The 56,453-nt window shown below is 71.0% G+C and carries 52 protein-coding genes and 2 pseudogenes (1 of these 54 running past the window's edge); 23 read left to right on the top strand and 31 right to left on the bottom strand.

All coding sequences use genetic code 11. The features are described 5' to 3' along the window. Window positions 1-184: 184 nt before the first annotated feature. The 4 genes from P2Q00_RS29085 to P2Q00_RS29100 form a co-directional block, all read right to left on the bottom strand. A complete protein-coding gene (locus tag P2Q00_RS29085) occupies window positions 185-859 on the bottom strand; it encodes an aspartate/glutamate racemase family protein (RefSeq protein WP_275776034.1) in 675 nt (224 codons plus the stop codon). A 66-nt stretch (window positions 860-925) separates the two neighbouring features. Continuing rightward, window positions 926-1,279, bottom strand: coding sequence for a GNAT family N-acetyltransferase (locus P2Q00_RS29090; protein WP_275776035.1), 354 nt, complete (start codon window positions 1,277-1,279; stop codon window positions 926-928). A gap of 56 nt (window positions 1,280-1,335) precedes the next feature. Beyond that, window positions 1,336-1,755, bottom strand: a complete 420-nt coding sequence (gene panD, locus P2Q00_RS29095) for an aspartate 1-decarboxylase (protein ID WP_115910693.1) — start codon at window positions 1,753-1,755, stop codon at window positions 1,336-1,338. A 192-nt stretch (window positions 1,756-1,947) separates the two neighbouring features. After that, the gene (locus P2Q00_RS29100; protein ID WP_275776038.1) at window positions 1,948-2,430 is read right to left on the bottom strand and encodes an SRPBCC family protein; all 483 of its coding nucleotides are present in this window, start codon (window positions 2,428-2,430) and stop codon (window positions 1,948-1,950) included. On the opposite strand from P2Q00_RS29100, the gene P2Q00_RS29105 reads away from it, so the two are divergent. Next, window positions 2,429-3,016 (top strand): TetR family transcriptional regulator, encoded by a 588-nt coding sequence (locus P2Q00_RS29105; protein WP_275776040.1) that lies wholly within the window; start codon window positions 2,429-2,431, stop codon window positions 3,014-3,016. The genes P2Q00_RS29100 and P2Q00_RS29105 overlap by 2 nt on opposite strands. Window positions 3,017-3,155: 139 nt before the next feature. On the opposite strand, the gene P2Q00_RS29110 is transcribed toward P2Q00_RS29105, so the two are convergent. Further along, on the bottom strand, window positions 3,156-3,644 hold the full coding sequence (locus P2Q00_RS29110) for a nuclear transport factor 2 family protein (protein ID WP_275776042.1): 489 nt from the start codon (window positions 3,642-3,644) through the stop codon (window positions 3,156-3,158). Between the two features lie 9 nt (window positions 3,645-3,653). Here P2Q00_RS29110 and P2Q00_RS29115 point away from each other — a divergent pair, with 9 nt between their 5' ends. Then, window positions 3,654-4,517: an AraC family transcriptional regulator gene (locus P2Q00_RS29115; protein WP_275776044.1), complete on the top strand. Its 864-nt coding sequence runs from the start codon at window positions 3,654-3,656 to the stop codon at window positions 4,515-4,517. 93 nt (window positions 4,518-4,610) lie between these two features. Here the strand turns inward: P2Q00_RS29115 and P2Q00_RS29120 are convergent, their stop codons facing one another. After that, on the bottom strand, window positions 4,611-7,244 hold the full coding sequence (locus tag P2Q00_RS29120) for an alpha-L-rhamnosidase-related protein (protein WP_275776046.1): 2,634 nt from the start codon (window positions 7,242-7,244) through the stop codon (window positions 4,611-4,613). A gap of 315 nt (window positions 7,245-7,559) precedes the next feature. On the opposite strand from P2Q00_RS29120, the gene P2Q00_RS29125 reads away from it, so the two are divergent. Continuing rightward, window positions 7,560-7,934: a roadblock/LC7 domain-containing protein gene (locus P2Q00_RS29125; RefSeq protein WP_275776047.1), complete on the top strand. Its 375-nt coding sequence runs from the start codon at window positions 7,560-7,562 to the stop codon at window positions 7,932-7,934. 209 nt (window positions 7,935-8,143) lie between these two features. Further along, window positions 8,144-8,500, top strand: coding sequence for an ArsR/SmtB family transcription factor (locus tag P2Q00_RS29130; RefSeq protein ID WP_275776048.1), 357 nt, complete (start codon window positions 8,144-8,146; stop codon window positions 8,498-8,500). Window positions 8,501-8,525: 25 nt separating this feature from the next. Here P2Q00_RS29130 and P2Q00_RS29135 read toward each other — a convergent pair whose 3' ends face one another. Both P2Q00_RS29135 and P2Q00_RS29140 read right to left on the bottom strand, forming a co-directional pair. Next, entirely contained in the window at window positions 8,526-9,998 is a 1,473-nt protein-coding gene (locus P2Q00_RS29135; protein WP_275776049.1) for an APC family permease, read from the bottom strand. Between the two features lie 50 nt (window positions 9,999-10,048). Continuing rightward, window positions 10,049-10,774 (bottom strand): FadR/GntR family transcriptional regulator, encoded by a 726-nt coding sequence (locus tag P2Q00_RS29140; RefSeq protein WP_275776050.1) that lies wholly within the window; start codon window positions 10,772-10,774, stop codon window positions 10,049-10,051. Between the two features lie 167 nt (window positions 10,775-10,941). Here P2Q00_RS29140 and P2Q00_RS29145 point away from each other — a divergent pair, with 167 nt between their 5' ends. Continuing rightward, window positions 10,942-12,360: an amino acid permease gene (locus tag P2Q00_RS29145; protein WP_275776052.1), complete on the top strand. Its 1,419-nt coding sequence runs from the start codon at window positions 10,942-10,944 to the stop codon at window positions 12,358-12,360. A gap of 33 nt (window positions 12,361-12,393) precedes the next feature. On the opposite strand, the gene P2Q00_RS29150 is transcribed toward P2Q00_RS29145, so the two are convergent. From P2Q00_RS29150 to P2Q00_RS29160, 3 genes are all read right to left on the bottom strand, one after another. Beyond that, on the bottom strand, window positions 12,394-12,738 hold the full coding sequence (locus P2Q00_RS29150; RefSeq protein WP_275776053.1) for an ArsR/SmtB family transcription factor: 345 nt from the start codon (window positions 12,736-12,738) through the stop codon (window positions 12,394-12,396). Further along, complete coding sequence (locus P2Q00_RS29155) at window positions 12,735-13,193, bottom strand: SRPBCC domain-containing protein (protein WP_275776054.1); 459 nt, start codon at window positions 13,191-13,193, stop codon at window positions 12,735-12,737. Before P2Q00_RS29155 ends, P2Q00_RS29150 begins: the two co-directional genes overlap by 4 nt. 115 nt (window positions 13,194-13,308) lie before the next feature. Then, window positions 13,309-15,219 (bottom strand): ABC transporter ATP-binding protein, encoded by a 1,911-nt coding sequence (locus P2Q00_RS29160; protein WP_275776480.1) that lies wholly within the window; start codon window positions 15,217-15,219, stop codon window positions 13,309-13,311. A gap of 165 nt (window positions 15,220-15,384) precedes the next feature. Between P2Q00_RS29160 and P2Q00_RS29165 the strand changes: the two genes are divergently transcribed. Then, window positions 15,385-16,374, top strand: coding sequence for a lysylphosphatidylglycerol synthase transmembrane domain-containing protein (locus tag P2Q00_RS29165; protein ID WP_275776055.1), 990 nt, complete (start codon window positions 15,385-15,387; stop codon window positions 16,372-16,374). A 15-nt stretch (window positions 16,375-16,389) separates the two neighbouring features. Here P2Q00_RS29165 and P2Q00_RS29170 read toward each other — a convergent pair whose 3' ends face one another. After that, window positions 16,390-17,106, bottom strand: a complete 717-nt coding sequence (locus tag P2Q00_RS29170) for an SDR family oxidoreductase (RefSeq protein ID WP_275776056.1) — start codon at window positions 17,104-17,106, stop codon at window positions 16,390-16,392. Between the two features lie 103 nt (window positions 17,107-17,209). Here P2Q00_RS29170 and P2Q00_RS29175 point away from each other — a divergent pair, with 103 nt between their 5' ends. After that, window positions 17,210-17,974 (top strand): crotonase/enoyl-CoA hydratase family protein, encoded by a 765-nt coding sequence (locus tag P2Q00_RS29175; protein WP_275776057.1) that lies wholly within the window; start codon window positions 17,210-17,212, stop codon window positions 17,972-17,974. A gap of 181 nt (window positions 17,975-18,155) precedes the next feature. On the opposite strand, the gene P2Q00_RS29180 is transcribed toward P2Q00_RS29175, so the two are convergent. From P2Q00_RS29180 to P2Q00_RS29195, 4 genes are read right to left on the bottom strand one after another with little or no spacing between them, the layout of a single operon-like run. Then, entirely contained in the window at window positions 18,156-19,364 is a 1,209-nt protein-coding gene (locus tag P2Q00_RS29180; RefSeq protein ID WP_275776059.1) for an NAD(P)/FAD-dependent oxidoreductase, read from the bottom strand. Then, window positions 19,361-20,764, bottom strand: a complete 1,404-nt coding sequence (locus tag P2Q00_RS29185) for an FAD-dependent oxidoreductase (RefSeq protein ID WP_275776061.1) — start codon at window positions 20,762-20,764, stop codon at window positions 19,361-19,363. Before P2Q00_RS29185 ends, P2Q00_RS29180 begins: the two co-directional genes overlap by 4 nt. Continuing rightward, on the bottom strand, window positions 20,761-20,979 hold the full coding sequence (locus P2Q00_RS29190; protein ID WP_275776062.1) for a hypothetical protein: 219 nt from the start codon (window positions 20,977-20,979) through the stop codon (window positions 20,761-20,763). The genes P2Q00_RS29185 and P2Q00_RS29190 overlap by 4 nt, the downstream gene beginning before the upstream one ends. Then, on the bottom strand, window positions 20,976-22,433 hold the full coding sequence (locus P2Q00_RS29195; RefSeq protein ID WP_275776064.1) for an FGGY family carbohydrate kinase: 1,458 nt from the start codon (window positions 22,431-22,433) through the stop codon (window positions 20,976-20,978). The genes P2Q00_RS29190 and P2Q00_RS29195 overlap by 4 nt, the downstream gene beginning before the upstream one ends. Window positions 22,434-22,891: 458 nt before the next feature. On the opposite strand from P2Q00_RS29195, the pseudogene P2Q00_RS29200 reads away from it, so the two are divergent. The 3 genes and pseudogenes from P2Q00_RS29200 to P2Q00_RS29210 all read left to right on the top strand — a co-directional run. After that, a pseudogene (locus P2Q00_RS29200) lies at window positions 22,892-23,023 on the top strand (helix-turn-helix domain-containing protein); the annotation flags it as partial. Between the two features lie 599 nt (window positions 23,024-23,622). Next, on the top strand, window positions 23,623-24,387 hold the full coding sequence (locus tag P2Q00_RS29205) for a glycoside hydrolase family 12 protein (RefSeq protein WP_275776065.1): 765 nt from the start codon (window positions 23,623-23,625) through the stop codon (window positions 24,385-24,387). Between the two features lie 425 nt (window positions 24,388-24,812). Then, a complete protein-coding gene (locus tag P2Q00_RS29210; protein WP_275776066.1) occupies window positions 24,813-25,919 on the top strand; it encodes a mechanosensitive ion channel family protein in 1,107 nt (368 codons plus the stop codon). A 13-nt stretch (window positions 25,920-25,932) separates the two neighbouring features. On the opposite strand, the gene P2Q00_RS29215 is transcribed toward P2Q00_RS29210, so the two are convergent. After that, window positions 25,933-27,474, bottom strand: a complete 1,542-nt coding sequence (locus P2Q00_RS29215) for a M1 family metallopeptidase (protein ID WP_275776068.1) — start codon at window positions 27,472-27,474, stop codon at window positions 25,933-25,935. Window positions 27,475-27,694: 220 nt separating this feature from the next. Here P2Q00_RS29215 and P2Q00_RS29220 point away from each other — a divergent pair, with 220 nt between their 5' ends. After that, complete coding sequence (locus P2Q00_RS29220; protein ID WP_275776070.1) at window positions 27,695-29,914, top strand: NADP-dependent isocitrate dehydrogenase; 2,220 nt, start codon at window positions 27,695-27,697, stop codon at window positions 29,912-29,914. 179 nt (window positions 29,915-30,093) lie between these two features. After that, a complete protein-coding gene (locus P2Q00_RS29225) occupies window positions 30,094-30,393 on the top strand; it encodes a hypothetical protein (RefSeq protein ID WP_275776071.1) in 300 nt (99 codons plus the stop codon). 23 nt (window positions 30,394-30,416) lie between these two features. On the opposite strand, the gene P2Q00_RS29230 is transcribed toward P2Q00_RS29225, so the two are convergent. Then, window positions 30,417-31,523 (bottom strand): DNA glycosylase AlkZ-like family protein, encoded by a 1,107-nt coding sequence (locus P2Q00_RS29230; protein ID WP_275776073.1) that lies wholly within the window; start codon window positions 31,521-31,523, stop codon window positions 30,417-30,419. A gap of 103 nt (window positions 31,524-31,626) precedes the next feature. On the opposite strand from P2Q00_RS29230, the gene P2Q00_RS29235 reads away from it, so the two are divergent. The 4 genes from P2Q00_RS29235 (at window position 31,627) to P2Q00_RS29250 (ending at window position 35,011) form a co-directional block, all read left to right on the top strand. Further along, on the top strand, window positions 31,627-32,175 hold the full coding sequence (locus P2Q00_RS29235; protein ID WP_275776075.1) for a YciI family protein: 549 nt from the start codon (window positions 31,627-31,629) through the stop codon (window positions 32,173-32,175). Window positions 32,176-32,272: 97 nt separating this feature from the next. After that, window positions 32,273-32,839, top strand: coding sequence for a dihydrofolate reductase family protein (locus P2Q00_RS29240; protein ID WP_275776077.1), 567 nt, complete (start codon window positions 32,273-32,275; stop codon window positions 32,837-32,839). Window positions 32,840-32,907: 68 nt separating this feature from the next. Continuing rightward, the gene (locus P2Q00_RS29245; RefSeq protein WP_275776078.1) at window positions 32,908-33,705 is read left to right on the top strand and encodes an N-formylglutamate amidohydrolase; all 798 of its coding nucleotides are present in this window, start codon (window positions 32,908-32,910) and stop codon (window positions 33,703-33,705) included. A gap of 85 nt (window positions 33,706-33,790) precedes the next feature. Continuing rightward, window positions 33,791-35,011: a cytochrome P450 gene (locus tag P2Q00_RS29250; protein WP_275776094.1), complete on the top strand. Its 1,221-nt coding sequence runs from the start codon at window positions 33,791-33,793 to the stop codon at window positions 35,009-35,011. A 15-nt stretch (window positions 35,012-35,026) separates the two neighbouring features. Here the strand turns inward: P2Q00_RS29250 and P2Q00_RS29255 are convergent, their stop codons facing one another. The 3 genes from P2Q00_RS29255 to P2Q00_RS29265 are packed head-to-tail and all read right to left on the bottom strand — an operon-like array spanning window position 35,027 to window position 37,598. Beyond that, window positions 35,027-35,521: a hypothetical protein gene (locus P2Q00_RS29255; protein WP_275776481.1), complete on the bottom strand. Its 495-nt coding sequence runs from the start codon at window positions 35,519-35,521 to the stop codon at window positions 35,027-35,029. Window positions 35,522-35,526: 5 nt separating this feature from the next. Then, a complete protein-coding gene (locus P2Q00_RS29260) occupies window positions 35,527-36,102 on the bottom strand; it encodes an RNA polymerase sigma factor (protein ID WP_275776095.1) in 576 nt (191 codons plus the stop codon). Window positions 36,103-36,161: 59 nt separating this feature from the next. Further along, window positions 36,162-37,598: a S8/S53 family peptidase gene (locus tag P2Q00_RS29265; protein ID WP_275776096.1), complete on the bottom strand. Its 1,437-nt coding sequence runs from the start codon at window positions 37,596-37,598 to the stop codon at window positions 36,162-36,164. Between the two features lie 148 nt (window positions 37,599-37,746). Between P2Q00_RS29265 and P2Q00_RS29270 the strand changes: the two genes are divergently transcribed. Further along, the gene (locus P2Q00_RS29270; protein ID WP_275776482.1) at window positions 37,747-40,311 is read left to right on the top strand and encodes a CHAT domain-containing protein; all 2,565 of its coding nucleotides are present in this window, start codon (window positions 37,747-37,749) and stop codon (window positions 40,309-40,311) included. A 496-nt stretch (window positions 40,312-40,807) separates the two neighbouring features. On the opposite strand, the gene P2Q00_RS29275 is transcribed toward P2Q00_RS29270, so the two are convergent. Further along, on the bottom strand, window positions 40,808-42,790 hold the full coding sequence (locus P2Q00_RS29275; RefSeq protein WP_275776097.1) for a LuxR family transcriptional regulator AbsR2: 1,983 nt from the start codon (window positions 42,788-42,790) through the stop codon (window positions 40,808-40,810). 95 nt (window positions 42,791-42,885) lie between these two features. On the opposite strand from P2Q00_RS29275, the gene absR1 reads away from it, so the two are divergent. Further along, window positions 42,886-43,971 carry a beta-glucuronidase AbsR1 gene (absR1, locus tag P2Q00_RS29280; RefSeq protein ID WP_275776098.1) on the top strand — a complete coding sequence of 362 codons (1,086 nt, stop codon included), beginning with the start codon at window positions 42,886-42,888 and terminating at the stop codon, window positions 43,969-43,971. A gap of 185 nt (window positions 43,972-44,156) precedes the next feature. Here the strand turns inward: absR1 and P2Q00_RS29285 are convergent, their stop codons facing one another. Next, complete coding sequence (locus P2Q00_RS29285) at window positions 44,157-44,297, bottom strand: rhodanese-like domain-containing protein (protein ID WP_338059360.1); 141 nt, start codon at window positions 44,295-44,297, stop codon at window positions 44,157-44,159. Window positions 44,298-44,585: 288 nt separating this feature from the next. Here P2Q00_RS29285 and P2Q00_RS29290 point away from each other — a divergent pair. The 4 genes and pseudogenes from P2Q00_RS29290 to P2Q00_RS29305 all read left to right on the top strand — a co-directional run. Next, a pseudogene (locus P2Q00_RS29290) lies at window positions 44,586-44,672 on the top strand (adenylyl-sulfate kinase); the annotation flags it as partial. A gap of 57 nt (window positions 44,673-44,729) precedes the next feature. Next, window positions 44,730-45,104: a hypothetical protein gene (locus P2Q00_RS29295; RefSeq protein ID WP_275776099.1), complete on the top strand. Its 375-nt coding sequence runs from the start codon at window positions 44,730-44,732 to the stop codon at window positions 45,102-45,104. Window positions 45,105-45,289: 185 nt separating this feature from the next. Next, window positions 45,290-46,807, top strand: coding sequence for an APC family permease (locus P2Q00_RS29300; RefSeq protein WP_275776100.1), 1,518 nt, complete (start codon window positions 45,290-45,292; stop codon window positions 46,805-46,807). Window positions 46,808-46,916: 109 nt separating this feature from the next. Beyond that, a complete protein-coding gene (locus P2Q00_RS29305) occupies window positions 46,917-48,383 on the top strand; it encodes an FAD-binding protein (RefSeq protein WP_275776101.1) in 1,467 nt (488 codons plus the stop codon). Between the two features lie 51 nt (window positions 48,384-48,434). Here P2Q00_RS29305 and P2Q00_RS29310 read toward each other — a convergent pair whose 3' ends face one another. After that, window positions 48,435-49,412: a cytochrome c oxidase assembly protein gene (locus tag P2Q00_RS29310; protein ID WP_275776102.1), complete on the bottom strand. Its 978-nt coding sequence runs from the start codon at window positions 49,410-49,412 to the stop codon at window positions 48,435-48,437. Between the two features lie 212 nt (window positions 49,413-49,624). Between P2Q00_RS29310 and P2Q00_RS29315 the strand changes: the two genes are divergently transcribed. After that, window positions 49,625-50,137, top strand: a complete 513-nt coding sequence (locus P2Q00_RS29315; protein WP_275776103.1) for a hypothetical protein — start codon at window positions 49,625-49,627, stop codon at window positions 50,135-50,137. A 3-nt stretch (window positions 50,138-50,140) separates the two neighbouring features. On the opposite strand, the gene P2Q00_RS29320 is transcribed toward P2Q00_RS29315, so the two are convergent. From P2Q00_RS29320 to P2Q00_RS29345, 7 genes are all read right to left on the bottom strand, one after another. Then, the gene (locus tag P2Q00_RS29320) at window positions 50,141-51,265 is read right to left on the bottom strand and encodes an MsnO8 family LLM class oxidoreductase (protein ID WP_275776104.1); all 1,125 of its coding nucleotides are present in this window, start codon (window positions 51,263-51,265) and stop codon (window positions 50,141-50,143) included. Beyond that, window positions 51,258-52,343 carry an LLM class flavin-dependent oxidoreductase gene (locus P2Q00_RS29325; RefSeq protein ID WP_275776105.1) on the bottom strand — a complete coding sequence of 362 codons (1,086 nt, stop codon included), beginning with the start codon at window positions 52,341-52,343 and terminating at the stop codon, window positions 51,258-51,260. The genes P2Q00_RS29320 and P2Q00_RS29325 overlap by 8 nt, the downstream gene beginning before the upstream one ends. Continuing rightward, a complete protein-coding gene (locus P2Q00_RS29330) occupies window positions 52,340-53,749 on the bottom strand; it encodes an NtaA/DmoA family FMN-dependent monooxygenase (RefSeq protein WP_275776106.1) in 1,410 nt (469 codons plus the stop codon). Before P2Q00_RS29330 ends, P2Q00_RS29325 begins: the two co-directional genes overlap by 4 nt. 20 nt (window positions 53,750-53,769) lie before the next feature. Further along, a complete protein-coding gene (locus P2Q00_RS29335) occupies window positions 53,770-54,987 on the bottom strand; it encodes an LLM class flavin-dependent oxidoreductase (protein ID WP_275776107.1) in 1,218 nt (405 codons plus the stop codon). A gap of 73 nt (window positions 54,988-55,060) precedes the next feature. Further along, complete coding sequence (locus P2Q00_RS50985; RefSeq protein ID WP_369293692.1) at window positions 55,061-55,156, bottom strand: putative leader peptide; 96 nt, start codon at window positions 55,154-55,156, stop codon at window positions 55,061-55,063. Window positions 55,157-55,208: 52 nt separating this feature from the next. Continuing rightward, entirely contained in the window at window positions 55,209-55,934 is a 726-nt protein-coding gene (locus tag P2Q00_RS29340) for a GNAT family N-acetyltransferase (protein WP_275776108.1), read from the bottom strand. Window positions 55,935-56,011: 77 nt separating this feature from the next. Continuing rightward, window positions 56,012-56,453, bottom strand: partial view of an ABC transporter substrate-binding protein gene (locus P2Q00_RS29345; RefSeq protein WP_275776109.1) — the 3' portion only. Its footprint extends 584 nt past the window's final position; only the last 442 of its 1,026 coding nucleotides appear in the window; its start codon lies beyond the right edge, outside the window; it ends in the stop codon at window positions 56,012-56,014.

A 56,453-nucleotide genomic window follows, 5' to 3' on the forward strand; every position in this document is an offset into this window, starting at 1 on the left:
GGCCGGGGGGCGGTTGGGGGGTGGGGACCGGAGACGGGTACGGGTCGGGGGGCTGGGGGTCCGGGCCCGGCGCCGGTCCGGGGGGTACGGGGTGGGGGTACGGCTCGGTCATGATGTCCTCCGGCCAGTCGCTCGACGTCGGCTCTGGACTACTCCCCCGCGTACCCGACAGCCGTCTCCCCACTCACCCGTCCGTAGGACCGCAGAGGCCCAGCTGGGCCTGTGCGGCGCGGACCGCCGCGGCGCCGGCGGTCAGACCCGGGCGGGGGCTGGACAGCACCGGGACCGTGGTCGTCGTCAGATGCTGGGCCGGGGCCATGGAGCCCTGGGCGAGGACGATCGCGTCGGCGTCGGTGACGGCGTCGATCGCGGCCGCCACCAGACGTGCGCAGCCCTCGGTGTCTCCCGCCTCGAAGCAGGTCCAGGCCCCCTCGACGAGACCGGTCCGCACCTCGACGGGGCGGCCGGCGAGACGGGCCTCCTCCTCGATCAGGGACACCGTGGGGCCGAACGTGCTCTCCACCGTGGCGAGAACGACGATCCGAGGGCCGGCGGCCACCGCGGCGGCCGCCATCGGACGGTCGGACCGCAGCACCGGCACACCCGCCCCGGCACCGGCCGCCTCGGCGACACCCCCGATGGTCGAGCAGGTGCACAGGACGGCCCGCGCGCCCTCGGCCACGACCTTGTCCAGCGCGGCCCGCACCTCGTCCGCCACCGCCTCGGGACCCTCGCGGCGGGCCCGGGCCAGCAGCTCCTCGTCGACGAAGTGCCGCAGTTCCAGGCCCTGGTGGTCCTCGTCGCGCAGGGTGTCGAAGACCGGGACGTGCAGGGGCGAAGTGTGCAGGAGGGCGAGCATACGGGCGGGGGCCTTTCTGTGAAGGCGTGGAAGGGTGGAATGGAAGACGCGAAGGGCTGCGTGGTCTCAGAACCGGCCCGGGTGCGCCACCAGCCACTCCTTCGCCGCCCGCAGCAGTTCCGGGTCGGCTGCCGGGGCCTCGTCGGGGTGGCGCTCGGCCCACTTGGTGACATACGGGCACAGCGGGGCGACGACGACGCCCTCGCGCTCGGCGATGGCGTACAGCTCGCGCGCCAGTGAGCCCGCAATGCCCTTCCCCTCGTGGGCCGGTTCCACGATCGTGTGGACGGGGATCAGGGCGCGCTCGGGGGATTCGAGGACGAAGTACTCGATGTGGCCGACGACTTCGCCGTCCGCACCGTCGCCGATGGCCTCCAGGCGGCCCGCCGCCCGGTCGTCGCGGATCTCGATCTCGCTCATGGGCACGCTCCTGGTCCGACAGTCGGGGAGAACAGGGAGAACGGGGAGGACGGTGATCAGGCCGGTACGGCCTGCGGGCTGCGCTCCTGGTCCGAGCCCGGCACCGGCTCCGACGGGTCGGCGCCAAGGGCCACGATGCGGTTGTCGCGATCCACGTGCACGACCCGGGGTTCGAGTGCCCGGGCCTCGGCGTCGGTCACCTGAGCGTAGCTGATGATGATCACCAGGTCGCCGGGGTGGACGAGATGGGCGGCGGCCCCGTTGATCCCGATCACACCCGACCCGCGCTCGCCCTCGATGACGTACGTCTCCAGGCGGGCGCCGTTGGTGATGTCGACGATGTGCACCAGCTCGCCGGGCAACAGGTCGGCGGCGTCGAGGAGATCGGCGTCGATGGTCACCGATCCCACGTAGTGCAGGTCGGCCTGGGTGACGGTGGCACGGTGGATCTTGGACTTGAACATGGTGCGCAGCATGGAGGAACTCCCGGATCTCGGCTCCCTGCCTGCTTTATGCAGGTCAAGGGCTGTTCTTTCAGCCTACAGCGGCTCGTTTCGGGCTGGCACGACCGTCTGAACCACGGCTGAAAAGCGGGATCAGCTTAGGAACCGGCACCGGCGACTCGCACCGAGATCTCAGTCACATCACGTTCGAGCAGGAGCGGGCCGCTACTGCCGCTCGGGACGCAAGGTGCTGTCCGGATGCAGGGTGCCGTCGTCGTCGAGGTCGTCCAGCACGGCGGGCAGGCCCTTGGTGAGCATCCTGGTGCGGACGATGCCGAGGATTTTGGCCATGAAGAATCCTCCGGTGCCGGTGAAGCCGGTGTGGTGGTAGGTGAAACGGGTCCCGCCGCCGTGCGGTGCGAGTCGGTAGGCGACCTCCGTCACCTCGCCGCCGCCCTCGTCCTGCCAGGAGTAGCGCAGCAGCGAGGGCTCGCGTGCCTCCAGCACCTCGCACAGCACGACGCCGCTCCACCCCGGCTTCGGCTTCGCGATGAACTTGAACGTGGTGCCGGCCGTGGCCGTGAAGCCCTCCGGGCGTGCGCCGGCGCCGGTGGCCGTCCACAGCGGGATCAGCTCCGGATCGGTCACCGCGCGCCAGACCTTCTGCGGCGGGTGAGGGTAGTCGCGGACGATGTGGATGGTGCTCATGGCGGGCTCCTCGGGCTTCGACGCCGTGCGTGTCTCCGAGATCGCCGAAGCCTGCGGGGTGTCGGAGAAGACCGTGTTCAACTACTTCCCCACCAAGGAGTCCCTCGTCCTGGACCTGGGCGAGGCCACGTTGGGCTCCCTGCGCACCACGCTGGCCGATCCGGATCTGTCGCCGGTCGAGGCCGCGCTGAAGATCCTGTCCGGCGAGCTGGCAGCCATCACATCCTGGCTGACCGAACAGGACGACCCGGCCCAGGCAAAGGACATGCTTCTGCGCTTCGGCATGCTGATCAGATCCACCCCGTCCCTGCGGGCCCATCAGCGCGACATGACTGATCAGCAGGTCGCCGTGGCCGCCGAAGTCCTGGCCCGGCGCAGTGGGATGAGCCCGGACGACCCCGAACCGCAGATCGCCGCAACCGCCCTGCTCGCCCTGTGGCCCATCCAGTTCCAGGCGCTGCGCAGACACCTGAACCGCGTCCAGACCGAGCGGCTGCACGACGTGGTCAGCTCCGACGTCCGCCGCGCAGCCCGACTCATCGACACGGGACTGGGCTCGCTCGCCCCCGCCCGGCACGGCAAGTGAGACGGCCGTACCGGTCGTGGTCTGTCACCAACAACTGTGGTCGGAACAACTAGTGCCGGGTTCCTCTATCGCTGGGTAACCCCAGACAGCTACCTAGTCGGCCTGCGCCTGCGCGCCTCGATGATCTGGATCAAAGACCTCACCCGGACCGCCGGCTTTCTCGGGGCGTGAAGGGGCCCGCCGGCAGGCCGAGCTGGCGCATGACGTCGGCCAGGTTGTAGAAGTCCTCGACCGCGTGAATACGGCCCTCGCGTACCGTGAAGCACGAGGCTGCGGGGACGGAAAAGGTGCTGCCAGCAACCTCTTGCCCCGCATCGAAGGGATGGTCCGGGCCGAACGTGCCGGAGAGCGTGTAGCGGGCCATGGCCTGCCGCTCATTACCGAAGGCGGCGTGCAACTCGATGTGCAGGTCCGGGATGTGGCTCTGGGTGATCCGCATCCACTCCGCGACGCCCTCAAGGCCCGTGAAGTGCGTCTGGAACGCCCGGTCTCGATACGAACAGTCCACTGTGAACAATTCCGTCATACCGGCGGCGTCGCCGGCGTTCCACCGCTGCGCCCATGAACGGACGATGTCCTCGGTATTCATGCGGCGATCCTCGCACCAGACGGCCGGATCAATTAACATCCAGACACCGTGAAAGTTTCGCGATCGTCCGGCACCGCCGATCCGCTTGCCGACCTGGTGCGCCTCCTGCGCCTGCGGCCCTCGACGTTCAAACGGCTGTCGAGCGGCACACGCTGGACAGCGACGCACCCGGAGGGCGGCGCACTCGACATCGCCGCAGTCCAGCGCGGACGGTGGCGCGTGGCGGACGAGTCCGGGACCATCGCGCTCGACGCCGGCGACGTCGTCGTACTCACCGGCGCCACCGAATTCCGCCTGATCAGCGAGGCGGACGAGGCCACGATTCTGATCGGGCACTACGAGCTCGCCACGACCAACTCCGAACTGCTGAAGGCACTCCTGCCTCCGACATGCCATGTCCGGGCCGGGGATCGCCAGGCGCCCGCCGTCAACCACCTCGTCGACCTGCTGGTCCGAGAGGTCATCGACCGTCACCCCGGCGCCGAGCTGATGATCGAGCGGCTCGCCGAACTCGTCCTCGTCGAAGTCCTGCGCGGCATCGCCGACACGTCCGACAGCAGGACACCGGCCCTGCTGCACGGACTGGCGGACCCCGTCGTCGCGGCGGCCCTGCGCGCCGTGCACCAGGACGTCGCACGGCCGTGGACCGTGGCGGAACTGGCCCGCACCACCGCCGTCTCCCGATCGGTGTTCGCCGAACGGTTCACCGCCGTCACCGGTCTGGCGCCGATGGCGTATCTCCTCCGCTGGCGGATGGCGCTGGCCAAGGACGCGATCGCACACGGCGACCAGTCGCACACCCAGATCGCCTACGCGGTGGGCTATTCCTCGATCAGCTCGTTCAGCACGGCCTTCAAGCGCCACGTAGGACAGTCACCCGCCCAGTTCGCGCGGACGCTCACCGACCGGTGAGCGCGATCCGCCCGGGTCGAGGGCGAGCCGGATCGTATGGCCGGCCCTGCTGTAGCGCCTGATCAACCCGTTGATCACGACTCGATACGTGCCCTAGCCGTGCCGCTCGCACACGAAAGTGTGGCTGCCCGGCCCGAGGTCCGACACGGTGACCGCCCCGTCGGTGACCTGCACGCCACGCGCCGTCGCCCGACGCCCGTCCCACAACGTCTGCCGACCGGCGCGCACGCTCTGCTGGTTCGCCTCACCGGGGAAGGAAACCGATCCCCGAGTGTGTTCCGGTACCTGAACGGCGAGGCGGAAGGCGTGGTCGGCGTTCTCCCACTCGACGTGCAACGGGCCGCGCGGCGTGGGCAGTTGCCCCATCGCCCAGTCGACGTCGCCAGGCTGGGGACGTATCTCCCAGGTGGCGTAGCCGGGCGACGTCGGGCGGGCTCCCAGCAGGTGGTGGGTCAGCGCCGGCAGGACGCCCGTGGACCAGCCGTGGGCCATGCTCGTGTAGGCCCCCTCGTACAGGGAGCCGTCGGGGCCGATGCCTTCCCAGTGCGTGATGCCGGGGTCGTGTTTGTCCATCCATCCGTAGGTGCGCCGGATCTGGTCGAGCGCGGATCCGGCCCGGTCCGCCATGAAGCGGGCCTCGATCTCGGGGTAGGAGGTGAAGGCATAGACCCGCTGGGAGGCCTGCTCGAAGAGGGTGTCGTTGTCCATGAAGGCGTTGCCGTACGGCCGCCGCGTCGTGGCGTCGAGGTGGGCCAGCGCCGATGCGGCGCGGTCCCCGTCGGCTATGCCGGTGACGACGGCCAGCGCGTTGCCGTCCTGCGCATGGCGCACCGGGCCGGTCGTGGAGTCCAGGTAGGCTCCCGCCGCCTTGTCCCAGAGCAGCGCGTTGACGGCCTGTGAGACCTTGTCCGCTCTGGCGTTCCAGCGCTCGGCGTCGCCGCCGCGGCCGAGCAGGCGGGCCAGCCGGGCCCCGGCCCGCAGTGCCTGCACGTAGAGGGCGTTGTAGTAGGTGACCTGGCCCGTGCGGCCCAGAAACGCGTAGTCGCCGTATCCGCCCGTGCCGCCCAGGCCCTTGCTCAGCAGGCCCGCGTCGTCCGTGACGCCGGGGTACCAACTGTCCAGGACCTTGATGAGGTTGGAGTGGTGCTGGGCGGCGTAGGCGCTGTCCCCGGTGTAGAGGACGTAGTCCCAGCTGCAGGTGACCCAGTACAGCGGATAGTCGAAGAGGGGCAGGGTGTAGTCCGAGATGGAGGCGGGCGGGATCCAGCCGTCGGCGCGCTGGTGCGCGGCGAGGTCGGCCAGCACGTTGCGGACCGCCTCGGCGGTGTCGTCGTGCGTCAGGTACAGGGTGCGGGCGGAGACCGCGAGGTCGCCGACGTAGGGGTCGCGGTCGCGCTTGGCTCCGTCGTGCAGGACCAGCTTGCCCTCCAGGGTGGCGCTCCAGGCGCCGCGCGGATCGACGTCGTCCTGGCGGAAGGTGTCCGTGACCAGTTCATTGGTGTACGACGCCCCGTACCAGTAGCGGTTCAACTCCTCGTCGGAGCACAGGAACCAGCCGCGGTAGGTGCTCGGTGTGCCCAGGTAGGCGCTGAACTGCAGGGACACCGAGTCGATTTCGGCCTCTCCCCACGGCTGCGCCGCGGGAGCGTCCGAGGGGAGGGCGTCGAGGGCGATCCTGAGATAGCGGAAGCCGTGCAGACCGTCCGCGAAGACCTTGTCGCCTGCCTGGAAGCCCTTGCGGTCCGTCCAGTCGGCGCCGCTTGCCGGCACGGCGAACTGGTCCGTGCCCTGTCCGGCGCCGCCCGCCTGGTCGGAGCGGGTGAAGTCCGAGCGGTCCGTGAGGAACTGCCGGGTCTCGGAGAACGCCACCCGCACGCCCGGGGAGTTGTCGGAGGCCGAGGTGAACCGGATCCGCGGGTATCCGACGACGACCTTGCCGAAGTCCACGGTGACGCTCGGCACGGCGATCGGGTCGACGGGCGCGGGCCAGACCTCGTTGATACGGGTGAAGGCACCGCGCGGTGTGTCCTGCACGCTCGTCACCGTGATGCGCACGCGGTCGGTCGTGACCGGCTCGGCGAAGGGGACGGCCCGCTGGATGACATCGTTGTCCACGACCGTGGCGGCGGTCTGCCATACACCGTCGCGCCGCACCTCGACGGTGAACGCGGTCGGTACGCCGTCGCTGTTGGAGACGACCGTGATGCCCGGAAGCTGCGTCGGCTGCGGCAGGGCGATGGTGAGGGTGTCGGGGAACTCGCCCGGCGTGTCGTCGTTCCAGAACGTGTCCGGATCGCCGTCGATGGCGTTGGCGGCGTCGTAGGTGCGCGGACGCCCGTCGTTGCCGTTGTTGCCGGCGTGGGACGAGGAGGCCTCGGCCGTGGTGCCCTCGGGCCAGCGGGGTGCCGCCGCGGGGCGGGGACGCCGCAGGATCGTTGCGGCCCCGCCGGGTGCGAGCAGCGCCTCGGCGTTCGCGACATCGCCGCTGGTCGCGACGATCCGCACGGGCGGGACGTTGCGCGAGGACGGCGCCTGGACATAGCGGTGCCAGCGGTCGGCGCGACGGGCAGGGGCGCCGGCGGCAGGAGCGGCCGGCTCCTCGGCGGGGAGCGCCGCCGCCGCGGGGAGTCCGGTGGAGGCGAGGGCCGCCGTCAGCCCGACCGTGCCGGCCCTGGCCATCATGGTGCGTCTGGAGATGTCCTTCTCCGATGTGCCGATCGACGTCACTGCGCCTCCCTGAACAGACGGGATTGAATCGTTTCATACGATGGTGGTGACGTGACGGTATCCCGAACACCGGGCGCACGTACAGAGATTGGACAGGAGTCGGGCCGGCCCCGCGCGGACGGTCGGGGTGTCAACTTCTCGGTCGGTCAAGGCACTTCCGGTCCACCGAACGGTCCGGTCGCGCCGTTGTTCGGTCGTCACGGGTCAGTCCCAGAAAGTTCCTCCTGACGAGACGGCGGCGTGCATACGGTCCGGACACCGAGGCGGGTCGCCAGCACCGGCCCGCGCAGTCAACGGCACACAAAGGGAGGCGCTGTGGCGAGTGTGGAAGTGTCACTGAAGGAGATGATGGCCGGGGTCGAGGGGGCCCTGGGAGCTGCCGTCGTCGACTACACCAGCGGAATGGCGCTGGGCACGCTCGGCGGGAGCAAGGACCTGGACCTGACCGTCGCCGCGGCGGGCAACACGGATGTCATCCGCGCCAAGGTCCGCACCATGGAGCAGTTGGGTCTCAAAGGTCGCATCGAGGACATCCTGATCACGCTGGACCGCCAGTACCACGTGATCCGCCCGATAAGCGGTCGTTCGGGCAACGGGCTGTTCCTCTACCTCGTCCTCGACAAGGCCCGGTCGAACCTGGCGATGGCCCGCCACCAACTCAAGCGTGTGGAGGAGGCGATCGAGATCTAGCCCGCCCGAGGACGCCTGCGGCCATGCCTGCCCATCATGTGAAGACTTCTTCAAGTCACCACATCAGCATGGTTCCAATGTGCGTTCCTGCCGGGTCCGAGGCGTGAAGGATCGGGCATCCGAAGGCGGTCTGTGGTGCGGCGGTGTCCTTGGACGCCGCCGCCTCGCGGCGGCCGCAATCCCACCCATCCGACCAGGAGCGAGCATCCATGCAGGCCCCCCTTTACCAGGTCAAGGCGGAGTTCTTCCGCATGCTCGGCCACCCCGTACGCATCAGGGTGCTGGAACTCCTCCAGCACGGGCCGGTGTCCGTTCGGGATCTGCTGGCCGACATCGAGATCGAGCCGTCCAGCCTGTCGCAACAGCTGGCCGTCCTGCGGCGCTCCGGCATCGTCGTGTCCATGCGGGAGGGCTCCACCGTGCGCTACGCGCTCGCCGGGGGAGACGTCGCCGAGCTTCTGCGTGCCGCCCGGCGGATCCTCACCGAGCTCCTCACCGGCCAGAACCAGCTCCTCACCGAACTCCAGCAGGCCGACGCCCCGGCCACCCTGCGCACCACCCGATGACTCGGAATGGCATGCATACGGGTCTTCACTCCGCGTCGGCCACGACAGATCCGACCCGTTCCGCCAGGCTCGGATCCCGGCGGACCAGCAGCGTCGCGTAGCCGACGGAGAAGAGGAGCGCGGCGAGTGCCGCGACGGGGAACCAGTTGTACGGCGCGGGCTGGCCGGGCTTGGCCAGGTAGTAGAGCGGAACCAGGATGGCCAGGGCACCGAGGGCGGGCAGCACCAGGTGGCGGACCGTGCGGAACTCCTGGGGACGGTAGCGGCGGTAGTACAGGGGCAGGGCGATGTTGGACGCGAGGTAGACCAGCAGGATCAGGATGGATCCCAGGCTGGAGGACTCGGTGAAGAAGACGACGGGGTTCATCGGGCCGCCGTCGGAGCCGAGCAGATGGCCCAGGCCCCAGCCGCCGATGATCAGCAGGGAGATGGCGGCGAAGGTGACGATCGCGTTGTTCGGCGTACGGCGCGTGGGGTGGACGTAGCCGAAGAAGGACGGCAGCAGTCCCTCGCGTCCGGCGTTGAAGACCAGGCGGGCCTGGGAGTTGATGCCGGCGATCAGCACGCCGAGGGTGGAGGTCAGGCCGCCGATGTAGGCGAGGAACGCCAGCGCCCCGAGGGTGTCGTGGGCAACGTCGATGAAGGGGATGCGGGAGTCGCCGAGCGCGGCCACGTCGTAGTCGAAGCCGGTGACCGTGGCGTAGGAGAAGAGGATGTAGCTCACCGTCATGATCGCGATGGAGGAGAGGACGGCACGGCCGACGTTGCGCCGGGGGTTCTCCGTCTCCTCGGCGAGGGCCGCGGAGTTCTCCCAGCCGATGAAGAGGTAGACCGCGAGCGGGAAGCCCGCCGCCAGGCCCCTCAGGCCGTGGTGGATGTGGTCGGGCAGGAACGGGGCGGCGGAGAGGTTGCCGCGGTGTTCTACGAGGGCCGCGACCGAGACCACGACGAGCACCAGCATCTCGACGCCGAAGAAGTAGCCGGCCCACTTGGTGGAGACCACCACTCCGCGCAGCATCAGGACCACCGACAGGCACGTCAGCAGCAGCGTCCAGATGATCCACGGCAGGTCGACGCCGGTGTAGTGGTGCAGGGTGATCTGCACGAAGCCGCCGGAGATGGCGATGACGGAGGCCATCGCGATGATGTAGCCGAGCCCGGCCAGCAGGGCGGTGGTCACCGCGCTGACCGGCCCGAACGTCTTGCCGACGAAGGTGATGAAGCTGCCCGCCGACGGGTGTGCCCGGGAGAACTGGGCGAGCGTGTTGCCCAGCAGCGCCACCGCGATGCCCGCCGCGAGGATCGTCAGGGGGGACGCGACGCCCGCCGTGGTGGACAGGAAGGCGAAGCCGAAGAAGAAGCTCATGGCCGGGCCGACATTGGCCATGGTGGCGGCGGCGATGTCCGCCATGCCGAGCACGCCGCCGCGCAGCCGCTGGGGCGTGTCGCCGACGGCGCCCGACGTCGGCGGCGGCCCGACGGCTTGGGGGTCAGGCATGACGGCAGCTCCTTCTGCTCCGGGGCGGTGCAAGCAATGCGCAGCGGATGTCAGCTCGGGTGGGTGTGGTGGTGTGCCTTGACCGCCTGTACGGCCGGGTCCAGCGCGCCGCGGCCGAGTTCGGCGAGCAGATCGGCGTGGCAGCGGTTCCGCGCCCGTACCACCTCGGGAGCCGGGGCGGGCAGGACCAGGCACAGCCGGCCGAGGAGGTCGGCGGTGAGTTCCCGGATGCCCGGGCCACCGAGCGCCTGAGCGAGGTCGAGGTGGAAGCGGGTCTCCAGCATGAGCAGTTGTGCCGGGTCGTCGGCCTGGTCCATCTCGTCGACCAGGGCCTGGAGTGCGTCGAGCCGCTCGGCCGCAACCTCGCCCGCGCCGTGGGCCACGAGACCGCACTCCAGAAGCAGGTGGAAGGCGTCCAGCGAGGCCGCCTCGTCGGCGTCGTGCAGCAGTGGGACGACCGTGTCCCAGCCCTGTGCGACGAAGGTTCCGCCGGCCCGGCCGCGTCGGCGGTCGAGCAGGCCGTCCTGGCACATGCCCTCCAGCGCCCGGCGCACGGTGATCTCGCCGATGCCCAGCTCCTCGGCCAGGACGCCGGCGTCCGGCAACCGGTCCCCCGGCGCCACGGACGTCAGGCGCACCTGCAGGGCTATGCGTGAGCGGACGAGCTCCGAGCCGGTCTGGCCCCGGCCGGGCAGCACACGGGCGTCGTGCACACCGGCCTCCGGCGCCGGACCCGGCTGGCTGTAGGGCCCGAACTTGCCCGCTGCGTTCACCACGACGTCACCCTAACGGTCGGCCGAGCGGGGCTAGGGCGGGCGATGACGCGGCGTCCTGTGCATGCACGGAAAATAGAGCATGGTGAACAGTTAAACAAGACTGTTCTTTTAGATCGTACTGAACTAATTTCCGGGTCACCGTCCCCTCTCCCCTCATGGATGTCGCGATGACCTCAACGCTCACCAAGAGTCCGCCCGCCGAGCCCGGTCTGAAGGCCGGGCTCAAGAACCGCCATCTGTCGATGATCGCGATCGGCGGTGTCATCGGCGCCGGTCTGTTCGTCGGCTCCGGCTCCGGCATCGCCGCCGCCGGCCCCGGCATCCTCGTCTCGTACGCCCTCGTCGGCGTCCTGGTCGTCCTCGTGATGCGGATGCTGGGCGAGATGGCCGCGGCGAACCCGACCTCCGGCTCGTTCTCGGCGTACGCGGACCGCGCGCTGGGGCGCTGGGCCGGGTTCACCATCGGCTGGCTGTACTGGTTCTTCTGGGTCGTGGTGCTCGCGGTCGAGGCGACCGCCGGGGCCAAGATCCTGGCCGGGTGGATACCGGCGGTCCCGCAGTGGGGCTGGGCCCTGATCGTGATGCTCGTCCTGACCGCCTCCAACCTGGCCTCGGTCGCCTCCTACGGCGAGTTCGAGTTCTGGTTCGCCGGCATCAAGGTCGTCGCCATCGCCGCGTTCATCGTGGTCGGCGGGCTCGCGATCTTCGGTCTGCTCCCCGGCTCGGACCACCCGGCGTCCGGGTTCTCCAACCTCACAGCACACGGCGGATTCCTGCCGCACGGGCCGGGGGCGATCCTCACCGGCGTCCTGATGGTGGTCTTCTCCTTCATGGGCAGCGAGATCGTGACGCTCGCGGCCGGCGAGTCCGCGGACCCGCAGGGTGCGGTCACCAAGGCCACCAACAGCGTGATCTGGCGGATCGCGGTGTTCTACCTGGGCTCGATCCTGATCGTGGTCTCGCTGCTGCGCTGGGACGACCCGGCGATCCTCAAGGACGGCTCGTACGTCGCCGCCCTGAGCTCCATCGGCATCCCGCACGCCGCCCAGATCATGAACGCGATCGTGCTGACCTCGGTGCTGTCCTGTCTCAACTCCGGCCTGTACACCGCCTCGCGCATGGCGTTCTCGCTCGGCGGGCGCAGTGACGCCCCGGCCTCCTTCGGACGCACCACGGGACGCGGCGTGCCGCGTACGGCCATCCTGGCCTCGGTGGTCTTCGGCTTCGTCGCGGTCGCCTTCAACTACCTGTGGCCGGACACCGTCTTCCAGTTCCTGCTCAACGCCTCCGGTGCGATCGCCCTGTTCGTCTGGCTGGTGATCTGCTTCTCGCAGCTGCGGATGCGCAAGATCATCCAGCGGGAGTCGCCGGAGAAGCTCGTCGTGAAGATGTGGCTCTACCCGTATCTGACCTGGGCCACGATCGCCCTGATCACCTTCGTGCTGGGCTACATGCTGACCGACACCGCCGACGGCGGCGGGCGCGACCAGGTGGTCCTGTCGACACTGGTGGCGCTGGCCGTGGTGGTCTTCGCGCTGGTCCGCGAGCGGGTGGGCCGGAAGAAGAACGCCCTCGTCTCGCCGTAGGACCGAACTCCGGAGGGTGATGCCGGGCCCGCCTCAGGGCCCGGTGTCACCCTCTGCCAGTTCCTTGATCGCCTGCAGGCGGTGCTCCCAGCGGACGGCAAGGGCGTCCATCCACCGCGTGGCCTGCTTGAGCGGTTCCAGGTGGGCCTCGTAGCGGACCTCGCGCCCGGCCCGGTGCGCGCGGACCAGTCCCGCACGGTCCAGGACGGACAGATGCTTGGCCACGGCCTGCCGGGTGACGGGCAGTCCCGCCGCCAGGGACGTCGGAGTCGCGCCGCCGTCGCGGGCGAGGGCGGCGAGGATCTCCCGGCGGATCGGGTCGGCCACGGCCACCAGGACGTCGTCCGGGGCCGGAAGGCTGTCGGCGGTACGGGTCATCCCTCGGACCGCTCGCATTCCGCGCGCAACTGGTCCAGCTTGCCGGGCCAGTTGCCGCTGTTGGCCCGATGGCGTGCGGCCGCCTCGTCGCCGGGAAGGCCCAGTCGCGCGAAGCCGCTCTCGACCATGGTCAGCCGGGTGCTCGCCGAGGACTCGTCCTCGGTCAGGGTGAACTCGACCCGAGTGGCATTGGTGTCGTCCGGCTCTTCGCCCGCGGCTCCCTGGGACCACCGCCAGGAGAGGATGCGGGGCGGCTCGACCGTCTCGATGCGGGCCGGGATGACTCCATGCACCCCGTGGTCGAGGACGAGCAGGCCGCCCGGGCGGAGGTCGACCTTAACCGGCTCACCGTTGCCGAACCAGCGGCCGAGGAAGGCGGGTTCGGTGAGCACGGTCCAGACCCTCTCCCGGGATGCGTTGATCACGATGGAACGCTCGATTGCGTCGGGGATCACGGCGGCCTCGTCTCCTTCGGATGATCCGGATCATCCGGATCGGACGGCCCGGATGCGCAACCCAACGGTTGCACATCACCCTCGCGATGTGCAACCAATCGGTTGCGCATCGGCCCTACGCCACCGCCTCGACCGCCGCCGCACCCCCCTCACCGTCCCGCTCCTCGCCGCCACGCTCCTCGAACTGTGTCCGATACAGCTCCGCATACCTCCCGCCGACCAGCAGCAGTTCCTCGTGCGTCCCCCGTTCCACGATCAGTCCGCCCTCGATCACCAGGATCTGATCGGCGGCCCGGACGGTCGACAGCCGGTGTGCGATCACCACTGCCGTCCTGCCCTCCAGGGCCTCGGCCAGCGCCTCCTGGACGGCCGCCTCGGAGGTGTTGTCGAGGTGGGCGGTGGCCTCGTCGAGGATGACCACGCGCTGGCGGGCCAGCAGGAGCCGGGCGATGGTCATGCGCTGGCGTTCGCCGCCGGAGAGACGGTAGCCGCGCTCGCCGACCACCGTGTCGAGACCGTCGGGCAGGGACCGTACGAGATCGTCGAGGCGGGAGCGGCGCAGGGCGTCCCACAGTTCGGCCTCGGTGGCCGTGGGCGCGGCCAGCAGGAGGTTGGCGCGGACCGAGTCGTGGAAGAGGTGGCCGTCCTGGGTGACCATGCCGAGGGTGGCGCGCAGGGACTGTGCGGTCAGGTCGCGGACGTCGGTGCCGCCGACGCGGACGGCGCCCCCGTCGACGTCGTACAGGCGCGGAAGCAGTCCGGCGATCGTCGACTTGCCGGCGCCGGAGGAGCCGACGAGTGCGACGGTCTGGCCCGGTTCAGCGCGGAAGGAGATGCCGTGCAGGACCTCGGCGCCGCCCCGGGTGTCCAGGGTCGCCACCTCCTCCAGCGAGGCCAGCGAGACCTTGTCGGCGGAGGGGTAGCCGAAGCGGACGTCGTCGAACTCGACGGCGACCGGGCCGTCGGGCAGGGCGCGCGCGTCCGGTTTCTCCTCGATCAGGGGCTTGAGGTCGAGCACCTCGAAGACGCGCTCGAAGCTGACGAGGGCGCTCATCACCTCGACGCGCGCTCCGGCGAGCGAGGTGAGCGGCGCGTACATGCGGGTCAGCAGCAGTGCCAGCGACACGACCGCGCCCGGCTCCAGGCTGCCGCGCAGCGCGAACCAGCCGCCGAGGCCGTAGACCAGGGCGAGGGCCAGGGAGGAGACCAGGGTCAGGGCGGTGATGAACACCGACTGGGCCGTGGCGGTGCGCACGCCGATCTCAGCGACCCGGCGGGCGCGGGCCGCGAACTCCTCGGACTCCTCCTCCGGGCGCCCGAAGAGCTTGACCAGGGTGGCGCCGGGCGCGGAGAACCGCTCGGTCATGCGGGTGCCCATCGCCGCGTTGAGCGCCGCCGCCTCCCGCTGCATACGGGCCATCCGGCTGCCCATGCGCCGGGCGGGCAGGACGAACACCGGGAGCAGCACCAACGCGAGCAGGGTGATCTGCCAGGAGAGCGTCAGCATGACGGCGAGGGTGAGCACGAGGGTGACCAGGTTGCTGACCACTCCGGACAGAGTGTTGCTGAACGCACGCTGCGCGCCGATGACGTCGTTGTTGAGACGGGAGACCAGTGCTCCCGTACGTGTGCGTGTGAAGAACGCGACCGGCATCCGCTGCACATGATCGAACACAGCCGTGCGCAGATCGAGGATGAGTCCCTCCCCGAGCGTCGCCGAAAGCCTCCTGCCGAGGATGCCGAGGGCCGCCTCCGCGACCGCGATGAGCGCGATGAGCAGGGCAAGTCGTACGACCGTGCCCTCGTCGCGGCCCGACACGATCGCGTTCACGACACGCCCGGCCAGAACGGGGGTCGCGACGGCGAGCAGCGCGGTCACCACCCCCAGCACCACGAACTGCGCCATGCGGGCGCGGTGCGGGCGGGCGAAGGCGGCGATACGACGCAGCGTGGCGCGGGCAAAGGGCCGGCGCTCCTGCTCGGCGTTCATGACACTGTGCAACTGCATCCAGGCTGTGGTCTCCATGCTCATGAGAGAGACCGTAAGACCTCAAGCAACATTGAGGTCAATGTTTTCCTGACGTCCCCCGCGAAGGACCCGATGACCGTACGCAAGCCGCTGTCCCCGCTTCAGCCCCTGTCCCCACTTCCGCAACCCGCCGTTGGCACGGGCTGGAAACCCTCTGCTGATGTGACTGCGGTACACCTTCCCCAAGGGCCACTCCCCCCAGGACGATTCCCCCGACGCGTCCCGGCCCGCGTGCTCCGGCAGATCCTGTGCCTGCTGCCGCTCCTGCTCGTGTCCGTCGTGGCCGTGCAGCACCGGTCCGTGCTCGCCGAGGGCTTTGGTCATCTGCGGGCCGCCGAGTGGCCCTGGCTGCTGGCGGCGGCCGGCGCCACCTGTCTGACCTGGGTGGCTGCCGCCTTCACCCGGCAGGGTGCGGTCGTCGACCGGCTGCCCAAGAGGCGGCTGCTCGCCACGCAGTTCGCGGCGGGCTCGGCCAACCACCTGCTGCCGACGGGCCTCGGTGCGAGCGCCGTCAACCTGCGGTTCATGACCGTGTGCGGGATTCCGCTGGCCCGTTCCTCGGCCGCGCTCGCGCTGTATCTGCTGGCGGAGACGGTCGCCCGGCTGAGCCTGCTGGCCGGGCTGCTGCTGGCCTTCCCGGGCGCGCTGCAGTTCGGCACGCTGCTGCCCGATGGCGCGGTGGGTCCGCTGCTGCTCGCGGTCGCCGGAGTCCTGGTGGTGGCGGTGGGCGTCCTCGTACTTGTACGACGGCTGCGTACGGCCGCCGTGTCGTTCCTGCGCACGGCACTGGGCGAGCTGCGCTCGGTGCACACCCGTCCGTCCCGCGCGCTCGCCCTGTGGGGCGGCTCGCTCGCCTTTCCCGCGCTGCAGGCGGCCGGACTGGTCCTGGTCGGGCTGTCGCTGGGGCTGCCGATTCCGCCCGTGCACATTGCCGTCGCGTATCTGGCGGCGACGGTGGCGGTCGCGCTGGTGCCGACGCCGGGCGGACTCGGCTCGGTGGAGGCGGCACTGGTCGTGGCGCTGGTGGCGGCGGGCGGCCCGGTGGCCGTGGCGACGGCGGTGGTGCTCGCCTACCGGATCATCACGGTGTGGCTGCCGCTGCTGCCGGGCGCATTGACGCTGGGCGCGCTGGTACGGCTGAAGGTGATCTGAGCCGCGCCGCCGATGTCACCAAGGCACCGGCTTGCCGTCCCGGAAGAAGCCCCCGGTCGGCCCGGTGTCGGGCAGCGTGGCCGCCCAGACGATCCCGGCGGCGCCTTCCGCGACGGGGCGTCCGCCACCGCCGCCCATGTCGGTGGCGACCCAGCCGGGGCAGATCGCGTTGACGAGGATGCGGTGCCGGCGCAGCTCACCGGCCAGCAGGCAGGTGAGGGCGTTGAGCGCGGCCTTGGAGACGCTGTAGGCGGGGGTGCCGCCGCTCATCGACTGGAGCGAGCCGCCCTCGCTGCTCACCATGACCACCCGCGGGTGCGGGCTGCGCCGCAGCAGCGGCAGCAGCGCCTGGGTGACCCGCCAGGCGCCGAACAGATTGGTGTCCAGGGCCCGTTGGACCTCGCCGAGGTCGGCCGACCGAGCCTGCGCCCAGGTGTCGTAAAGGATGGCCGCGTTGTTGACGACCACGTCCACGCGCCCCAGATTCCGGGTGACCCAGTCGGCCATCGCAGCCACACTCGCCTCATCGGCGACATCGAGCTGCACGGCGCTCACCCGCTCCCCGCCCGGGTCGATACGCGCGGCGGCGGCGCGCCCCTTGGCGAGGTCGCGGGAGCCGAGCACCACGCGGTGGCCGCGGCCGGCGAGCTGCCGTACCACCTCGTACCCGATGCCGCGATTGGCACCGGTCACAACGGCGACCGGCGGCGCGCCCGCATGTTCAGCTGCCATCAGGAACACTCCCTCTGTACGGTGTCTCAGCGTCGCACAGCCGTTCCACGATCGCCCCGCCGGTCGCCGCCCGCACCGGCACTGTCGGAGAAGGGGGCTGCACATGCCGGTCCATATCGAGCGCCAGGGTCACGTCACCACCGTCGTCCTCTCCCGCCCCGAGGTCCGCAACGCGGTGGACGGCCCGACGGCCGCCGAACTCGTCGCCGCCTTCCGGGAGTTCGAGGCGGACGAAGAGGCGCGGGTGGCGGTGCTGTGGGGCGAGGGCGGCACGTTCTGCGCGGGCGCCGACCTCAAGGCACTCGGCTCCGACCGCGGCAACCGGGTCGCGGAGGACGGCGACGGCCCGATGGGGCCGACGCGGCTTCGGCTGTCCAAGCCGGTGATCGCCGCGGTCGCCGGGCATGCCGTGGCCGGCGGCCTCGAACTGGCGCTCTGGTGCGATCTGCGGGTTGCCGAGGAGGACGCCGTCTTCGGCGTGTTCTGCCGCCGCTGGGGCGTCCCGCTGATCGACGGCGGCACGGTACGGCTGCCCCGGCTGATCGGACAGAGCCGCGCACTGGACATGATCCTCACGGGGCGGGCGGTGCAGGCGCGGGAGGCGTACGACATCGGGCTCGTCAACCGGCTCGTCCCCACCGGCACGGCACGCACCGAGGCGGAAACGCTGGCCGCCGAGATCGCCCGCTTCCCGCAGGCGTGTCTGCGGGGCGACCGGGCGTCGGTGCTGGAGCAGCACGGGCTGGACGAGGAGGAGGCCATGCGCGGCGAACTCCGGCACGGGGTGGGCGTGTTGGCGGAGGGAATGGAGGGGGCGGCGCGGTTCGCGGCCGGGGCCGGGCGGGGCGGGTCGTTCACGGACCTATGACCTGCACAGGGCGCGCGACGCCCAAGCGGGTCCGGCGAAGTCCGCTCCGGTACGGCAGCAACCCTGAAGGGGCGCGGGACTGTGTTGAATCTGCGGCTACCGCCGCGTGAGCGCGACCAGCCACGACGGCGCTGCAGACGACCGATGGCACATCGGCGGCACAGCCGGCGGAGCGCTTGGCTCAGCGGACCCGCACCGTCACCGGCCCGCCCTCCGGATCGACCCGGCCGTTCCAGTGGGCCGTCAGCCTGATGGGGCGGTTCGGGACGGTCGTGCGGAGGCGTTGGCGGTGCAGTACGCGGCCGTTCTGGGTGATGTGGAGGACCGGGCGTGTCAGCAGGGTCGTCGTGCGCAGGACGTACGGGTGGCGGTCGGCGGGGGTGATGCGGTTCGGGGCGATCCAGTGCAGGGGCGGGTCCACGGTCAGGGGGATGCCAGCCGGCCACTCGGCGCCCGCGAGCCATTCCCGGACGGCCCCGGCCATCTGCGCGCCCTCGCCCGCCGCCGTCGCCGCGCTCTCCACGGCGTGCAGCAGACTGCCGGCGGCGAACACGCCCGGCCGTGAGGTGCGCAGGGTGCCGTCGGTCGCAGGGCCGCGGCTGCCGGCATCCAGCGTCAGTTCGCCGCGCCGGGCGAGTTCGTGGTCCGGCACGAAGTCGCCGGTGAAGACGACCGTGTCGCACGGCAGCGTGATCGTTCGGCCGCCGCGGTGCCGTATGCGGACGCCCGACAGCCGTCCGTGGCCCAGGAGTTCGGTGATCGTGGCGTCGGTGAGGAGGGGGATGCGGCGGCGGAGGCGGGCGTGCTGCGCGCGGGGCGGGGTCGTCTGGGGGTACGGCAGCTCCGTGATCATGGCGACCACGTCGGCTCCGGCTGCCCGCACGGTGTCGGCGGCCGCGTATGAGACGTCCTCCGCGCCGACGATCACTGCCCGGCTGCCGATCCGCTGTCCGTAGAGGTGTACGGCCTGCTGGAGTTCGCCCGTGGTGTAGATGCCGACGGGGCGGGTGCCGGGCACCAGGCGTGCGGTGCGGGGGCGTTCGCGGGCTCCGGTGGCCAGCACGATCGCGCGGGCGGTGATGGTCTCCGGGCCCTGCGGGCCGACGGTGGTCAGCGCGAGCGGGCCCGCCCAGTCGAGGGCGGTGACCCCGGTGCGGACGACCGCTCCGGTGCGTACGGCCGCGTCGGCGAGCAGACGGGCGTACGCGGGACCGGTCAGCGGGTGCAGCCAGGTGCCGAAGCCGCCGTGCGCGCAGTGCCGTGGGACTCCCCCGGGCTGCTGTTCCCGGTCCAGCACCTCGATGCTGCCTGCTCCGGCGGCGGCCAGGCGTGCGGCGGCCGCGAGACCGGCGGGGCCGGCGCCCACGACCAGGACGTCGACGTTTCTCACGCCCGGGCCCCCTCGAACAGTGCGCGTACCGCCGCCCCGCAGTAGAAGCCCTGGCAGCGGCCCGCCCGCGCCCGGGTGCGGCGGCGCAGTCCGTCCAGGGTGCGCGGCGGGATGGTACTCGTCAGGGCGTCGCGGATCTCGCCGCGGGAGACACGCTCGCAGTGGCAGACGAGGGTGCCGTACTCCGGGTCGGCGGCGATGAGTTCGGCTTGCTGGTGGGGTCGGGGGAAGGCCTCGCCGAGATTGGGCATGCGGACCGGTGCCAGGTCGCGGGCCGGGCCCAACTCCAGTCCGTTGTCGGCAAGTAGTCCGGTCACGTGGGCCGCGATGGCGAGGGAGGCGGTCAGTCCGGTGGAGCGGATGCCGCCGACGGTGACGTACGACTGGTCGGGGTGGGCCGTGATGCGGTAGTCGTCGTGTTCCGTGGCGGCGCGCAGGCCCGCGTAGACGGCGGTGATCTCCTCCTCGACCAGTTCGGGGAGGATCCGGCGGCCCTTTTCGCGCAGGAGCGCCAGGGCGTCGGCCGTCGAGCCGGTGGCCCGCTTGTCGTGCAGGTCCTCGGCGGTGGGGCCGAGCAGGACGTTGCCGTAGACGGTGGGGGCGACCAGGACGCCCTTGCCCAGTGCGGTGGGTACGGGCAGCAGGATGTGCCGGACCAGGGCGCGGGCGAACTTGTCGTAGACGATCAGCTGGCCGCGGCGCGGGGTGACGGTGAAGTCGTCGTGACCGAGCTGCCGGTCGAGGGTGTCGGCGTGGAGGCCGGCGGCGTTGACGAGGTGGCGGGCCCGGAGGGTGCCTCGGGGTGTGCGGAGCTGATGGACACCTTCTGCGTAACTCGCCCGCTGGACCGGTGAGTTGAGGTGGAGATCGACTCCATGGCGGACTGCCTGGGTGGCGTACGCCAGCGTGGTCGTCCAGGGGCAGATGATGCTCTCGCCGGGCACGTGCAGCGCGCCGAGGGCACCGGGGCCCAAGTGCGGTTCGCGGGCACGGAGTTCGGGCGGGCCGATCAGACGCGCTTCGTGGAAGTCATTGCGCTTGGCCTTTTCCGCCAGACCCGGCAGTGCGGCGAGTTGTTCCTCGTCCCAGGCCACGAGCAGCGCTCCCACCGGCTCGACCGGAATGCCCGACTCGACCGCGTACGCGGCGAGTCGGCGGGCGCCCTCCCGGACGAGCCGGGCTTCGAGAGAACCGGGGATCGCGTCGAACCCGGTGTGCAGGATGGCGGTGTTGGCCTTCGAGGTCCCCTGGCCGACGTCGTCCTGGGCCTCGACCAGGGCAATGCGGAGCCGTGGGTGGTGGGCGAGCGCGCGGGCAATCGCGCTGCCGACGACACCGGCACCGACGATCGCCACGTCGTATGGGGTCTGCGGGAGGAGACCGGTCGTGGTGACCGTCATGCGGGTCCTGCCTTCTTGGCCACGGGCCGGTCGAACAAGGCGGTGCCGGCCTGCAGAACGCCTTGGCCGACATCGTCCAGGGCTCCCAAGAGCACGCCACGCAAGCCCAAGTGGTGGCCAGGCCGGAAGGCAGTCGCCCTGCCGACGACTCCCGCACCGACGATCGCCACGTCATACGCCGTCCGCGGCAGCAGCCCGCTCACGGTGACCGTCACGCCGGGCCTGCCTTCCTGGCCACGGGCCGGTCGAGCAGCGCGGTGACTTCGGAGCGGAAGGCGGCGAGGCGTTCGGCGGCCTCATCCGCGGTGATGCGCGGTTCGTGGACGGCCGCCGGTTTCCAGTCCGGCAGTGCGTCGGAGACCGCAAGGCCCGGCTGTGCGCCAAGGCGGGCCAGGGTGGCGGCGCCGAGTGCGGTGGCGTCCGGGAGGGCGGACACCTCGACGGGGCGTTGCAGCAGGTCCGCCTGGGTCTGCATGAGCAGGGTCGAGCGGGTCAGGCCGCCGTCGACGCGGAGGGCGGACAACGGCGCTCCCAGGTCGGCGGCTGCGGCGTCGGCGAGTTCGACGATCTGGGCCGCGATGCCCTCGCACAGGGCCCGCACCAGGTGCCCGGCGCCGGTGTCGAGCCCGAGGCCGGTGAGCGAGCCGCGCAGGTCGCCGCGCCACCAGGGGGCGGCGAGCCCGGCGAGCGCCGGTACGAAGGTGACGCCGCCGCTGTCCGGTACGGCGGTGCCGACGGTGTCCAGGTCGGCGGCGCCCTTGATGACGCCCAGGTCGGTGAGCCAGCGGACGGCGGAGGCGGCCGTGTAGACCTGGCCGTCGAGGCAGTAGCTGGTGCGTCCGGCAAGGCGCCAGGCCACGCAGCTGACCAGGCCCGAGGTGCCGCGCCGCGGCGTGTCGCCCGTATGGGCGAGGAGGAACGCGCCTGTGCCGTAGGTGCACTTGGCGGCGCCGGGTGCGGTGATGCGCTGGGCGAGCAGGGCGGCCTGCTGGTCGACGGCAAGTCCGGTGAGCGGGACGGCCGGGCCGAACTCCCTTGTCGTACCGACCGGTTGGGCGTTGTCGACCACCTCGGGGAGCCGCTCGTCGGACAGGCCGTAGAGGTCGAGTGCGCGTGGTGACCATTCCGCGCGGTCCAGGTCGAGGAGTTGGGTACGGCCGGCGGTCGCGGCGTCGGTGACGTAGGCCCCGGTGAGGCGGTGGACGAGCCAGGCGTCGCTGGTGGTGACGACGCCCTCGCGGGTGAGGTGCCGTCGTATCCAGGCCATCTTGGGCGCGGCGAAGTACGGGTCGAGGGGCAGGCCGGTCAGTTCGCGCAACTCGTCGGTATGCGGGGTGAGTTCGGTGCAGACGGTCTCGGCTCGGCGGTCCTGCCAGACCAGGGCGTCGGTCAGCGGGCGGCCGGTGGCCGGATCCCAGGCGAGGACGGTCTCGCCCTGGTTGGCGAGGCCCAGTGCGACGACGGGTTCACGCGCCTCGGCGAGGGCCCGGCGGCCCGCGTCGAGCACCGAGCGGTACAGCTCCTCCGGGTCGACCTCCACCAGTCCGCCGGGCAGATGGCGCGGGTGCACCTCGGCGAACCCGGTGCCGATGACGCCGCGTTCGGGGCAGACGACCAGCGCCTTGGTGCCGGAGGTGCCCTGGTCGACGGCGAGCACCGGACCTGTCATCGCACCTCTCCCCCTCGAAGCCCCCGGCGATCACTGCGCGCCAGCCTGCCGCCGGGCCGCGCACCGCGTCAACCACCCCCCGACCGCCCACCGCTCCACCGGAGTTCGAAAGGATGTGCAAACCGGTGGAGAGGCGGAACGTCCGCCTCTACCGTGACCGCCGAACCGACGCGCACCCCACAACTGCCGCCCACAGTAGGGCCGTTGTTGCTCCACCTTGCCGCCGTCCTCCCCGCTCCATTACGAGTAGTGTTGACCCCAATCACGGGAGGTTAGGTCGGCGACCACCCCGGTCCTCAACTGGATACCCGTCCCACCAGGCGCCCAGCAACTCGTGTACGGGCATACCTCCCTCCAGCCTCCCGTGGGGTCTCCGGCGGCCTCTCGGACCGTCCCGGGGCGGTCCCGGCCGTACCCGCCATCACAAGGCCCCCGGAGATACCGTCGCGGACCCCCGAGCTGACGAATGCCAACGTCTGGGTTACACGGTCAAGACCCTGACCCGTGCCTGCATGGCTGCCACCGGACAGCCGGTGAAGCATGTGATCGACGCCCGTGTCGCGTTGGAGGTGCAGCGGTTGCCGGCGCACGGCACTTGCCCCGGCAACCGCCACATCCACCAGGGCCAGTACCGGTTCCGGCCAGGTGGCGGGCGCGGCCGATGCAATTCGAAGCGCTTCGACAGCGAGCACTTCGACAGTGATGTCCGCAGGTGAAAGAAATGTATCTTCCTGCGCAGAGCCTTGCCGTTCAGACATCCCATCATTACTGTCCACAGACGCAAGCGCTTCGACACTTCGCACCTGCGTCTGGCAAGCCCGGTGCTTGAAGGTAAGGGGACCGAGCACCGTTCCCGCAGTTGTTGAGCGCGCCACCTCGACGACACGAGCCACCCACCATCACGAGCAGCACCGCATGCGAACGGAGCGAAGGTGTCAACACGTCAGCCGATCGACCGTCTCGGCCGCCTCGCTTTCAGCGGGGACTCCAACTGCGAGCAGTGGAAGGAACCACTTCGCCCAGGGCCGGCCATCAAGCCGATCAGTCGGCCAACTGCGCAAGCACCTCGGACGGGGCTGAGCCGCGCCGTCCCGAGCCCGGACTCGCCGGTGAGCGACACTTCGCCGCGCCAGAGTCCGCCACCAGACCGGGGGTCCGGAACAACCTATCGCCGTCCTTGGAGGGACACATGAGATGGCAAGCCCTTAAATCCATCAGCAGCAAGTCGGCCGGGTTCGGTCGGCTGGTCCTTATAGCCGCCGTGATCGCCGGGTTCCTGAGCATCGCGTCTCCGGCGCAGGCCCAGGTCTACTCCACCTGCGACCAGTGGGGTCAGTACACCCAGGGCACCTGGACGATCTACAACGACGTCTGGGGCGACAACCACGGCCCGCAGTGCCTGACCGTCGACAGCATCAAGTCCTGGTACGTCGATGCCAACCACTCCGGCGGCGGGATCAAGTCCTACCCGAATATCGGGGTCCGGCCCCAGACGCCGCTGTCGCAGTTGAACTCGGCGGGCTTCTGGTACAACACGTCGTCGGCTCCCGTCGGCGGCAGTGACCACTGGAACTGGACGAGCGACATCTGGTCGACCGGCAACCAGGACGAGATCATGGTCTTCACCAGCTGGTCCGGGACGGCAGGTGGCTGGGGAAGGCAGATCGCGTCCAACGTGACCATCGGCGGCATCCTGTACGCGTCGGTCTGGCAGGCCGATCCCGGCTGGAACGTCCTGCAGCTCATCCCCGCCCAGCAGACCAACACCGGCAGCATCGACGCCTCGGCGGTCTGGCGATGGGCCGCGTCGCAGAACCTCCTGCGCAACACCAATTTCGACGCGATGCAGTACGGCATCGAGATCACCTCGACCAGCGGCGTGCAGAAGCGGTACTCGCTGAACGCCTACAGCGCCTGGTGGAACAACACCTCCGGCAGCGGATCAAACATCTAGCCGCAATACGCGCGACACGACGGTGCACTCCGTCCGCGCATAGAGACGAACGCCGGAGCGATTCCCAAACGCATACCTTGCCGCCAGGCCTCGAACAACAAATCCCGGCGGCAAGGTTTGCGGAGTCTTCGAATTCAGGCGGGGTGGAGGTGGCCTCGGGCCCGGCGGGTCAGCCCGTCCGTGCTGTGCGCGGGCCGCATCCATCGCCCTCGCCGTCGTACTCGTCCTCGCCAGTGTGTGGTGGTACGTCGCCCGCCGTTCGTACGGAACTCCCAGGACCGCCGCGTACGGCTCGGGCCGGGACCAGGCGGAACTGGCGGAGGGCATCGTCTGAAACCGCACTGTCCGGGCAACCGCCAGGTACGAACTGCTGTGCGGAATAAGGCAGGATGAGCGGCTGCACATCCCGAACTTGGAGGTAACCGGTGAACCGAGCGCTCACCGTGGACGACCTGGTCATCGCCGGAATCGCGCTGGCAGCGGGCCTGTTGGCCGCGTTCCTGCTGCGCATGCTGCTGCGCTGGCTGGGCAAGCACGCCGACCGCACCCGCTGGAGCGGCGACGACGTCATCGTCGACGCGCTGCGCACGGTGGTGCCGTGGGCGGCGATCGTGGGCGGCGCGGCCTCCGCGGGCGCCGCGCTGCCGCTGACCCGGACGGTCCAGAACCACGTCAACCAGGTGCTGACCGTGGTGCTCATCTTCGTCGTCACGGTGACGGCGGCCCGGGTGATCGCCGGCCTGGTGCGGGCGGTCACCGCGTCCCGTTCCGGCGTCGCCGGATCGGCCACGATCTTCGTGAACATCACCCGGGTGCTGGTCCTGGCGATCGGCTTCCTGGTGGTGCTGCAGACGCTGGGCATCTCGATCGCGCCCATGCTCACCGCTCTGGGCGTGGGCGGCCTGGCGGTCGCGCTCGCCCTGCAGGACACCCTCGCCAACCTCTTCGCGGGCATCCACATCCTCGCCTCGAAGACCGTGCAGCCCGGCGACTACATCCGGCTGAGCAGCGGCGAGGAGGGCTACGTCGAGGACATCAACTGGCGTCAGACGACGGTCCGCGCGCTCTCCAACAACCTCGTCGTCATCCCCAACGGGGAGCTCGCGAAGTCGAACATGACCAACTTCATGCGTCCCGAGCAGAAGTTGACCGTCCTGGTCCAGGTGGGGGTCGCCTACGACAGCGACCTGGAGCAGGTCGAGCGCGTGACCATGGAGGTCATCGCCGAGGTGATGAACGGGATCACCGGCGCGGTACCGGATCACGAGCCGGCGATCCGCTTCCACACCTTCGGCGACTCCCGGATCGGCTTCACGGTCATCCTGGGCGTGGGCGAGTTCAGCGACCAGTTCCGGATCAAGCACGAGTTCATCAAGGCGCTGCACAGGCGCTACCGCGAGGAGGGCATCCGCATCCCGGCGCCCGCACGGACAGTGGCCCTGCAGCCGGGGTCGGTGGCGATCCCGCAGCAGCGCGGCCCGCAGGAGGCGGGCGTCGAGGCGGCCGAGGTGTCCCCCGCCCGCCTCGACTGACGGATCGACGAGGTCAGAGAGTCGCCGAGTTGTCGTGCCAGTGCCCACCCCTGCGGCTGTGCGGTGAAGCGAGCGCCGAGTTCACCGGCGTGACCGTCCAGTCCGGGTGGCCGGGCATCCGCGGCGTCTTCGTACCGTAGAGCCAGTCCTTGAGGAAGCCGGACTGGTCCTGGCCGGAGACCTCCGAGGCGACGGCGATGTAGTCGTCGGTGGTCACCGAGGAGTTGCGGTGCCGCTCCAGGAAGGACCGCTCGATGGCGTGGAAGACGTCCTCGCCGACGACCTGGCGCAGCGCGTACAGGACCAGCACGCCGCCCGTGTAGCGCTGGCTGTCGAAGAGGTTGACCGCGTTGGGCGCGGCGACCGGGCCCGAGTCGTGCCGCCACTGGTCGCCGACGCCGTATGTGTACTTCATGCGGTCCTCGAACGTGCTGTAGCCGAGCGAGTCGGTCCAGCCGCGCTCGTAGCGGTACAGCAGTCCGTAGAAGTCGGCGTGGCCCTCGTTCAGCCAAAGGTCGGCCCAGTTGGCGGGGCTGACGAGGTTGCCGAACCAGGAGTGGACCAGCTCGTGCATCATGTGCGAGCCGATCTTCTTCTCCTCCTGGAGCAGGAAGTTCGGCTTGTACAGGGTGAGGGTCTGGGTCTCCAGGCCCGTGAAGTCGAAGGCCTTCGGGTCGTCGGAGTTGCACGGCAGCAGCCCGTACGTCTCGAAGGGGAACGCGCCGAGCCGCTGCTCGATCCAGTCGACCAGACCCGGGGTCAGCGCGAGGGCTGGCTCCAGGGCGGCGGCCCGGGCGGTGGGCACGACGTCCCGCAGGGGCAGCCCGTGTGGGCCCTGCCGGTCCTTGACTACGTAGTCGCCGACCGTGATCTGCACGAGTTCGGTGGCCATCGGCTCGCGGGAGCGGTACGAGGACGCGGTGCGGCCGTCGGCGAGGGTCTCGGTGCCGACGAGCAGGCCGTTCGCGACGCCTTGCAGGCCGGCGGGGACGGTGACGCGGAAGGTGAAGTCCGCCTTGTCCGACGGGTGGTCGTTGCAGGGGAAGACGGTGTGCGCCGAGTTCGGCTGCGGGCAGATCGCGAAGCCGTCCGGGGTGACGACCCAGGCGGTGTGCGGGAGGGTGCGGCTCGGGTCGGCCCCGTACTCGACGCAGACCCTCACCCGGGCCCCGGCGGGCAGCGGGCGGTCGGGCGTGATCCGCAGCTTCTCGTCCGCCTGCTCGAAGGCGGCGGTACGCCCGCCGACGCGGACGGAGCGTATGTCCAGGCCGAGGGCGTCCAGCGAGAAGCGGGTGAGCGCCTGGGTGGTGGTGATCCGCAGGGTCGCGGTGGCGTCCACCAGCTTGGTGGTGGCGTCGTAGGAGAGGTCGAGGTGGTAGGCCGAGACGCGGTAGCCGTCGTTGCCGAGGCTCGGGAAGACGGAGTCACCGAGGGTCTCGGGGCCCGGGGTGCCGATGTCGCGCGGGGCTGCCTTGGCCGTACCCCCCACGGTCAGTGCCGCGGCCGTACCGATCAGGGCGGCCGCGGGGGCCGTCACTCTGGTGCGATATCTCATGGTCAGCTTTCGCTCGGGCGGCCGGGTGGTCAGCTCCGGCCGTCGACGATCAGATGGACGATCTACATCCAGGACCATGGGATCGGACGTTTGGTTGCACGCCGGTGAGGCGTTTGGGGTTCCGGAGTGTGGGACGCGTGGCCGGACCCCTGTCGAGCCCGCCTCGATCACGAGATATCTTGATGTCGAGCAATGTTGCAGACGTGGAGCGGAGCACCCGGTGACTGACTCGACCATCTTCTATACGCACACTGACGAGGCCCCGGCCCTGGCGACGTATTCCTTCTTGCCGGTGGTCCAGGCGTACGCCTCGCAGGCGGGTGTCTCCGTGGAGACCCGTGACATCTCGCTGGCCGGGCGCATCATCGCGCTGTTCCCGGAGTACCTGGCCGAGGACCAGCGGATCCCGGACGCCCTCCACGAGCTGGGCGAGCTGGCCAAGACGCCCGAGGCCAACATCATCAAGCTGCCGAACATCTCGGCGTCGATCCCGCAGCTGAAGGCCGCGATCGCCGAGCTGCAGGGCCAGGGCTACGCGCTGCCGGCGTACCCGGACGACCCGAAGACCGACGAGCAGCGGGAGATCCAGGCCCGCTACGACAAGGTCAAGGGCTCCGCCGTGAACCCGGTGCTGCGTGAGGGCAACTCCGACCGCCGCGCCCCCGCCTCGGTCAAGAACTACGCCAAGACCCACCCGCACCGCATGGGCGCCTGGACGGCCGAGTCCAAGACCAACGTGGCGACCATGGGTGAGAACGACTTCGCCTCCACCGAGAAGTCCACGGTCATCGCCGAGGACACCACCCTCCGCTTCGAGCTGGTCGGCGAGGACGGCTCCACCACCGCGCTGCGCGAGCCCCTGAAGGTCATCGCCGGCGAGGTCGTCGACGCCTCCGTGATGCGCGCCGCCGCGCTGAACGAGTTCCTCGCCGCGCAGGTCGCCCGCGCCAAGGCCGAGGGCGTTCTGTTCTCCGTGCACCTCAAGGCCACGATGATGAAGGTCTCCGACCCGATCGTCTTCGGTCACGTGGTGCGCGCCTTCTTCCCCAAGACCTTCGCGAAGTACGGCGAGACGCTCGCCGCGGCCGGCCTGTCCCCGAACGACGGTCTGGGCGGCATCTACAAGGGCCTGGAGGCCCTGCCCGAGGGCGCCGACATCAAGGCCTCCTTCGACGCCGAGCTCGCCGAGGGCCCGGAGCTGGCGATGGTCGACTCCGACAAGGGCATCACCAACCTGCACGTGCCGTCCGACGTGATCGTGGACGCCTCGATGCCGGCCATGATCCGCACCTCCGGCCACATGTGGGGCCCGGACGGCCAGGAGGCCGACACCCTCGCGGTGTTGCCGGACCACTCCTACTCCGGCGTCTACCAGGCCGTCATCGACGACTGCCGCGCGAACGGCGCCTTCGACCCGTCCACCATGGGCTCGGTGCCGAACGTCGGTCTGATGGCGCAGAAGGCCGAGGAGTACGGCTCCCACGACAAGACCTTCGAGATCAAGGCCGCCGGCACGGTCCGCCTGGTCGACCAGGCCGGCAATGTCGTCCTGGAGCAGCCGGTCGCCCCGGGCGACATCTTCCGCGCCTGCCAGACCAAGGACGCCCCGATCAAGGACTGGGTGAAGCTGGCCGTCACCCGCGCCCGCGCCAGCGGCGACCCGGCGGTGTTCTGGCTGGACGAGACCCGCGGCCACGACGCCGTGATCATCGGGAAGGTCGAGCAGTACCTGCCGGAGCACGACACCGAGGGCCTGGACATCCGCATCCTCGCCCCGGTCGAGGCGACCAAGCTGTCGATCGAGCGCATCCGCCGCGGCGAGAACACCATCTCCGTGACCGGCAACGTGCTGCGTGACTACCTCACCGACCTCTTCCCCATCCTGGAGCTGGGCACCAGCGCCAAGATGCTGTCGGTCGTCCCGCTGATGGCGGGCGGCGGCCTGTTCGAGACGGGCGCCGGCGGCTCCGCGCCGAAGCACGTCCAGCAGCTGGTCAAGGACAACTACCTGCGCTGGGACTCGCTGGGCGAGTTCTTCGCGCTGGTGCCGTCCCTGGAGCAGTACGCGACGGCCACCAACAACCCGAAGGCCAAGGTTCTGGCCGACACCCTCGACCGCGCCACGGCGACCTTCCTCAACGAGGACAAGTCCCCGACCCGTCGCGTCGGCGGCATCGACAACCGCGGCAGCCACTTCTTCCTGTCCCTGTACTGGGCGCAGGAGCTGGCTTCGCAGACCGACGACGCGGACCTGGCGAAGGCCTTCGCCCCGCTGGCCGAGACGCTCGCCTCCAACGAGCAGAAGATCGTCGACGAGCTGCTCGCCGTCCAGGGCAAGCCGGCCGACATCGGCGGCTACTACCAGCCGGACCCGGCCAAGGCCGCCGCGGTCATGCGCCCCTCGGCCACCTGGAACGAGGCGCTGGCGTCCCTGAGCTGACGCGACAGGCCTTGACGGCCCGTTCCTGACTCCGCCCCGGTCGGCGCACTGCCCGGCCGGGGCGGAGCCGTGTCACGAACGGCGTACCACGGCAGGTGGCCGGTGGCCCGGCTCGGTCTACTGGGCAGGGGGGAGCAAGGGGAACAGGGGGAACCGAACAGATCAGAGGAGGCAGTCATATGGCTGTTGTGTTGTCCTTGACCTGGACAGGGGTCACGCCCCAGCAGTACGACACCGTCCGGCAGCTGGTCGATTGGGAGCAGGACCAGCCGGAGGGCGCCGTCCTGCACGTGGCCTGGTTCGACGGGGGCGCGCTGCACGTCACCGATGTGTGGAACGCCCAGTCCGACTTCGAGCGGTTCTTCGGCGGGCGGCTGGCGCCCGCCGTCAAGGAAGCCGGAATCGCCGGTGAGCCTCAGTCCACGTTCTCGCCGCTCCACCGGCGTTTCGTGGCCTCCGGAGTCAGCGGCGGCGGCTGAGGGCCCTCGGTATCCATCGGCATCTATTCGGGCCGTGCGAGCTCCAGCTCGAGCCAGCGGGCCAGGTCCTCGATCTCCCGGCCGATCTCCGCGGTCATGGTCGCGGTGAACGGGACGTCCTCATGGACGGCGCCGACCCGCAGCACTCCGGCCTTGCGGTCGGCTGTGGCGTCGAGTTTCCCGACCAGCCGGTCCCCGTACAGGACCGGCAGCGCGAAGTAGCCCCAGCGGCGCTTTGCGGCTGGCTTGTACATCTCCAGCTGGTACTCGTACTCGAACAGCTCGGTGGTGCGTCTGCGGTCGTGGACGAGGCGGTCGAAGGGTGACAGCAGGGCCGCCCGTCCCTCGAAGGGCAGGCCCAACTGGGCAGGATCCACCCGCCACTTGCCCCGCACGCCTGCCACGACCGCGGGCTCCCCCGCCTCGCCCACGTCCGCCGGCTCCACCTGGCACTCCGGGCCGCGGGCGCGGGCGATGCCGAGGGCGCGCAGCCGCCGCTCGTCGCGGATGCGCAGCGCCTCCTCCACCGGGACCGGCGGGAGGTCGGGGTAGACCCGGCCGGCCAGGTCCCACAGCCGGTCACCGCCGCCACTGCGTCCGGCGACGGCGACCTCACCGCGCTGCACCATCAGCTCCAGGAGCTTGGTGACATTGCGGTTGTTGCTCCAGCCGCTCGACTTCCACGGCTGGGCGCAGGTGTCCGGGAGGGCGCGGGACGGCAGCGGTCCCTCGGCGCCGAGCCGGTCGAGGATGTCGCGACGGCAGGCGTCGTTGGCGGCCACCCACGTCCGGTGGTATTCGCGCCACGACGAGGGCGTCCCCCGCTCCGGCCACTCGGCCATCTCGGCGCGGTACAGCGCAAGATCCTCGGCGGGCCGGATCATCGCCTGCAGCTCCAGCAGCGCGCGCTGCTCCAACGCGGTGCTCAACCGGCCCTGCTCGTACGGCGATCCGAGCCGGCTCCATGCCACCAGGTCGGCGTTGGGCGCGACGGCGGCGGTCGGGTCGATCTGCAGCAGGGTCAGCCCGCGCACCACATCCAGCAGCCCGGTCGGCCGTACGGCGTCCAGGAGTTGGGCGCGTACGGCGATGCGCCGGGCGTCGGTGCGCGAGAGCTCATGGACGGTCATGGCACGAGACTAGGAGAGGGGTCTGACAACGGCACGTCCGTCACTCGGCGTACCCCTTTTAACCCTTTGAGATCCTGTCGCGTGTTGGAGAGAGTCTGCGGTCATGGAGTTCTTCTGCTACCACCGCGACCGGCCCGGCTCCGTCCCGTTGCGCGACGAGCTGCTGGAAGAGCACTGGTCCTACATGGACCGGTACTCGAAGGAGCTGATCGCCCGCGGCTCGACCTTCGCCGCCGACGGTGACACGCCCACCGGCAGCGTGCACATCGTCGATCTGCCGGATCTCGCCGCCGCCCGCGCGTTCGCCTTCGACGAGCCCAACCACCAGGCCGGCGTGTACCGGGACGTGCTGCTGCGCCGGTGGCGCAACCTGCTGGGTCGCAGCATGTGGGAGTTCGGCGGCGGCCGCACCGGCGGCAACCGCTATCTGGTGCTCGGCCTCGGCTCGGGGCCGGCCGCCGACCTCGCTGTGCCGACCGACCGGGACGACCTGATCGCGTACGGGCCTCTGCTGTCCGACGACGGAGTCGCCTGGCTCGGTACGGCGGTGCTGCTCCGGGCCCCGGACCCGGGCACGGCGCGCGCCGTCCTGACCGCGGAGCGGTACGCCGACATCGAGGTGCACGCCTGGGAGTTCGGCGGGCGGCGGTGATCGAGGGACACGCCACGAAGTTTTCCCGGCGCTGTGTCGATCGGCGGGTTTCCCGTTCGACGCAGGGGTGACAGCAGTCGACCTGCAAGGAGAGATCATGCAGATCCGCGCACGTATGAGCATGAGTGCCGACGGTTTTGTGACCACGCCGACCGGCTGGCCGTCACTGACGGCCGATCCCGCGTTCGTGTCCGGCCAGAGCCACGGCATCCGGGAGTTCCTCGAGGGGTGCGAGGCGGCGCTGATGGGCCGTACCACCTTCGAGCCGGCGCTGACCAACGAGCGCTGGCCCTGGCCCGACCTGGACGTGTTCGTGCTCGGCTCGCACCGTCCGGCCGGCACCCCCGACCACGTCGTCACCGACAGCGATCCCCTACGGCTGCTGGAGAAGCTCCGCGCGGCCAACCGGGGCGGCGACGTCCACCTCATCGGAGGCCCGCGGACGATCGGGACCTTCCACGCCCTCGGCGCGCTCGACACCCTGGAGCTGGTGGTCCTGCCGCTCCTGTTCGGCAGCGGAATGCGGCTGACACCCGCGCTCAGTCCCGACACCGGCCTGGCATTCCAGCGCGAACGTGCCCTCCCCGGCGGTGCGGTGGAGATCGTCTACTCCTGCCGGGGCAGTCGCAGCCGGCTTCCCGGCACACCCGCGAGCCAGCGCTGAGCCCGCCACGGCGACCGGCAGGATGCAGTTCATCGACCAACGTCACCGACACGCCCCGGGAGCCCCCCATGCCCTCCGCCGCACCGTCATTCGAGTTCCTGCCCGGCGCGGCCGGCTCCCCCGTGATCCTGCATGTGCCGCACTCGGCGCGGGAGATACCGGCCGAGGTGCGCTCGGGCATCGTGCTGGACGAGGCGGCGCTGGAGCGGGAGTTGGACCACATCACCGACGCGCACACGGCGGAGCTCGCCGAGGCGGCGGCCGGGCTGTCCGCTGTCGCCCCGTGGCGGTTCGTCAACCGGCTCTCTCGGCTGGTCGTCGATCCGGAACGGTTCCCGGACGAGCGGGAGGAGATGTTGTCCGCCGGGATGGGGGCCGTCTACACGCGGACCACCCACCGGGAGGCCCTGCGGCCCGCGGACACCGACCCCAAACCGCTGGTCGACCGCTACTTCCGGCCATACGCCCAGGGCATGACGGAGGCGGTGGCCGACCGGCTGGCCGCCACGGGACGGGCTGTGATCATCGACGTCCACTCCTACCCGACCGCCCCGCTGCCCTACGAGCTGCACGGCGAGGGCCCCCGGCCGCCGGTCTGCCTCGGCACCGACTCCTTCCACACGCCGCCCGAACTCACGGCTGCGGCACGGGAGGCCTTCGCGGCGTGCGGGGAGACGGGGCTCGACAGCCCGTTCAGCGGGACGTACGTACCGCTGGAGTTCTACGGCAGGGATCCACGGGTGAGCGCCCTGATGGTGGAGATCCGCCGGGACACGTACATGACCGAGCCGGGCGGGCCGGCCGGCCGCGGACTCGGCCGGCTGGCGTCGGCGCTGGCCGTGCTCGTCGATGCCGTGACGGGCTGAAGCACGGGCTCTGCGGGGCAGGCTCCGACCTCCGGCTGGCGCACTCCCGCGCGACAGGGGTTCGAGGGGCGGTGAGGGTGGAGGCATGACCGAGGAGATCACCACGCTGACGGAGCAGGCCCCGCCCCCGGTACGGGAGTGGCCCGCGCACGACCTGGCCGGGACGGAGTTCGACCCGGTGCTCGCGGACCTCATGCGCGAGGGCCCGCTCACCCGCATCCGACTGCCGCACGGCGAGGGCTGGGCGTGGCTGGCCACCCGCTACGACGACGTCAAGCTGATCACCAACGATCCGCGGTTCAGCCGCACGGAGGTCACCCGGCGTCAGGTCACCCGGCTCGCCCCCAACTTCGCTCCCCGGCCGGGCTCGCTCGCCTGGGCCGACCAGCCGGACCACAACCGGCTGCGCAAGCCGATCGCCGGTGCTTTCACCGTGGGCGCGATGAAGCGGCTGCGGCCCCGCGCGCACGGGATCCTCGACGAGCTGCTCGACGGGGTCGTACGCGACGGGCCGCCGGCCGATCTCGTCGAGCGGGTCCTCGAACCCTTCCCCATCACCGTGGTCAGCGAGGTGATGGGGGTACCCGCCGGCGACCGGGAGCAGGTGCATGCCTGGACGCGGCAGATCATCTCGACCTCGGGTGGGTCCGAGGCCGCCGACCGTGCCAAGAACGGCATGTACGGCTGGATCACCGACACCATCCGCGCGCGGGCACAGAGCACGGACGAGGACGTCTACTCGCTGCTCGGCCTCGCCGTCGGCCGCGGCGACATCAGTGAGGAGGAGGCGGTGGGTCTCGCCGGGCCGCTGCAGATCGGCGGCGAGGCCGTCACCCACAACTGCGGCCAGATGCTGTTCCTGATGCTCACCCGGCCGGAGTTGAGGGAGCGGATGCAAGAGCCCGGGGCGCGCGGGCCCGTACTGGACGAGCTGCTGCGCCACATCCCGCACCGCGCCTCGGTCGGCCTGGCCCGTATCGCCCTGGAGGACGTCGTGCTGCGCGGCCACCGCATCAGCGCCGGCGAGCCGGTCTACGTCTCCTACCTGGCCGCCAACCGCGACCCGGAGGTCTTCCCCGACCCGGACCGGATCGACCCGGACCGCGACCCCAACCCGCACGTGGCCTTCGGCAACGGCGTCCACTACTGCACCGGCGCCGTGCTCGCCCGCCTGCAGATCGAACTGCTCGTCGACACGGTGCTGGAGCGGCTGCCCGGGCTGCGGCTCGCGGTCCCCGCCGACCAGGTCGTCTGGCGTCGCAAGACCATGATCCGCGGGCCGCAGACCCTGCCCGTCAGCTGGTGAGGGCAGGGCCCCGGGTCAGGCCGTCACCCAGTCCGTGACGAGTACTCCCTCGCCCGTCCGCAGCCGTAGCGCGAAGGGACCGGCGGGGGGTTCGTCGTAGGTGAAGCGCCCCATGTCGTCGGTGGTCAGCGGCGATCCGGCCTGCGGGCCGCTGAGCACCTCGATGCCGGCCGTCTGCGGCGGCAGCACCTGTCCCATCAGGCCCTGTGCGGTCAGTTCGACGTCGACGGTCACCCCGCCCGCGTGGAACGTGAGCATCCGCGGCACGTCCGTCGCTCCCCGCACGGGGATGGCGTCGACCACCGAGTCGAAGGTCAGCTCGGCGAGACGGGCGTCCAGGTCGTGCAGCGCGAAGGCCTCGACGGCGATCTGCCGCAGTTGGGCCGGCACCGGGTCCAGGATGGCCGCGGCCCTGCGGAGTTCCTCCTCCAACAGGTCGTACGCCACGTCGTCGATGTACTCGATGCCGTTGATGCCGTCGTTGTCGTAGCCGTTGTCGGCGTTGTTCATGTCGGTCACACCGCTCCCCGTGCTTCGAGTCGTGCCCGCAGGCGCCGCAGACAGCGCTGGCGGAGCGGTCCGATGCTGCCCACGGCGATGCCCAGCGCCGCGGACACCTCCTGGTAGCTGGGCGGCGGCGAGGCCATCAGGACGCGCAGCAACTGCCTGCAGCGATCGCCGAGTTCCTCGAACTCCTGCCACAGGTGCCGGATGCGCTCGGTCTCGGCGGCCGCCTCCTCCAGGTCGAGGAACGACTGCTCGGGCGTACGGTCGTCACTGACCCGGTCGAGCAGTTGCGGATCGTCCGTCGGGGTCAGCCGCCTTAAGCTCTTGAGGACCTTCAGGCACTCGTGCCGCGCGGTGCTCGCCAGCCATGACCCGGCCTTCTCCGGTTCGCGGATCCGCCCCAGGTGCTGGGCGAAACGGAACCACACCGTCTGGTACACCTCGTGCGCGTCGGCGTCGGAGAGCCGGTGCGAGCGCACGACGGACCACACCAGTGGGCTCAGCCCCTCCACGAGCGCCTTCCAGGCCGCCGCGTCGCCGTCGACGGCGGACTGGACCAGCGCGCCGACATCTGCTCGGTCCACGGCCCCACCCCTCGTGTACGGCAAGTCATCGTACGCCGTGGAGGGGACCGTTCCAGACCTCATACGCCGGGAGAGAGCTGCACGACCGGACCGGGGCGCCAGCCCGCCGGGCGCAGCGCCGGTACATGCGCCCCGCGCACTTCCGCGAACCCGGCGTTGTCCGCGAGCAGTTGCTTGCGGGCGGCGCGCGCATCGCTCATCTTGTTGGCCGTCATGTAGGCGGCGACCATGCCGGCGGCCACGGGAGCGGAGAACGAGGTGCCGCTCCAGTGCGCGTATCCCTCGAACATCACCTGGTCCGCCTTGACGGAGGTGGGCGTGCCGGCCTCGCTCAACGCACCGGTGTGGCGCGGGTACTGGCAGGTGCACGCGTAGGTGAAGCCGAAGCGGCAGGCGTCGTACGTGGAGTGCTGGTAGACGTACGGCACCGGTGCGTCGAAGCCGGTCAGGGCGCTGGTGAGGCGCTCGCCGGGGGCGTACACGTTCACCCAGGCGCCGTGGTTGCTGAAGCAGGCGCCGTACTCGCCGTCGCTGCGCAGCGCGCCGACCGACAGGACGATGTCCGAGTAGTCGGGCAGGGAGGCGTAGGCGGCGGGCCAGAACGGGGTGGCGCTGGCGTTGTTGCCGGCCGCGGCGACCAACAGGGTGCGCTGGGTGCGCAGTTCCTGCATGAAGCTCTCCACGCCGAGCAGGCCGTCGGTGCGGCCGTTGGAGGTGCCGGCGGACAGGCTGATGACGTCCGGCCAGCCGTGCTCGTCGACCGCGTCGAAGAGCCGCTGCCCGAACTCGGACTCCAGGATGGCCCCGGCGTCGTTGAGGGTGTTGCGCACCGTCACGTTCGTGTTGGGTGCGACGGCCGCGAGGAGGCCGGCGATGAAGGTGCCGTGGCCGACGTACTGCAGCAGGTTGCCCTGGTCGTCGGTCTCGGTGCCGTGCAGGTCGCCCTGGACGTGGGCGAGCAGCGGGACCATCCCGTAATCGTGCGTGAGGCCGTTGTCGATGACGAGGACGCCCACGGCGGTGTCCGTGTCGTAACCGGCCGCGGCGGCGGCCGGGTTGGTGCCCTGGGTGAGCGGGGCGGGCACCGGCTCGTCGCCGGGGCAGGAGTTGACCGCGATCGACACGACGTGGTTGCGGCTGACCAGCCGGCGCCGGGCGCGGCCCTCGTGCTCGCGCATGGCGCGCAGGGCGTGCGCGACGGACCGGTCGCCGCGCCGGTCGCCGTGGCCCGGGTCGCCGACCTGGATACGGGTGATGCCCGAGCGGTTGGTCTCCGGGCTCGCCCGGCGTACGTGGTCGGCGGTGAGGCCGGTCGCCTCGGTGAAGTGCGTGCGCACGGTGTCCTCGACGAGCCGCGCCTCCTCACCGTCGCGGGCGAGGACCACGCCCTTCTCGTAGATGAACTCCGCCGCGTCGTCGGGCCCCATCGCCAGGGAGACGTCGGGCATCGAACGCTGGATCTGGTCGAACTGCTCGTGGAATCGCTGAGGTGCCATGGCGTGTCCTCCCGCTGAGGCGACAGTCGTGAATCAGAGTCGCGGAGCCCTCGATTGATACAGCGCCAAACCGGTGTGGGGCGCAACCACGGCCACTACCATCCTTTGAGTGACAGCGGGAAGCGACTCGGTTCTCGAACTGCTGCCGATGGTGTTCGCCGATCCGGGCGAGGCTCTCGCGCGGGCACAGGGCGTGCTGGACTGCGATCCGTCGCCGTGGCGCGCCTCCGTCGCGCACCAGGTGATCGGCATCTGGCAGCGGGACTGGGGCGACATGCGGATCGCGCTGCACCATCTGCGCCGCGCCCGCGATCTGGCGGCGCGCGCCCAGGCGCCCGACCGGGAGGCGGACATCCTGGCCACCCTCGGCGTGGCGCTGGTGCACTCCGGCCGCACCCGGCAGGGCCTGGAGGCGCTGGAGCGGGGTGTCGCGGTGAGCAGCGGGCACACACGCGCGCGTGTCCTGTTCCGGCGGGCCTACGCCTCCTGGGTGCTGGGCCGGCACCGGGAGGCGCTGGAGGACGTACGCAAGGCGATTCCCGTGCTGCGGCAGGCGGACGACGTCATCTGGACGGCGCGGGCGCTGACCCTGCGGGCCACGGTGCATCTGGCGCTCGGCGCGGTGGACCGGGCGGAGGCGGACTTCACCGCCGCGCATGCGCAGTGGGACACCACCGGCCAGGAGCACGACAAGGCCGACGTGGTGGAGAGCCGGGGTCTTGCCGCCTTCCGCTCGGGCGACATCCCCGTTGCGCTGCGGCTGCTGGACGAGGCCGAGGAGCGGTACGCCAAGCTCGGCACGCCGTCCTTCATGCTCTACATCCGCCGCTGCGAGGTGCTGATGGCCGCCGGGCTCGCCCCCGAGGCCCTTGCAGAGGCGGACACGGCCATAGGGGCGCTCGACGGCATCGGCGGACAGTCCACCCGCAAGGCGGAACTGCTGCTGGTCGCGGCCCGCGCGGCCCGGCTGGCGGGCGATCCGCATACCGCGATCGCGCGCGCGGCGCTGGCGGTGCGGCTGTTCGCCGGGCAGCGGCGCACCTGGTGGGAGACGCATGCCCGGCTGGTGCTGATCGAGGCGCGGGTGGCCGCCGGGCGCTGCTCGGGGCGCCTGGTCGCGGATGCGGCGGCGGTGGCCGAACGGCTCGCGTCCTTCGGCGCGCCGGCCGCCCCGGAGGCGTCGCTGCTCGCCGGCCGGATCGCGCTGGACCTCGGCTGGACGGCGGACGCGGAGCGGCATCTGGCCGTCGCCGCCCGCAGCCGGCACAGCGGACCGCCGCTGGCGCGGATGACGGGCTGGGCCGCGCAGGCGCTGCGCGCGCGGGCCGCCGGTTCCGGCCGGGGCGTCCTGGAGGCGTGCCGGCGCGGGCTCGACGTGCTCGACGACCACCGGATGACGCTGGGCGCCTCCGAGCTCAGGGCCCGCGCCACCGAACAGGGCGCGGAGCTGGCCGCGTTGGCCCAGCGGGCCAGTCTCGACTCGGGCAGCCCGCGCCGGCTGCTGATGTGGAGCGAGCGCTGGCGGGCCACCGTCCTGTCCACGCCGCCCACCCGGCCGCCCGCCGACCCGGCCCTGCTCGGCAACCTGACCGCGTTCCGGGAGATCGCCGCCCGCGCGGAGGAGGCCCGCAGCGACGGCCGCCCGATCCCGGCCCTGGAGCGTGAACAGCGGCGTCTGGAGCGGGAGATCCGCTCCCGGACCCTGCACATGCGCGGCGACGCGCCCGGCGCCGAGGACCGCTTCCGGCCCGGCAGACTGCTGGAGCGGCTGGGCGAGGTACGGCTGGTGGAGCTCGCCGTGCTCGACGGGCGGGTCCAGGTGCTGCTGTGCGGGGACGGGCGGGTGCGGCGGTTCGAGGCGGGGCTGCTCGCCGACGCCGAGACCGAGGCCGAGCATGTGCAGGCCGCACTGCGGCGGCTGGCCCACCCCGGCGCGGAGGCGCGGCTTCCGGTGGTGGAGGCCATGGGCCGCCGTCTGGAGGAGCTGCTGCTCGGCCCGGCCACCGCGCACCTGGGCTGCGGCCCCGTGGTGGTCGTGCCGCCGGGCCGGCTGCACCGCGTGCCGTGGGCGCTGCTGCCGTCGCTGCGGGAGCGGGTGCTGAGCGTGTCGCCGTCGGCGAGCAGCTGGCTGCGCGCCCACGAGACCGAGCCGCCGCCCGGCGGCCGTCACGTCCTGGTCCGCGGACCGGGGCTCGCCACCGGCGGCGCGGAAGTGCCCGAACTCGCCGACCGCTACGGCAACTCGACGCTGCTGGAACACGACGACGCGCGCGTGCCGCGCGTGCTGGAGGAACTCGACGGCGCCACGCTGGCCCACATCGCCGCGCACGGCACCTTCCGCGCCGACAGCCCCCTGTTCTCCGCACTGCGGATGGCCGACGGCCCGCTCATCGTCCACGACTTCGAGCGCCTGGACCGCAGCCCGTACCGGATCATCCTGTCCAGCTGCGACACCGCCCGCTTCGCCTCGGTCGGCGCGGACGAACTCCTCGGCCTGGTCACCGCGCTGCTGCCGCTCGGCACAGCGGGAGTGGTGGCGAGCAGCGCACCCGTCAACGACCACGCCGTGGTGGAGCTGATGCTCGCCCTGCACAAGGGTCTGAGCGCGGGCCTGTCCCTGGCCGAGGCCCTGCGCGACGCGCGCGCCTCGCTGCCGGGGGATGCGCTGCATCAGGCGACAGGGTGGGCGTTCACGGCGTTCGGGGCGGCTTGAAATCCGCTGGGGCCAGCAACTCCCCGACGGCGTCGGCGAATCGCCGGCGGCCCGCCTCGCCGAGGAACGGCTGATGAGGTTCGCCTGGGAAGTGTTCGCCGGTGCCACGCCCACCCGAGGCCCTTCCGTGCGCAGACGCAGGCGAGTGTGGCTCGGCGGCGCAGGCCTGCTCTTCGCGGGCGCGCTCATCGCCTCCCCCGTTATGTTTTCCGCGGCCCTGCAACAGGACCGCTGGCCTCCGGGCTCGGCATGACTGGTCCCCCCTGTCGAACCGATGACCTGGGGGGTGGTGTCACCGGGCCCGAGAGGCGCCGTTGGACACGCTGATGAGAGGTCTGACCACCGCGGGCGGTACGACGATCAAGTGCACGTACAGCTCCAACGCGTGGCGCTGGACCTACGCCTGACGAGACACGCCCGGTGCTCCCGGCGGGGATCGGCGGCCTGACCCCTCCCCCGAATACTGGGGGTCAGACCGCCGGTTCATGGGCCCGGCTCAGGCCGGCTGCGCGTCCGGCAGCTCCACGAGCCACGGCAGCGCGCCCCGGTCGCTCGCGCCGAGCCGGACGTAGGCGCTGTAGAGGTGGTTGCCGACGGTGCGGATGGACAGCGTCAGCTGTTCCGCGATCTGCCGGTTGCTCAGACCCGCGGCCGCGAGGGTGACGATCTGCCGCTGGCGGGCGGTCAGTTCGCCGAACACCAGGCCGGACAGGGCCGGGGTGCGGGCGCCCTGGCAGCGGCGGGCCAGGGCGACGGCACGCGTGCGTGAGGTGCGTGCGGCGCGCGCGTCGCGGTGCGCTCGTACGGCCTGCGCGTGCGCCTCGGCCGCGAACAGCAGAAACCCGCGCCCCTCCAAGGCCTCCGCGGCCCGATCCAGGGCCGCACCGTCCCCACGGGCCAGAGCCCCGGCGTGCTGGGCGAACACACCGTCGGCCGGGAGGCGCTCGGCGACCTTCTCCGGGGCTCCGAGTCGTACGGCGTCGTAGAGGGCGAACACGGTGTCGGCACCGGCGATTTCGGCCGTCGGCACGCCCATACGGTCACTGTCGGCGCCGAATTCCGCAGCCATACGGTCGCTGCCCTCGCCGTACCTCTGCACCATGCCGTCGGTGACGTCGCCGATCGCCGCCAGCGCCCCGTCGACGTCCCCGCGGGCCGCGACCAGCCACGCGGACTGCTCGTCGAGGTCCGGGCACCCCGCCATGGCCTCCTGCGCGGTCGCCGCATCCCCCGACTGGGCGGCGGCCAGGGCGAGTTCGGTGCGGCAGGGCGCGTCGTCGGGAGCACCCCGCAGTCCTTCCCTCGCCCAGGCCGCCGCCTCCCGCAGCTCCCCCCGCAGCCGCGAGAACCGCGCGCGTACGGCCGCGTACCCGGCCGGTAGCGGTGCGCCCTCCTGGGCGAGCCACTCCCCCACGGGCGTCGGCAGCGACCGTACGTCCGCCTGCTCGATCCGGCGGGTCAGCGCGGCCGACTCGGCGGCAAGGGCCGCCTCGCACTGGGCCGGTGTGCGGGCCAGCCGCCTCGCCCGGAGCCTGCCGGCCGCGGCGCGCAGCACCGGGCCGTGCAGGGGGTGGGAGAGGCGGACGGTGCCCTGGTCGTCCCGATCGCCCTGAGCGCCCTGGTCGCCCTGGTCGTCGATGCGGATGAGGGCGTCGGCCTCCAGATTTTCGAGGATCCGCAGGTCGAAGTCGTCCAGGTGCAGAGGCAGGGGCTCTGCGAAGGCGAGGCGTTCGAGGGTCCTGCGCTCGTCGGGGCCGGGGCGTTCGAGGAGCTGGGCGGTGCGTTCGCGGACGGTCGCCGTCACCGGCACCGGGCCCCGCCACGCCCATTCGTCCGTGTCCGGGAGGAGGCGGGTCAGGAGGCCGCGCTCGCGCACCGCGTCCACCAGTTCGCGCAGCAGCCTGAGGTCGCCCAGGCACAGGTGGTGGAGGCGGTTCAGGGTGAGCGGCTCAAGGCTGCCGCCGACGCCCGCCGCCAGGAGCTGCTCGGTGTCCTCGCGGGGCAGCGGTTCCAGGGCGAGGCGCGGCAGCAGTTCCCCGGTCCACAGGCGTGAGATCGCGCCGGGGTGCGGGCCGCAGTCCGCGGCGACGACGACCAGGCGGGTCCGGCCGTGCACGGCCAGCTGGTGCACGAGGGCGGCGGAGGCGTCGTCGAGCAGGTGTGCGTCGTCGACCACCAGCAGCCGCACCCCGGACAGGAGCTGGACCGCCCGGTGCAGGGAGACCGCCTCGGGCAGCAGGTGGGCGAACGCGGCGAAGGGGAGGTGCCGGGTCTCGGGCGTCCCGGCCGCCCGGGCCCGGTCGCTGCCCCGCACGGCCTCGGTGACCAGCCGGGTCTTGCCGCAGCCGACCGGGCCGGTGACCACGATGCCGTGGTGGCCGGCGGTCAGGGACCTGCGGATCAGCTCGAGCTCGCCCTCACGTCCGGTGAACTGCCAGGGCAGCTCAAGGGTCTTCGCGTCGCGTTCGAAAGTCGTCACGGGAGTATGAGCGCGAGTACTCACTCCTGATACAGGGTGACTTGAGTAGCCCCCGACTCAGGCGCCTGTGACCCTGCCCACGGCAACCTGTGCGCATGACCGGACGCTACTGCTCCCTCGCGCAGCAGTCGGCCCCCGCTTTCACACCGGGGCTGACCGCCGAGCGGCGCAGTGCGCTCATCGCCGGACGCCCGATGTGGGTCAACGGCACGGTGCTGCACTACTGCTTCTTCGAGGGCGACAGCGACGGATCGGTCATCTCCGTACCGGGAACCGGGCAGTCCCGCCGGGTGTCGTGGGTCGGCGCCAAGGAGCAGCGGGACGTGGTGCGCGAGTGCTTCCAGGAGTGGCAGGACCTCGGCATCGGCGTGTCCTTCGTCGAGGTCGGCGACCGCTCGGAGGCCGAACTGCGGATCGGCTTCCAGCTCGGCGACGGCTCCTGGTCGACCGTGGGCAAGGACTGTCTCCAGGTCGGACAGCACGAACGCACCATGAACTTCGGCTGGGACCTGACCGCGCCCGGGGAGCGCGGGACGGCCCTGCACGAGATCGGGCACGCGCTCGGCATGCTGCACGAGCACCAGAGCCCGTTCGCGGGCATCCACTGGGACGACGAGGCCGTCTACGCCGATCTGGCGGGCCCGCCGAACTTCTGGAGCCGGGACAGGACGTTCTTCAACATCCTGCGCAAGCTCGACCCGGACGAGGTGAACGGCTCGGTCTGGGATCCGCAGTCGATCATGGAGTATCCGTTCTCGGGCGGGCTGATCCTGGAACCTGAGCAGTTCCGCGGGGGCCTGAACCCGCCCGGTACGCTCTCGCCGGCCGACAAGGAGTTCGTGCTGCGCTGGTACCCGCCGGCCGACGTCCCACGGCCACCGGCGCTGGTGCCCTTCCGCTCCGCGCCACTCGGCCTCGGGCCCGGCGAGCAGGCCGACTTCACCCTCGACCCGCCGGAGACCCGCGACTACACCATCAGCACCTTCGGCGCGAGCGACTCCGTCGTCGTGGCCTTCGAGGAGCGGAACGGGGAGCCCCGCTACCTCGCCGGCCGGGACGACGGAGGAACACCGCACAACGGCACCATCAAGGCCCGGCTCGTCAAGGGCCGCCGCTACTTCGTCCGAGTACGTCTGTACTCCGCGTGGGGTCCGGGGGAGACAGCGGTCATGTGCTGGTGACAGCACAGTCCGCCCACGCGGTCGGCTGGACCACAGTCCGGCGCCGGGGGAACGGTCGGGGACACATCACCTTCGGGGGAGGGAGATGTGTCCCCGACCCGTGTTCCCATCTCGCGAACAGGCAGGCCGACAGCGGGACATGAGCGTTTGCTGCGGCCACGGACCACCACCCGCGGACGGCGACCTCAGCCGCCCGACTCAAGTGGCCGCGCAGGGTCCTTGGACCATTCTTCAAGCGAACCGTCGTAGAGCGACACGTCCTTGCGGCCGAGCAGGGTGAGTACCAGTGCCGTGCCGGCCGCCGAGATGCCGCCGCCGCAGTACAGGACGACCGGCGGCGAGTCGGCGTTACCTGTACGCGGCGGACGAGCTGCGCCCCGGCTACCCGGTACGCGAGAAGGACGCCGTCGCCCTCCTCGACGGCTACCAGGCCATCCGTCCCCTCACACCCGTCGAGTCGACCGCGCTCCCCGCGCTACTGCCGCTGGTGCACGCCGAGTTCGCGCTGTCGGAGCTCGGCTATGTCCACGGCGTCACACGGTCGGCCGAGAACACCCGGCTGGCCTACGAGTACTACGCGGGCCACGCCGAGTGGGGCGGGGGTGTCCTGCGCAGAGGTCGAGGTGGCGTGCTCCGATCCGGCCCAGCACCGGCTGCGCGTGACCTCCCGGTCGGTGGACATCCCGGATCTGCCCCTGCCGGACGGGGAGCAGTCTGCTCGAAGCCGTGATGTCAGTGGCGGCCGATAACTTCGAGGCATGAGTGCAATTGGATACGTCATCGGGGAGAGCCTGCGGCCCGGCGCTGTCTTCCAGCCCCAGGGGCTGCGTCTGTGCAAGGTCAGCCGGATCGACGTCTCGGCGAGTGCGAGCGCTGCGCAGCCCGGGTTGTGGACCCTTGTCGAGTGGGAGGCCGACAGCGACGACGTGGGCGGGCTCGCGCAGGCGCTCGCCGATGTGCTGGAGCCGGACAACGGGTGGTACGCCGACTTCACCGCCGGGGACGAGCGCGTGGTCGTCTTTGCCGGGAAGGTGTTCCGGTATCGGCGGGGCGACGAGCCGGGGCGTGCCGAAGCGATTGCGTACGGGCGGTCGGTGGGGACCCCCGAGCATCAGCTCGACTGGAAGGAGTGAGCTTGGTGCTCGGGGGTCCCCGCGCATGGCCTGCGCCTGCGGCATCCGATGTTTCGGCGTGGTTTCCGGTGCAGTAAAGCGCCGGGGCGATGGTCAAGACTTGTGCATGAACGCTTGTGCGGTTGTGCGGCGGCGCAGATCATTGGCCGGATCACACCCATACCCCGAGCACGCAGGAGCTCCCGGTGACCGTTGGCCAAATAGTGTCCGAGCCGGCAACGGCCCAGACGGAGCGGCAGAAGCTGCGCAAGCACTTCGGCCGCTTCGACATTCTCTTCTTCCTCCTGTGCACGATCGTCGGCGTGGACACCATCGGCACGGTGGCCTCGTCCGGTGCCGAGGCGTTCACCTGGCTCATCGTGCTGGCCGTCGTGTTCTTCGTGCCGTCCGCGCTGCTGACCGCCGAGCTCGGGGCCGCGTTCCCCGACGAGGGCGGTCCCTACATCTGGACCAGCCGGGCCTTCGGACGTCTCGCGGGCGCCGTCAACAACTTCCTCTACTGGATCACCAATCCGGTGTGGCTGGGCGGCACCCTCTCCGTCTCCGCCGTCACGGCCTTCACCACCTTCTTCAACGACGGCAAGGACCTGAGCACCCCGGCCTTCTACGTCTTCACCCTGGTGTTCGTCTGGGTGGGCGTGCTCGCGGCGATCCTCTCCTTCGACGTCGGCAAGTGGATTCCCACCATCGGTGCCTGGAGCCGTTTCGTCCTGCTCGGCCTGTTCACCGTCACCGTGGTGATCTACGGCATCAAGCACGGCCTGCACGGCTTCGGGTTGGGCGACTTCTCCCCGACGTACGCGGGATTCGTCGGCCTGGTGCCGGTCCTGATGTTCAACTACGTCGGCTTCGAACTGCCCAACACAGCCGGCGAGGAGATGACCGACGCGCAGAAGGACGTGCCCTTCGCCATCTTCCGCAGCGCCGGCCTCGCCGTTGCGCTGTACGCGCTGCCGATCCTCGGCATCCTGCTCGTCCTGCCGGTCAAGGCCATCACCGGCCTCGGCGGATTCATCGACGCGATCCGGCAGGTCTTCACCGTGTACGGCGGCCATGTCGCCTCCGACGGCACCGCCACGCTCAGCGGCGCCGGCAGCCTGCTCGGGGACCTCGCGGCGATCATGTTCATCCTCACGGTGCTGTCCTCCGGCGTCACCTGGGTGATGGGCTCCGACCGCGCCCTCGCCGTCTCCGGCTACGACGGCGCCGCGCCCCGCTTCCTCGGCGTCATCTCCAGCCGGTTCGGTACCCCGGTACGGGTCAACATCCTCAGCGGCCTGGTCTCCACCCTCGTCCTGGTCCTGGCCCACGAACTGACCAACGGCAGCGCGGCCAAGCTCTTCGGCGCCGTCCTCGGCCTCGCCGTCTCCACCACCCTCGTCAGCTACCTGGGCATCTTCCCGGCGCTCGCGGTACTGCGCCGCAAGGCCCCGGACGTCCCCCGCCCGTACAAGGCACCCGCTCCCCTCGCCATCAGCATCGTCCTCACCGTACTCATCCTGTTCGCGACCCTGCAGCTCGTCGCCCCCGGCGCCGGCGACCACTGGTTCGGCTCCGACTACGCGCCGGACGGCTGGAGTCACGCCGAGCGCGGAAAGTACCTGCTGACGGAGGCCGTCCCGCTCGTCGGGTTCATGCTCCTCGGCGTGCTCTTCTGGGCACTGGGCAGGCCGACCCGCGCTTCGCTCGCCGCCGAGAAATGACCTGATCCGCTCCCCGGCCGGTGGCGCCGCACACCGCCGCAACGCGCCCAACTCTCCTAGGATGACTGGGAATTGATCATCCCGAGTTGTGTGCGAGGTGGTTGTGCCCATGCCCCAGACACCGTCACGACGTGCCCTGCTGCGCGGACTCACGGCCTCCGGCGCGGCGGTGGTCGGGTTCGACCCCGCCGCCCGGAGCTGGGCCGTGACCGGGACCGGCCCGCACCTCGCGGAGATCCCCGCGCTGGACGGGACGCTCGTCATGGACGAGGCATCTCTCGCCGCAGCCTCCGACGACTACGGCCACATCGTGCACCGCCGTCCCCTCGCCGTCCTGCGTCCGGGCTCGGTCCATGACGTCGTCGCCATGGTCCGCTTCTGCAACACGCACCGCCTGACGGTCGCGCCGCGCGGCCAGGGACATGCCACCAACGGCCAGGCGCAGGTCGCGGGCGGCCTGGTCGTCGAGACCGCCACCCTCGCGGACATCGGAACCCTGGACCCGGGCAGTACGACCGTCACGGTCGGCGCGGGCGCCCGATGGAGCGAGGTGGCCAAGGCCACGATCGTCCACGGCCTCACACCGCCCGTCTTCACCGACTACCTGGAACTCTCCGTCGGCGGCACCCTGTCCGTGGGCGGTCTGGGCGGCCAGACGCACCGGCACGGCGCCCAGGTCGACAACGTCGGCGAACTCCAAGTCGTCACCGGAGCAGGCGAGTTCGTGCGCTGCTCCCGCACCCGCCATCCCGATCTCTTCCACGCCGTCCTGGCCGGTCTCGGCCAGTGCGCCGTCATCGTCGGCGCCACCCTCCGTCTCGTGCGCGCGCCGGAGACCGTACGGCACTATCTGCTGCCCTACGACGACCTGCGGACCTTTCTCGACGACCAGCGCACCCTCGTCCAGGAGGACCGATTCGACTACGTCGAGGGGCAGGTCTCGGCGGACGCCGACGGAGCCTTCCGCGCCTACACCCTGGAGGCCGTGGCCTACGGCCCGCCCGTCGGCCCCGCACCGGACGACGCGGTCCTGCTGCGCGGCCTGCGCCACAACCCGTCCGGCGTCCAGCAGTCCGACCTCCCCTACTACGACTTCCTCGACCGGATCGCCCCAGCCGTCGAAGCCCTGAAGGAGGCCGGCCTCTGGACGTACGCGCATCCCTGGCTCAACCTGCTGCTCCCCGGCAGCTCCACGGCCGGCATCACGGGCGATGTACTGAACGCCCTCACTGCCGACGACCTGGGCCCCGGCGTCGTCCTCGTCTACCCGCTCCTGCGCGAGCGCCTCACCACGCCCCTCCTGCGCACCCCCGACGATCCCGTGCCGTACCTCTTCGCCGTCCTGCACGCCACCCCGCCGGACGACACCGCCACGATCGACCGCCTTCTCGCCGCCAACCGCCAGGCCTACGAGGCCACCGCGGCGGCAGGCGGCACGCAGTACCCGGTCGGCAGCATCCCCTTCACCCACGCGGACTGGCGCACCCACTTCGGTCCGGCCTGGCCGGGGCTGGAGGCGGCGAAGCACAGGTACGACCCGTGCGGGATTCTGGTGCCTGGTCAGGGCCTCTTCTGAACCCGGCGTCGACCGCCCGTTGACGGTGACGCCCGGCCGGTCCCGCGTGGCTCAGCGCGCCGGGCGCTGCTGCCGGATGCGCCGGGCGACCTCGCTGTTCTCGGTCTCCCACCATGGGCGTACGAGGTCGGGCGACTCCGCCTCGCCCTGCGTCGGCGCGGCGGGGACCAGTTCCGTCGCCAGGCGGCGGTCCAGCTCGGCGGTCGCCGCGCGTTCGGTGCGGGCCCACTGGACCAGGATGGCGAGCAGGAAGGGCAGGGCCACCAGCTCGGCGATGCCGATCATCGCGCCGCCGCCGAGCTGCTGGTCGTGCTGCACGTCCGGCGACCAGGGCGGGGCATGGTGCAGATACCAGGCGCCGGCGATCAGCGTGCCGTGGGTCATGACCACGATGCCGGGGACGGCGTCGACGATCCCGTCGAGGAACACCAGCGCCGCCCGGACCGGATGGGTGCACCAGGCGGGCAGCGCCTCCTCGCGGGTGAGCACGGGCACCACGAACAGGCAGCCGGCGAGCAGCAGATGCAGATACATCAGCTGGTGCAGCCAGCCGTCGCGCAGCGCCGTGGCGAAGTACGGGGTGAAGTACACCGTCAGCTCGGTCGCCAGCACCAGGGCCGTGCTGACCAGCGGGAAGGTGAGCAGGCGCACCAGGCGCCCGGTCATCGCCCGCCGTACGCGCCCGGCGGCACGTTCGGGCAGGGCACGGACGGCCAGGCGCAGCGGGTCGCCCAGCGCAAGGCCGAGCGGAGCGACCAGGTCGAGCAGGATGTTCTGCACCGCGGCCGGCCAGAACAGCACGTGGTCGTAGACGGCGAGGGCCGACATGGTGGCCACGACGAGGGTGCCGAGGCCGAACACCGCGAAGGCGGCGATGCGGGATACGGGCCAGCGTTCGCCGCGGCGCCGAAGCCGCAGTACGCCCCAGCCGTACAGGGCACCCAGCAGCAGGACGAGCAGCAGCGCGGGCACGTCCGGTTCCCATGAGGACAGCAGCCGCCCCATGGTGAGTTCCGGCAGACTCGCCATCGCGCACTCCCTCCACGGCATGTGGGACACCGGACCGGACCGGACCCGGCCAGGCACTTTACGCCGCCCACGACCGGCCGGACCGCGATGTGCACGGCGATCGCGGCCCGCCATACCGAGCTCATGCCGAACCCTTACCGAGGCCTCCGGACCGATCGTTTCCGGCCAGAGATCAGTTACGCTGGCCGCCGACCTCAGGGGGAGACATGTTCATGACTCGTCGGCTGCTGGCTGCCGGGGTGACGGCCGTCCTCATGGCCGGGCTCGGCGCATGCGGTGACGGAGGGACCGACGCCACCACCGGGCACGGGAGCGTCGCCAAGGAGGCCCAGGCGAGCCCGGAGCGCGTCTCCGGGCTCCGGGACACCGTCCGCCACGTCTCCCGAAAGACCGTCGCCGGCACCCGGGCACACATGGTCAGGAAGTGCGCGTCCACCACCAGGCGGGTCCGGCACACGACGCGCTCGGGCACCGGCACCCGGAAGACGACCCGCGTCTGGTACACCACCGAGCACTACCAGAGCTGCAAGAAGGTCCGTCAGGGCACGGAGAGCTACCGGCGGGTCGTCCGCGCGGAACGGTGGTGCGTGCGCCTGGACGACGTGAACCGCGACACGTCGCGGGACGACGTCTGGTACCGGGTCACCCGCCAGACCTACGACCAGGTTTCGGCAGCGGACAGGCACGCGCGCGTGGAGTTCATCCCGGCATCCACCGGCTGCTGAACCTCACCGGCGCCGCCACTCCTGCGCCAGCAGCTCGTACGACCGCACCCGGTCCGCGTGGTCGTGGGTGATGGTCGTGATGAGCAACTCGTCGGCGCCCGTGGCCTCCTGGAGTTGTTCCAGCTGGTCGGCGACCCGGGCCGGGGAGCCGACGAACTGGGTGTCGAGGCGGTCCTGGACGAGGGCCCGGTCCTCGTCGGTCCAGGTGTGGGCGCGGGCCTCCTCCGGCGTCGGGAACTCGATCGCGCCTTCGGCGGTGCGGATGCTGCGCACCCACGGGCCGTAGCCGGTGGCGAGTTCGCGGGCCGTCTCGTCGTCCTCGGCGACGACGACGTCCGCGGACACACTGACGTACGGCTTGTCGAGGGCGTCGGACGGCTGGAAGAAGGACCGGTAGCCGTCCACCGCCTCCAGGACGGTCGCCGGGCTGACGTGGTAGTTGGCGGCGAAGCGCAGGCCGCGCGCGCCGGCCACCTCGGCGCTCTGGCCGCCGCTGCTGCCGAGGATCCACAGCTCGACGTCGGCGCCCTCGCCCGGTACGGCGTGTGCCTCGACGCCCTCCGGAGAGCGATAGGTGCCGGCCAGCAGGGCGAGGATGTCGTCGATCTGCTCGGCGTAGTCCTGCGACTCGGCGTTCGGGAGCAGGAGCAGCCTGCGTTGCAGGGCGATGCGGGGCGAGCCGAGGAGGCGTTCGAAGGAGAAGCGGGGCGGGATGAGCAGGCCGTTCGGGGCTCGGCCGTCGACGACCGGGGTGGCCGTCGGCCCGGTCGCCTTCTCCCCCGGCGGGCGGCCGCCCGATCGGCCCAGGCCGAGGTCGAAACGTCCCGGGTGCAGCGCATCGATCAGGCCGAACTCCTCCACCGTGGACAGGGCGGTGCGGTGGCCGAGTTGTACGGCGCCGGAGCCGAGGCGGATGGTGGAGGTGGCGGATGCGGTCAGGGCCAGGACGACCGCGGGGGACGTGCCGGCGACGCCGGGGTTGAGGTGGTGCTCGGCGAACCAGTAGCGGGCGTATCCGAAGCGTTCGGTCTGCCGCGCCAGGTCGATGGAGTTGCGCAGGGCGTCCGCGGCCGTTGATCCGGAGGAGATAGGGACCAGATCGAGGACGCCGAGGGGAATGTCAGACACGGGCGGCCTCCTCAGTGGTCGACGGGTGCACCGGGCCCCAGTCGAAGGGCGGGTCCGGGATGGCCTTGCGCAGCGTCGGGGCCACCGCCGCCTGGAACAGTTCCAGCGAGTCGCGGTGCTGGGTGTCGGTGAGTCCGCTCCCGTCCGCGTGCAGGTGCACCACCGTGTGCCCGAACTGCTCGTGGTAGCGGTGCACCTTGTCGATGACCTGCTGCGGGCTGCCGATCAGAGCCGAGCTGCGCGCCACGAAGTCCTCCAGCGTCTCGAAGACGACCGGCAGACCGGCCTTCTTGAAGAACGCCAGATTGGACTCGAAGATCGGCCGGTAGGCGGCGAGGGCCTCCTGTGTGGTCGGTGCGACGTACACGCCCGCCGTGCCCGCGCCGACCGCGATCTCCGCAGGGTCGTGGCCGTAGAACTCCCAGCGCTCGCGGTAGTGGCGGATCAACTCGGCATACGGCTCAATGGGGTTGGTGACGTTCGCCGAGAAGAGCGGGTCTCCGTAGCGGGCGGCGAGGTCGACGGACTCCTTGCTGGTCGCGCTGCCGTGCCAGACCCGGATGGGCTGCTGGTACGGGCGCGGCCACACCTCCGCGTCCGTCAGCTGGGGGCGGAAGCGGGTGGCCGCGGTGACCTTGTCCTGGCGCCAGATCTGCCGGAACACCTCGTAGCTCTCGGCGTTGCGGTCCCACTGGTCCTCGGGCGTGACGTGGAACAGGTCGCGCTGGGCGGCGCCGTTGCCCTTGCCGATGATCAGGTCGAGGCGGCCGTTCGAGAGGTGGTCGAGGGTCGCGTAGTCCTCGTAGGCGCGGACCGGGTCGAGGAGGCTGAGCGTGGTCACGGCGGTGAACAGCCGGATCCGCTTCGTCAGCGCGGCCACGTGGCTCAGCACGACCGGCGGCGAGGAGGAGATGAACGGGCGCTCGTGCCGTTCCCCCACGCCGAAGCCGTCGAAGCCCAGCTCCTCGGCGAGCAGGGCGTTGTCGAGGACCTCGCGGAACCGGTCGTGCGTCGGCTTCTGTACGCCCGTGATCGGGTCCGGGCGGTGCACGATCAGAGTGATCGCGAGGAACTTCACGACGCCGCCCGCTCGTTGGACGCCTCGTCCATGAGGGTCCCCCCGCTCGAGCGAAGCCGAGAGTGGGGGAGGGCGAGGCCGAGGTGGTCGCGGAGGGTCGGGCCCTCGTAGTCGGTGCGGAACACGCCCTGTTCCTGCAGCAGCGGGACGACCTTGTCGGCGAAGACGTCGAGGCCGCTGGGGGTGATGTGCGGGACGAGGATGAAGCCGTCGCTGGCGTCGGCCTGAACGTATTCGTTGATGGTCTTGGCGACGGTCGTCGGGGAGCCGATGAAGTTCTGGCGGTTGCCGGTCTCGATGACGAGGTCGCGGATGGACCAGTGGTTGGCGGCGGCCAGTTCGCGCCATTCGCGGGCGGTGGCCAGCGGGTCGCGGTACATGCGGACCTGGGCGCGGCCCTTGGCGATGTGGTTGTCGCTGACGTCCGGGTCGATGTCGGGCAGCGGGCCCTCCGGGTCGTAGCCGGACAGGTCCCGGTTCCAGACGAACTCCAGGTGCTTGATGGCGGTGGCCCCGCTGACCTGCTGGCGGCGCACCTCCTTGGCCAGTTCCTCGGCCTCGGCGTCGGTGTCGCCGAGGATGAAGCTCGCGGCGGGCAGGATGAGCAGCTGATCGGGCCGACGGCCGTACTTGGCGAGGCGGTTCTTGACGTCCTTGTAGAAGGCCTGGCCGCCGTCCAGGGTGGCGTACCGGCTGAAGATCGCGTCGGCGGACGAGGCGGCGAACTCGCGGCCCTCGTCGGAGTCACCGGCCTGGAAGATCACCGGGCGGCCCTGCGGGGAGCGGGGGACGTTGAACTGGCCGTGGATGTCGAAGTGTTGGCCGCTGTGGACGAAGGATCCCGCCGTTGCGTCGCGGAGGAAGGTGCCGGTCGCCCGGTCGGCGATGATCTCGTCGCCGTGCCAGGAGTCGAAGAGTTCGTTGGTGGTGGCCAGGAACTCCTTGGCGCGGGAGTAGCGCTCGTCCTGCGGGAGGAAGCCGCCGCGGCGGAAGTTCTCGCCGGTGAAGGCGTCCCAGGAGGTGACGACGTTCCAGGCGGATCGGCCGCCGGAGAGGTGGTCGAGGCTGGCGAACTGCCGGGCCACCTCGTAGGGCTCGTTGAAGGTGGAGTTGATGGTGCCGGTCAGGCCGAGGTGTTCGGTGACGGCGGCGAGCGCGGCGAGGATCGTGAAGGTGTCGGGGCGGCCGACGACGTCCAAGTCGTATATCTGCCCGCCCTGTTCGCGAAGCCTGAGCCCCTCGGCGAGGAACAGGAAGTCGAACTTGGCGCGTTCGGCGGTCTGCGCGAAGTGCACGAAAGAGCTGAACTCGATGTGGCTGCCGGCCCTCGGGTCGCTCCACACGGTGGTGTTGTTGACGCCGGGGAAGTGCGCGGCCAGATGGATCTGCTTCAGCGGCTTGCTCATGTCGGTACGGTCCTTCCGGCTCAGGCGGTGGCGGCTGCGGCGTAGCGGTTGGCGGGGCGGGTCAGGCCCAGCAGGCCGCGCAGGGTGTCGGCCTCGTAGGCGGTGCGGAAGGCGTCGCGGCGCTGGAGTTCGGGGACCAGACCCCGGCTGATCGCGGGCAGGTCGTGCCCGGCGACGGCGGGCCGCAGCCGGAAGCCGCTCAGTCCCCCCTCCGCCAACTCCTGTAGCAGATCGGCGAGTTGGGTGGCCGTACCGGCGAAGATGCGTGCGTCGCTGGTGTACGGCTCGCCCGCGAGGGCGTCGAGGCGTGCGCGTCGGTCCTCGGCGGCGGCCTGGTCGTCGTCGAGGAAGACCACCAAGTCGCCGAAGATGTGCAGGAGTTGGTCGGCGCGCCCGGCCGCTTCCTGTTCGGCGCGGATCTCGGCGACGATCGCGCGGGCCTGGTCGGTGTCGTGCGGGGTGACGTAGCCGACGTCGGCCTGGCGGGCCACCAGCCGGTACGGGACGGTCTGGTGGGCGAGCGAGGTGACGAGGGGCTGCCCCTGCGGCGGGCGCGGGGTGATGGAGGGACCCTTGACGCTGAAGTGCCTGCCCTCGAAGTCGATGTAGTGCAGCTTGCCGCGGTCGATGAAGCGGCCGGTGGTGACGTCCCGGATCTCGGCGTCGTCCTCCCAGCTGTCCCAGAGGCGGCGCACGACCTCGACGTAGTCGGCGGCCTCGTCGAAGAGGTCGGTGAGCCGTTCCTGTCCGGCAGGGCTCTGGAGTTGCTCCAGGTTGATCGGCGGGAAGGTGCGGCGGCCGAAGTGGTCGGCCTCGTGCGGGCGGGCGGAGATCTGCACGCGCAGGCCGGCGCGGCCCGTGCTGACGTAGTCGAGGGTGGCGATCGCCTTGGAGATGTGGAACGGCTCCGTGAGGGTGGCGATCGCCGTCGGCACAAGACCTATGTGCCGGGTCAGGGGGGCGATACGGGATGCGATCAGTACGGCGTCCAGGCGGCCGCGCACCTGGTCGATGCGGCCGTCCAACTCGCCGTAGCGCGAGGACTGCAGGCCGAGCCCGTCCTCGAAGGTGACGAAGTCGAGGAGGCCGCGCTCGGCCTCGGCGACCTGGTCGGCCCAGTATCCGGCGGTGAACAGGTCCCGGGGGCGGGCGACTTGCTCGCGCCAGGAGGCGGGGTGCCAGCCGGTGCCGTCGAGGGCGACGGCAAGGTGCAGAGGGGAAGCGGGAGTTGAGGACACGGGGTGCCTTCCTGGAGGTCCGTACGAGATCGCCGGCGCGGACAGTGGCGCACAGCGGGGGTGAGGCAACGGTTCAGGAACAACAGAGCGCGCCGGCCACGCGCTGAAGGTCGATATGGGGCCGGGTGTGCAGGCGGACAGCGTGGAGGACACGTGTCACGGGTCCCACCTCCGTCCGCCCGATGTCCGCTCGATCGCCTTCGACAAGGACAACGGCACGGCTATGCCGTTTCTTCCAGGACGGCGGCTTCCGTCCGTCGTACGAGCGAGAAGACCGTACGGCGGCGCAGGGTGAAGCCGATCGACTCGTACAGCCGGATCGCGTTCGCGTTGGTGGCTCTGGCGTGCATGAAGGGCTGCTCGCCGCGCTCCTTGATCCCTGCCGCGACGGCGCGGACCAGGCGGGTGGCCAGGCCACGGCCCCGGTGGTCCGGGTCGGTGCAGACCGCGCTGATCTCGGTCCAGCCGGGCGGGTGGAGGCGTTCGCCGGCCAGGGCGATGAGGCGGCCCTGGTGGCGGATGCCGAGGTAGATGCCCATCTCGACGGTGCGGGACAGGTAGGGGCCGGGTTCGGTGCGGGCGACCAGGTCGAGGATCTCGGGCACGTCGTCGGGGCCGAGCCGTACGGCCTCGGGGTCGTGCTCGGCCCGCAGGCCGGTGTCCACGAGCTGGACGCCGTGGCCGGTGCGGACGACCTCCCAGCCGGCCGGTGCCTCGGTCACGCCACGCACGGATGCGGTGCCGCCGGGGCCGACGAGGCTGGCCAGGTCGGCCCAGGCGCGCAGGTCGTCGAGGTCGGAGACCGCGTAGAAGGGAGCCACGTCGGCCGGGTAGCGGGCGGCGCGGCCGACGCGTTCGGCGAAGTGGGCGTGCGGGCCGGTGAGTGCGGCCCAGGCGGGGTTGTCCAGGATGTGGGACGAGGTGGCTTCGATGCTGACGGTGGACATCGGGAGGCGGCTCCGGTGCTGGTGGCACGAGGGGGACCCCGCCGTGAGGCGACGGCGGGGTCCCCGGTCGAGGGGTGTCAGGAGTTGTCGAGCGGCAGGCCGGGCGGGTTGACCTCGGACTTGGCGACGGCCTCGTTGGAGAGGTTCCAGGCCGCCAGCCACTTGGCGTACTGACCGTTCTTGATCAGGTAGTTGATCGCATCGGCGACGGGCTTGGCCAGGCCGCTGTCCTTCTTGGCCGTGGCCGCGATCAGGCCCTGCAGCGAGGCACCTGCACCCGAGTAAGTGCCTGCGTTGCGCGTCGGGTTGGGCGTGTTCGCGGACTGGGTGATGTGGTAGGCGATGCCGGGGTTGGGGCCGAAGAAGGTGTCGATCTTGCCGCTGTTGAGGGCCAGGTAGGTGCCGTTGCGGTCCGGGTAGTACTTGACGGTGAGCTTCTTGCCCTCGCTCTCGAGCTTCTTCTTCCACTCCAGCAGGATCTTCTCCTGGTTGGTGCCGGCGCCCACGGAGACGGTCTTG

The organism is Streptomyces coacervatus (genome assembly GCF_029223485.1).
Lineage (GTDB): Bacteria > Actinomycetota > Actinomycetes > Streptomycetales > Streptomycetaceae > Streptomyces > Streptomyces coacervatus.

Coding starts and splice junctions, on each gene's coding strand:
- P2Q00_RS29085 (WP_275776034.1), bottom strand. CDS start 859: ATGCTCGCCCTCCTGCACACTTCGCCCCTGCACGTCCCGGTCTTCGAC.
- P2Q00_RS29090 (WP_275776035.1), bottom strand. CDS start 1,279: ATGAGCGAGATCGAGATCCGCGACGACCGGGCGGCGGGCCGCCTGGAG.
- panD (WP_115910693.1), bottom strand. CDS start 1,755: ATGCTGCGCACCATGTTCAAGTCCAAGATCCACCGTGCCACCGTCACC.
- P2Q00_RS29105 (WP_275776040.1), top strand. CDS start 2,429: ATGGCGGGCTCCTCGGGCTTCGACGCCGTGCGTGTCTCCGAGATCGCC.
- P2Q00_RS29100 (WP_275776038.1), bottom strand. CDS start 2,430: ATGAGCACCATCCACATCGTCCGCGACTACCCTCACCCGCCGCAGAAG.
- P2Q00_RS29110 (WP_275776042.1), bottom strand. CDS start 3,644: ATGTTAATTGATCCGGCCGTCTGGTGCGAGGATCGCCGCATGAATACC.
- P2Q00_RS29130 (WP_275776048.1), top strand. CDS start 8,144: ATGCAGGCCCCCCTTTACCAGGTCAAGGCGGAGTTCTTCCGCATGCTC.
- P2Q00_RS29135 (WP_275776049.1), bottom strand. CDS start 9,998: ATGCCTGACCCCCAAGCCGTCGGGCCGCCGCCGACGTCGGGCGCCGTC.
- P2Q00_RS29145 (WP_275776052.1), top strand. CDS start 10,942: ATGACCTCAACGCTCACCAAGAGTCCGCCCGCCGAGCCCGGTCTGAAG.
- P2Q00_RS29150 (WP_275776053.1), bottom strand. CDS start 12,738: ATGACCCGTACCGCCGACAGCCTTCCGGCCCCGGACGACGTCCTGGTG.
- P2Q00_RS29160 (WP_275776480.1), bottom strand. CDS start 15,219: ATGGAGACCACAGCCTGGATGCAGTTGCACAGTGTCATGAACGCCGAG.
- P2Q00_RS29170 (WP_275776056.1), bottom strand. CDS start 17,106: ATGGCAGCTGAACATGCGGGCGCGCCGCCGGTCGCCGTTGTGACCGGT.
- P2Q00_RS29175 (WP_275776057.1), top strand. CDS start 17,210: ATGCCGGTCCATATCGAGCGCCAGGGTCACGTCACCACCGTCGTCCTC.
- P2Q00_RS29185 (WP_275776061.1), bottom strand. CDS start 20,764: ATGACGGTCACCACGACCGGTCTCCTCCCGCAGACCCCATACGACGTG.
- P2Q00_RS29195 (WP_275776064.1), bottom strand. CDS start 22,433: ATGACAGGTCCGGTGCTCGCCGTCGACCAGGGCACCTCCGGCACCAAG.
- P2Q00_RS29205 (WP_275776065.1), top strand. CDS start 23,623: ATGAGATGGCAAGCCCTTAAATCCATCAGCAGCAAGTCGGCCGGGTTC.
- P2Q00_RS29215 (WP_275776068.1), bottom strand. CDS start 27,474: ATGAGATATCGCACCAGAGTGACGGCCCCCGCGGCCGCCCTGATCGGT.
- P2Q00_RS29225 (WP_275776071.1), top strand. CDS start 30,094: ATGGCTGTTGTGTTGTCCTTGACCTGGACAGGGGTCACGCCCCAGCAG.
- P2Q00_RS29230 (WP_275776073.1), bottom strand. CDS start 31,523: ATGACCGTCCATGAGCTCTCGCGCACCGACGCCCGGCGCATCGCCGTA.
- P2Q00_RS29235 (WP_275776075.1), top strand. CDS start 31,627: ATGGAGTTCTTCTGCTACCACCGCGACCGGCCCGGCTCCGTCCCGTTG.
- P2Q00_RS29240 (WP_275776077.1), top strand. CDS start 32,273: ATGCAGATCCGCGCACGTATGAGCATGAGTGCCGACGGTTTTGTGACC.
- P2Q00_RS29245 (WP_275776078.1), top strand. CDS start 32,908: ATGCCCTCCGCCGCACCGTCATTCGAGTTCCTGCCCGGCGCGGCCGGC.
- P2Q00_RS29250 (WP_275776094.1), top strand. CDS start 33,791: ATGACCGAGGAGATCACCACGCTGACGGAGCAGGCCCCGCCCCCGGTA.
- P2Q00_RS29255 (WP_275776481.1), bottom strand. CDS start 35,521: ATGAACAACGCCGACAACGGCTACGACAACGACGGCATCAACGGCATC.
- P2Q00_RS29265 (WP_275776096.1), bottom strand. CDS start 37,598: ATGGCACCTCAGCGATTCCACGAGCAGTTCGACCAGATCCAGCGTTCG.
- P2Q00_RS29270 (WP_275776482.1), top strand. CDS start 37,747: ATGGTGTTCGCCGATCCGGGCGAGGCTCTCGCGCGGGCACAGGGCGTG.
- absR1 (WP_275776098.1), top strand. CDS start 42,886: ATGACCGGACGCTACTGCTCCCTCGCGCAGCAGTCGGCCCCCGCTTTC.
- P2Q00_RS29295 (WP_275776099.1), top strand. CDS start 44,730: ATGAGTGCAATTGGATACGTCATCGGGGAGAGCCTGCGGCCCGGCGCT.
- P2Q00_RS29305 (WP_275776101.1), top strand. CDS start 46,917: ATGCCCCAGACACCGTCACGACGTGCCCTGCTGCGCGGACTCACGGCC.
- P2Q00_RS29310 (WP_275776102.1), bottom strand. CDS start 49,412: ATGGCGAGTCTGCCGGAACTCACCATGGGGCGGCTGCTGTCCTCATGG.
- P2Q00_RS29315 (WP_275776103.1), top strand. CDS start 49,625: ATGACTCGTCGGCTGCTGGCTGCCGGGGTGACGGCCGTCCTCATGGCC.
- P2Q00_RS29330 (WP_275776106.1), bottom strand. CDS start 53,749: ATGAGCAAGCCGCTGAAGCAGATCCATCTGGCCGCGCACTTCCCCGGC.
- P2Q00_RS29340 (WP_275776108.1), bottom strand. CDS start 55,934: ATGTCCACCGTCAGCATCGAAGCCACCTCGTCCCACATCCTGGACAAC.